The organism is Streptomyces corchorusii (assembly GCF_001514055.1).
GTDB lineage: Bacteria > Actinomycetota > Actinomycetes > Streptomycetales > Streptomycetaceae > Streptomyces > Streptomyces olivaceoviridis.
The window spans coordinates 1-46,938 of sequence record NZ_KQ948382.1 but is presented as its reverse complement, the minus strand read 5'-3'; the positions used below and the strand labels follow the sequence as shown (position 1 = coordinate 46,938).

The following is a 46,938-nucleotide window of genomic DNA, read 5'->3' as shown; positions in this document are numbered from 1 at the left end:
GCTAGGCCCCGTCCGTTCCCGGCTTGCCGCAGAACGCCGAATCCAGGGCGCCCGCCAGCGTGTCCCACACCTTCCCGTTGTTCGACGTGTTGGCCACGGCCGTCAGGCTGCGCCCCCCGTCCTTCGTGCTGAACGCATACGTGTAGTACCCCTGCACCGCTCCCGTGTGCCCGTACACCGACACCCCGCAGGGCAGGTCCCGCCGTCGCAGCCCGAGCCCGTACGCCGTCGTGCTGTTCACCTTGGTGAACCGCTCCATCTCGGCGAGCCGCGCGGCGGACATCAGCTTCCCCTTGAGCAGCGCGCTGTAGAAGACGTCGAGGTCCCGCGCGCTGGAGATGATCGCCCCGGCGCTCTGCGCCCAGGACACGGTCTGCGCGGTCGCGTCGACCAGCGGGGCGCCCGCCGTGTCCGGCGTCAGGTACCCGCGGGCGTACCGGCCCGGGATCGCGGAGTCCGGATGGACGTAGAACGTGTCCTTCAGCTTCAGCGGCCCGATGACGCGGTCCTGGTACGCCGTCCTCACGGACCGCCCGGTGAGCTTCTCGATGAGCAGCCCGGCGACGACGAAGTTGGTGTTGGAGTACGCGTACGCGGCGCCCGGCGCGTTGGTGCGGGGCTTCCTCAGGGAGAGGGCGACCAGCTGCCGGTAGGTGAAGACCTTCTTCCGGACCGCCTCGAAGCCGGAGACACTGCTCGCGAACATGCCGTCGGTGTAGTCGTACAGCCCGCTGCGGTGGCTGAGCACATGACGGACCGTGATCCGGTCGTCCGGCAGCAGGTCCGGCAGGTAGCGGTTGACCGGCGCGTCGAGCGAGAGCCGGTGTTCGTCCACGAGCTGGAGCAGCACGACGGCCGAGAAGGTCTTGGTGACGCTGCCGATCCGGAAGCGGTCGTCGGTGCTGACGGCCCGCCGGGTGGCGCGGTCGGCGACGCCCTGGGTGACCCGGTACGTCCTGCCCCGGTCGTCGATCCGGGCCAGCGCCCCCGGCGCGCCCTGCGCCACCGCCGACCGCAGCACCGCGGCCAGTCCGGCGGTGTCGGGTGCCGGCAGCGCCGCCGGCACCGGCCTGTCCGGGCCCGCCGTCGCGGCCCGCGCCGGGACCGCGAGCAGCGACAGCGCGACCGCTCCGAGGACCGCTCCCCGCCCCACCGTTGCCGAGACCATCCCCTGACCGCTCCCATCGGTCGGATTCCGCTGCGATATCGATCCGCCTGGGAACCTAGGGGATCGCGACCGCGTCTTCACAGCCGACACACAGTTGGTCATCTCGCGATCACTCTGCGACTGCCGTTCGTAAAGGATTGTCATAGAAGTTCGCGAAATGGATCATTCCGGCTTTACGTGCCCATGACTGATCCGCAAGGGTTGCCCCTCGGGGCCGTACCGGCCCCCGTGGCGCCAACCGCGCCACGCCCCACGGCGGTTGGGCAGACCGGCCGCCGTCGAACGAAGGAACCCTGATCAGATTGCGTAGACCGCACATACGCACCGTGGCTGTCGCCGTCGCGGTGGTGACCGCTGCCACGGGCCTGGCCGGTACGGCCTTCGCGGCTCCTTCCCCGGGGGTGGAGCGGTCCGCCGCCTCCGCCGCCCCGAGCGCCACGGCGGTGGTGGAGGCGGCGCGCACCGCGGCCTTCGCGCACGCCTCGGCGACCGGTGTCTCCCAGGGCGACGACCTGCACGCCCAGGACGTCATGATCGACCCCGAGGGTGCCCGGCACGTCCGTTTCGTCCGCACCCACAACGACCTGCCGGTGCTCGGTGGCGACCTCGTCGTCCACCTCGACCGCCGGCTCGGCTACACGGGCGTGACCCGCGCCGCCGACCACGCCGTCAAGCCGGCCGCCGCCAAGGCCAAGCTGACCGCGGGCCAGGCCGCCGCCAAGGCCGCCCAGGCCGCGAAGGGCGACGCCGGCAGCGCGCGGCTCGTCGTCGACGCCCGCGGCGGTGCCTCCGCGCTCGCCTACCAGGTCACCGTCACCGGCAAGGACAGCGCCCGCACGGTCGTCGTGGACGCGGTCACCGGCAAGGTGCGCAGCAACACCCCGACCAGGGACGAGTTCCTGTCGCCGAAGCTGCTCGACGCCCTGCGCGAGCGCGGCGAGACCCTCGACCCGGCCACCGGCACCGGCTCCGGCGCCGCCGTCTCCGGCCTGGTCGGCTCCCGCGGCGCCGGCGCCGCGGCCTACCCGTCGGCCGCCAAGGGCACCGGCAAGACCCTCTTCGTGGGCACCGTCGGTCTGACCACCACACAGACGTCGCGCGGCCACTACCAGCTCAAGGACCCGAACCGGTACGGCACCGAGACGCGGGACGCCAAGGGCTCGTACACGGAGAAGTTCAGCGCCGGTACGAAGCTCACCAACACCACCAACGTGTGGGGCAACGGCGCGACCACCAGCCGGGTCAGCGCCGCCGCGGACGCCCAGTACGGCATCACCAAGACGCTGGACTTCTACAAGTCCACGTTCCAGCGCAAGGGCATCGCCAACAACAGCAAGCCCGCGCAGGCGATGGTCCACTGGGGCAAGCAGGTCGCCAACGCCTTCTGGGACCCGACCTGCAACTGCATGCTGTACGGCGACGGCGACGGCCAGATGTTCAAGAAGCCGCTCGTCGTGCTCGACGTCACGGGTCACGAGCTGACCCACGGCGTGGTGGAGGCGACCGCCAACCTCCAGCCGACCTTCGTCGACTCCGACGGCAACCAGTACGGCGAGCCGGGCTCGCTGAACGAGTCGCTCGCGGACATCTTCGGCTCGAACGTCGAGTTCTACGCCAAGAACACGAAGGACACGCCGGACTACCTGGTCGGCGAGAAGCTGGGCCTCGCGCAGAAGTTCCTGCGCCGCCTGGACCACCCGTCCCTCGACAAGCTCGAAGGCACGATCGACTACTGGTCGGAGGACACCTACTACACCGAGGTGCACGCCGGCTCGGGTGTCTCCTCGCACGCCTACTACCTCCTTGCCGAGGGCAGCGGCAAGAAGACGATCAACGGCGTCAACTACAACTCGCCGACCTACCACAACATCGCGGTCAAGGGCATCGGCCGTACCAAGGCGACGGCCATCTACTACCGCGCGCTGACCCGGTACATGGTCTCCACGACCGACTTCCACCAGGCGCGCACCGCGACGCTGAAGGCGGCCAAGGACCTGTACGGCGCGAGCAGCACCGAGTACAAGACCGTGGACAAGTCGTGGGCCGCGGTCAACGTCACCGCCGCCAACACGCCGAGCGTCCGTCACTGACGGACACCGGACCACACCGGCACCACCGGATGCCCCGCCCCGTGCGGGGCATCCGCGTGTCCGGGGCCGCGAGAGCCCCAACAGCCCCCGCAACAAGCGCTGTTTCTTTTATTGACAGCGGAAAATAAGAGCCCTAGGTTCCCGTGCCATGCGCTCGACCCCGCGCGCCGAGACCTTCCCGGCGCAGACGCCTGCCGCTGCCCAGGTCTTCACGACGGTCCTGTCCCACGGCCCCCTGACCCGCCTGGAGGCGGGCCGCCGGGCCGGGCTGTCCCCGGCGGCGGTGACCAAGGCGGTACGACCCCTGCTGGCGGCGGGATACCTGGTGGAGGGCGGCGACCCGGCCGGGGGCACCGGCTCGGGGGAGGGCCCGGTGGAAGAGGCCCGCCCGGCCCTCGGGCGGCCCGCCGGCCTGGTCCGGGTCAACGGCGAACGCGCCCTGTTCATCGGGGTGAAGGCGACCGGGGACGAACTGATCGCCGTGCTGACCGACCTGCGCTGCCGGGTCCGCCTGGCCCGCCGCACGCCCCTGCCCGACCGGGCCGCCGCGCCCGCGCTGGCGTCGATCGCGGACCTGGTCCACGAACTCCTCGCCCACGCCGTGGAGTCGGGCGCGCCGGTGGCCGGCCTCGGCATCGCCGTGTCCGGCGACGTCGACCGCGCCGAGGGAGCCGTACGCTACTCGCCGTTCCTGGACTGGCGGGACGTGCCGCTGGCCGGACTCGCCGCCACCGCCTGCGGACTGCCGGCCACCGTCGACAACGATGTCCGCGCGCTGACCGTCGCCGAGCAGTGGTTCGGTGCCGGAGCGGGGCTCAGCGACTTCGCCGTGGTGACCGTCGGCGCCGGCATCGGCTGCGGACTCGTGGTGCACGGCCGGGTGGTGGCCGGCGCCCACGGGGTGGCCGGCGAGATCGGGCACCTCGTCGTCGACCCCGCCGGACCCCCGTGCCACTGCGGCAACCGCGGCTGCGTGGAGGCGATCGCCGGGGACGCCGCGATCGTGGCCCGGATGCGCGAGGTGACCGGGCACCAGGTCCCCGACAGCGCCGCCGCCGTGGCCCTCGCCCGCCAGGGCCTGCCCGGCGCGCGCGAGGTGTACGCGCGGGCGGGCGAAGCCATCGGCCGGGGCCTCGCCACCGTCGCCAACCTCCTCGGCCCCCAACGCGTGATCATCTCCGGTGAGGGGCTCGCCGCCTACGACCTCTTCGCCGAACAGATCCGGGAGGCGTTCACCACGGCCGCCTTCGGGTCCGCCGCCCGATGCGACGTACAGACCCGCCCGCTCCCCTTCGAGGAGTGGGCGCGGGGCGCGGCAGCCGCCGCGATCCAGACCTTCATCACCGAGAACCCCGCCCGTGGAAAGGGCTGAGCCGCCCCGACCCGAACCCACCCAGGAGGCAGACCCATGCGGTCACCCTCGTCGTCCGTCCTGCCCGCTCGCGGGCTCGGAGCCGCCGTCGTCCTCGCCCTCACCGCGGGCCTCGCCACGGCCGTCCCGGCCACCGCCCACGCCGACACGGCACCCGCCTCGGCCGCCAAGCCCTACATGGGCTGGTCCAGCTGGAGCATGCAGTCGTCCAAGTACCCCGGCCTCAACCCGGACGGCGACTTCAGCTATCTGACCGAGGCGAACGTCCTCAAGCAGGCCGACGCCCTCGCCGCCAGGCTCAAGCCGTACGGCTACACCTACGTCAACATCGACTCCGGCTGGTGGCGGGACAAGGACTGGAAGCCGCAGTTCGACGCCTACGCACGCCAGCAGGCCGACCCGGCCCGCTTCCCGCACGGCATGAAGGCGGTGGCCGACCACATCCACCGCCTCGGCCTCAAGGCCGGCATCTACCTGCCCGTCGGCCTGGAGAAGGAGGCGTACGGCGACGGCAAGGTGCCCGTCCGGCACGCCGAGGGCTGCACCACCGCCGACATCGTCTACGGCGACCTGCGCACCACCAACGGCTGGGACAGCGCCTACAAACTCGACTTCGACAAGCCCTGCGCCCAGAAGTACATCGACTCCCAGGCGCAGTTGATCGCCTCCTGGGGCTACGACTTCCTCAAGCTCGACGGCGTCGGGCCCGGCTCCTTCAAGAGCGGCGAGAACTACGACAACGTCGCCGACGTCGCGGCCTGGCAGAAGGCGATCGCCGCCACCGGCCGCCCCGTCCACCTGGAGATCTCCTGGTCCCTGGACATCGGCCACGCCGCCGACTGGAAGAAGTACTCCAACGGCTGGCGCGTCGACACCGACGTCGAGTGCTACTGCAACACCCTCGTCAGCTGGGAGAACTCGGTGGACGACCGCTTCACCGACACCCCCGGCTGGACGAGGCACGCGGGCCCCGGCGGCTGGAACGACCTGGACTCCCTCGACGTCGGCAACGGCGCCATGGACGGTCTGACCAAGGCCGAACGGCAGACCTACGCCACCCTGTGGGCCATCGCCAAGTCCCCGCTCTACACCGGCGACGACCTGACCAAGCTCGACGACTACGGCGTGAAGCTCCTCACCAACCGCGAGGTCATCGCCGTCGACCAGGGCGACTCCCCGCCCGCCCGGCCGGTCACCCCCTCCGACCCCCAGCAGGTGTGGGCCGCGAAGAACCCCAACGGCACCTACACCGTCGCCCTGTTCAACCTCGCCGACGCCCCCGCCGCCGTCACCGCCGACTTCTCCTCCCTCGGCTTCACCGGCAAGGCGTCCGTCCGCGACCTGTGGAACCACGAGAACCTCGGCGCCTACAAGAACAGGATCACCGAGGCCCTGCCCGCCCACGGCTCCCGGCTGTTCACCGTCACCCCGCACGGCAGCGCCCTCACCACCACCGGCTACGAGGCCGAGGCCGGCGCCAACACCCTCGGCGGCCGGGCCTCCGTGGCCGACTGCTCCGCCTGCTCCGGCGGCAAGAAGGTCGGCGACCTCTACGTCGGCGGCACCCTCCGCTTCAACGACGTCGTCGTGGACCGCCCCGGCACCTACCTCATCAAGGTGGCCTACGTCAGCGGCGACCCCCGCCCGGTGAACGTCTCCGCCAACTCCGGCGCCGCCACCCGCCACAGCTTCCCCTCCACCGGCGACTGGGGGAGCGTCGAGACGGTCAGCGTCCCCGTCACCCTCAAGGCCGGCAGCAACACCGTCACCTTCGACAGCGGTTCGGACTACGCCCCGGACATCGACCGCATCGACGTGCCCTCGTCCCCGCGCTGACGCCACGGAAGTTCGGAGCCCGCCGTGATACCCACCCCGCCCAGCAGACGCGGCTTCCTCGCGCTCGCCGCGGCCACCGGAGCCCTCGCCTCACTGCCCGCCTTCACCGCCACCGCCGCACCGCGGCGGCCCACCGCGGTGCCCTCCGCCGACGCCCGCCACCGGCTGTGGTGGCGGGCCCCCGCCGACGAACACTCGCTCATCGAGCAGGGCCTGCCCGTCGGCAACGGCCGCCTCGGCGCCCTCGCCACCAACGACCCCGGCCGGGAGGTGCTCCTCGTCACCGACGTCACCATGTGGACCGGCGGCCTCAACGACACCCTCGACGCCGACGGCCAGTTCCCCTACGGACGCGACGACTTCGGCTCCCTCACCCTCCTCGCCCGGCTCACCGTCGACATCCCCGACCACGACCTGTCCGCCGTCACCGGCTACCGCCGCACCCTCGACCTCGCCCAGGGCGTGGTCACCACCTCCTACGTCCGCTCCGGCGTCACCTACCGGCGGCAGATGTTCGCCAGCCACCCCGACGACGTCATCGTGCTGCACTTCAGCCAGAGCGGCGGCGGCCGGTACACCGGCACGATCACGCTCGACGGCACCCACGGCGAGAACGGCACGGCGGACTCCTTCGCCGGCGCCTTCCCCGGCGGCCTGCGCTACGGCGCCGCCGTCGAGGCGCGCGGCGACGGCGGCACCGTCCGCACGACCGGCTCGCGCCTGGAGTTCACCGGCTGCCGCGAACTGACCGTCGTGCTCAGCGGCGGCACGAACTACACCCCTGACGCCGCCGCCCACTACCGCGACCCCGGCCTGGACCCCCGGGCACTGGCCCGCACCAAGGTCCGTACCGCCGCACGGCACTCCGCCGGCGCCCTGCTGCGCACACACGTCGCCGACCACCGCGCCCTGTTCGACCGGTTCGGCCTCTCCCTCGGCACCTCCTCCGCCGAACAGCGCGCCCTGGACACCTGGGAGCGGATCCAGGCCCGCGCCCGCGACGACGTGCCCGACCCCGAACTGGAGGCGGCCTACGTCCACTTCGGCCGCTACCTGATGATCGCCGGCTCCCGGGACAGCCTGCCGCTCGGCCTCCAGGGCCCCTGGCTCGACGGCAACGACCCGGACTGGATGGGCGATTACCACACCGACATCAACCTCCAGATGAACTACTGGATGGCCGACCGGGCCGGCCTGTCGTCCTGCTTCGACGCGTTCACCGACTACTGCGTCGCCCAGCTCCCCTCCTGGACCGACCTCACCCGGAGGCTCTTCAACGACCCCCGCAACCGCTACCGCAACTCCAGCGGCAGGAACGCCGGCTGGACCCTCGCCATCTCCACCAACCCCTTCGGCGGCGGAGGCTGGTGGTGGCACCCGGCCGGGAACGCCTGGCTGTGCAACTCCCTGTTCGAGCACTACGAGTACACGCGGTCCCGCGCCCACCTGGAGAAGATCTACCCGCTGCTCAAGGGCGCCTGCGAGTTCTGGGAGGCCCGGCTGCTCACCACCACGCTGCCCGACGACGGCCGCGAGGTGCTGATCGCCGACAGCGACTGGTCCCCCGAGCAGGGCCCGCTCGACGCCAAGGGCATCACCTACGCCCAGGAACTGGTGTGGGCCCTCTTCGGCAACTACCGCACCGCGGCGCGCGAGCTGGGCCGGGACGCCGGGTACGCGCGCACCGTCGGCGCCCTGCGCGACAAGCTGTACCTGCCCGTGGTGAGCCCCAAGACCGGCCGGCTTCAGGAGTGGATGTCGCCGGACGACCTCGGCGAGACCACCCACCGGCACCTCTCCCCGTTCGTCGGCCTGTTCCCCGGTGACCGCATCCGGCCCGACGGCTCCACCCCCGCTGACATCGTCACCGGCGCCACCGCCCTGCTCACCGCGCGCGGCATGAACAGCTTCGGCTGGGCCAACGCCTGGCGCGCCCTGTGCTGGGCCCGGCTGAAGAACGCCGACAAGGCCTACCAGCTCGTCGTCACCAACCTGCGCCCCTCCACCGGCGGCGGCAACGGCACCGCGCCCAACCTCTTCGACATCTACGAGGTCGAGCGGGGCCGGGGCATCTTCCAGATCGACGCCAACTTCGGCACCCCGGCCGCCGTGGCCGAGATGCTGCTCTACTCCCGCCCCGGGCACCTGGAACTGCTGCCGGCCCTCCCGGACGCCTGGGCCGCGGCCGGTTCGCTCACCGGTGCCGGGGCCCGCGGCGGCTTCCTCGTCGACCTTCAGTGGCGGGACGGGAAACCCACCGAGGTCCGGCTGCACAGCATCGGCGGCACCACGACCTCCGTGGGACACGCGGGGACCTTCCGCACGGTCCGGGTCCGGCCCGGCGAGACCGTCACGCTCCGGGACCTCGCCCGGTGAGCGCCCGCCCCGCACGCCGCCGGCGCGTCCTCGCGGCCCTGCTCACCGCCGTCGCCCTCCAGACCGCGCCGGCCGCCCGGGCCGCCACCCCGCCCGAGTCGGCCACCCGGGCCACCGGAGTCGTCACCTGGGCGGCGAGCGCCGACCGCATGGGCGAGGGCACGGCCGGCCAGGGCTACCGGCTCGTCGTCCACACCAGCGTCGGCGGCAGCGACCTCCGCGTCCGCTTCACCAACGCCTTCGGCGACCGGCCGCTGACCCTGGACGGCGTCCACGCGGGAGTGCGCGCCCAGGGCGCCGCCCTGCGGCCCGGCAGCAACCGGCCGCTCACCTTCGGCGGCGCCCGCACGGTAACCCTCCCGGCCGGGGCCGTCGCCTGGAGCGACCCGCTGCCCGGCCGGATCGCCACCGGCACCGACCTGGTCGTCAGTCTGCGCACCCCGGACGCGGCCGGCCCGGCCACCGGTCACGGGATGGCGATGCAGACGTCGTACACCGGACCGGGCGAGTACACCGCCGAGGAGAGCGGGACGCACTGGACGCGGACCACCGGGTCCTGGTGGTACCTCGACTCGGTCGCCGTACGGCCCTCCCGGGCGGCCGGCGGTGCCGTGGCCGCGCTCGGCGACTCCATCACCGACGGCTGGCAGTCCAGCACCGACCTGAACCGGCGCTGGCCCGACTACCTCGCCCGGCGCCTGAACGCGGCCGACGGACCCGTCCAGGGCGTGGCCAACGAGGGCATCTCGGGCAACAAGGTCCTCACCGACGGCGCCGGGCAGGCCGCGCCGCACCGGCTGGACCGGGACGTGCTGTCCCAGCCCGGGGTGCGCACGGTCTTCCTCTTCGAGGGCGTGAACGACATCAAGGCCCACACCGGGGTCACCGCCGACGAACTGATCGCCGGTTACCGGGAGATCGCCCGGCGGGCGCACGCGGCCGGCACGTGCGTGGTCGCCGCCACCGTCGGACCGTTCAAGGGCTGGCCGGAATGGGACCCGGCCGGCGAAGCCGTACGGCAGGAGGTGAACCGGTACCTGCGCGGCAGCGACGACTTCGACACCGTCACCGACTTCGACCGCGTGCTGCGCAGCCCGTACGACCCCGAGCGCATGCTGCCGTTCCTCGACGGCGGCGACCACCTGCACCCCAACGACAAGGGCATGCAAGCCATGGCCGACGCCGTCGACCTGGACCGCCTCGACTGCGCCCGCTGAGGGCCGCGCCCGGAACACACGGCGGCCGGGCCGGGGTCACCCCCGGCCCGGCCGTCGCGTTCCTCAGCGCAGTGTCCGCGCCCAGTCCGCGGGCACCCGGCCCGCCGGTCCCGGCACCGGCTGGTCGGCCGGATGGGAGTCCGGGGAAGCGAGCGCGGGCCCGGAGCCGTACAGCTGGTCCGTGCTGAAGTCCCAGAACCAGTCCTCGCCCGGCTCGAAGCTCTGGATGATCGGGTGTCCCGTCTCGCGGTAGTGGGCGGTGCCGTGCTTCGAGGGGGAGTCGTCGCAGCAGCCGACGTGCCCGCACTGTGCGCACCGGCGGAGGTGGAACCACCAGCCGCCCGCCTCCTCACACTCCACGCAGCCGGTGCCGCTGGGCGGGACGCTGGGGTCGATTCCCTCGATGTCGTTCATACCGGCTCCTCGTCGGGGGTCTCGGCGGTCAGGGGGAGCAGCACCTGGAAGCGGGTGTCGCCGGGGACCGACTCCACCCGCAGGGCGCCGTGGTGCTTGTTGACGACGATCCGCCAGGAGATGTCCAGGCCGAGCCCGGTGCCCTCGCCGACCGGCTTGGTGGTGAAGAACGGGTCGAAGATCCGGTCCTTGATCTCCGGCGGCACACCGGGACCGGTGTCCCGGAACTCGACCAGCAACTGCTCGTTGTGGAGCGCCGTCCGCACGGTCAGCGTGCCCTGGCCGCCCCCGCTGTTCATGGCCGAGACGGCGTTGTCCACCAGGTTGGTCCACACCTGGTTCAGCTCGGCCGGGTAGGCGGGCACCGGCGGGAGCGTGCGGTCGTACTCCTTGACGACCTCGATGCCCCGCCCGATCTTCCCGGAGAGCATCAGCAGCGTGCTGTCGAGGAGTTCGTGCACGTCCACCACCCGGTACGGCGCCCGGTCGAGCTGCGAGTACTGCTTGGCCGCGTCGACGAGGTGCGAGATGCGGGTGGTGGAGTCCTCGATCTCGTTCATCAACAGCTCGGTCTCGATGGTGTAGTTGAGCCAGCCGACCGCGTTCGGCAGGATCTCCCGGTCCACCGCCGCCGCAACCTGCTCCAGCCAGTCCACGTCGACCCCGGCCTGCACGAAGGTGGGCGCCAGCTGCCAGCCCTGCTCGACGCCGTGGTCCTCCAGCCAGTCGGTGAGCGTGTCCTCCCGGTCGCTGGCCTCCAGCGGGCTGAGCGCCGGGGCCTTCGCCACCCGCTCCGCGGTGCGCTCCTGGATCTCGACCAGGCGCGCCAGCACATCGCGGGAGAACGGGCCCTCGGCGATCAGGCCGAGCTTGCGCCGCATCTTCGCGACCCGCTCCCGCAGGGTCGAGGTGGCCCGGACCGCCGCCGCGGCGGGGTTGTTCAGCTCGTGCGTGAGCCCCGCCGACAGCGAGCCCAGCGCCAGCAGCCGCTCCCGCTGCCCGATCATCGCCTGGGTGTTCTTCGTCCCGAAGAACAGGCCCTCCAGCAGGTGCACGGCCATCGGGAACCACTCGCGCACGACGTCCGCGAAGAGCTCCGCCGGCAGCACGAAGAACCGCGTCGGCTCGGTGACCCGCATGGAGTTGTTGTAGACCTGCGGGACCCGGTCGCCGAGGTACGCCTGCATCGCGCCCGCGTACACCCCGGGCTGCGAGGTCCGGATGACCTCCACGTCGTCGCCGCCGACCCGGCGGGACAGGACGACCGCCCCCTCGATCATCACGTAGAAGCAGGCGGCCGGGTCGCCCTCGGCGTACACCGGGCCGGGCTGGTACAGCTCCACCCGCCCCTGGGCGCACAGCCGGCCCAGCTGCTCGTCGCTGAGCTTCTCGAAGAGGAACAGCGAGCCGACCTCCTGCGGGCTGCACGCCACGACCTGCCCGCTCACGACTGCTCCAGGTACCGGTGGACGAGCATCACGGCCATGGCTCCCTCTCCGACGGCGGAGGCGACACGCTTGGCGGACTCGGAGCGCGCGTCACCCGCCACGAACACCCCGGGGATGCTGGTCTCCAGGTGGTACGGCGGCCGGTCCAGCTCCCAGCCGGCCGGTGGCCGCCCGTCGGCGGTCAGGTCGGGCCCGGCCAGGATGAACCCGCGCCGGTCGCGCAGCACCGTCTCGCCCAGCCAGTCGGTCAGCGGGGCGGCGCCGATGAACACGAACATCCACTGCGCGTCGACCCGTTCCGTCTCCCCGGTCACCGTGTTCCGCAGCGTCAGCTGCTCCAGGTGCTCGGCGCCGTGCGCCTCCTCGACGACCGTGCGGCAGCGCACCGAGATGTTCGGGGCCTCGCCGATCTGCTGGATCAGATAGTGCGACATGGACGCCGACAGGTCCGGGCCGCGCACCAGCAGCGTCACCGACTTCGCGCCCCGGGACAGGTACATGGCCGCCTGGCCCGCGGAGTTGGCGCCGCCGACGATGTACACGTCCTGGCCCTGGCAGGAGGCGGCCTCGGTCAGCGCCGAGCCGTAGAACACCCCGCAGCCGGTCAGGTCGGTGCAGCCCGCCGCCTCCAGTTGGCGGTACTGCACCCCGGTCGCGAGGATCACGCTGTGCGCGGCGATCGCCGAGCCGTCCGCGAACCGTACGACGCGTGCGGCCCCGTTGACCTCCAGGGCCGTCACCTCACGGGCGGTCAGGATCTCGGCGCCGAACTTGGCGGCCTGCCGCCGTGCCCGGTCGGTGAGCTGGGCGCCGGAGACCCCGTCGGGGAAGCCGAGGTAGTTCTCGATCCGGGAGCTCTGCCCGGCCTGCCCCCCGGTCGCCGAGCGCTCCACCAGCACGGTCCGCAGGCCCTCGGAGGCCCCGTACACGGCCGCGCCGAGCCCGGCCGGACCGCCGCCGATCACGATGAGGTCGTAGAAGTCGGCCGTCGGTGTCGTCGCCAGGCCCACGTGCGCGGCCAGCTCGGGCGCCTCGGGTTCCACCAGGACCGTGCAGTCCGGGGTGATCACCAGCGGCAGCCGCTCCCCGTCCTGCCCGGCCGCCGCCAGCAGCCGCTGCCCCTCCGGCTCCTCCACCGAGTACCAGCGGTAGGGCACCTGGTTGCGGGCCAGGAACTCCCGCACGTCCGAGGAGCGCGCCGACCAGCGGTGCCCGACGACCTTGGTGCTGGGAACCGGCTTGTAGGCGCTGTTGCGCCACGCGTCCAGCAGATCGTCCACGACCGGGTAGAGCTTCTCCTCCGGCGGGTCCCAGGGCTTGAGCAGGTAGTGGTCCAGGTCGACCACGTTGATCGCGTCGATCGCCGCGTTGGTGTCCGCGTACGCGGTCAGCAGCACCCGGCGCGCACCCGGGTACACGTCGAGCGCCTGCTCCAGGAACTCGATGCCGTTCATCTGCGGCATGCGGTAGTCGGCCAGGATCACCGCGACGAGGTCGCCGCGCAGCTTCAGCTCGCGCAGCGCGTCCAGCGCGGACTCGCCGGACTCCGCGCGCACGATCCGGTACGACTCGCCGTAGCGCCGTCTGAGATCGCGGGCGACGGCACGGGAGACCCCCGGGTCGTCGTCCACGGTCAGGATGACGGTCCGCGCGGTGTCGGCGGCCTGTGCCATACGTCTCCCACCCGAGTGTCGGATCCCCCCGGCCGGTGTCGTACGGACACCGCACCGGTTCCAGGCCATCGTAGGGTCGGTCCGCCCGGACGCGCTTGTCCGACGGAGACCGGTCCTTGCCTGACAGTGACCATTCAGCGCGCCCGCCGCCCGGGGGGACCGGTGCGGCGGTTCCTGGAAGAGATCATCATGACCGTGCGCACCGGCGCCCGGCAACGGGCACCCGGAAACCGAGGACACGACGACGAGGAGGCCCACGGATGACACGCCCGATCACGGCAGGGGTGGACGGTACGGCGGAGAGCCTGGCCGCGCTGGACTGGGCGGCCCGGGAGGCCGTCCGCCGCGGGCTGCCGCTGCGGGTGGTCCACGCCTGGCGGTACGCCGAGGCGCTCGCCGCCGCCGACCGGGACACCCAGCGCGGGTGGGTGTCGGAGGGTGCGGCGGAGGCTGTGCGCACCGTCTCCGAGCGGCACCCCGAGCTGACGGTGACCACCGACGTGGTGGAGGGCGCGGCGGCGCACGCGCTGGCCGGCGCGGCGGCCGAGGCCGAGATGCTGGTGCTCGGCTCGCGCGGCCACGGACCCGTCGTCGGGTTCCTGCTGGGCTCGGTCGGCCAGCAGGTGATCGCGGAGGCGACCCGGCCCGTGGTCCTGGTGCGCGCCGAGGACCAGCCCGCGGCGGAGGCGGCCGGCCGGGACGTGGTGGTCGGCCAGCACGGCGCCCCCGAGGACAGCGCGGCGGCGCTGCGGTTCGCGTTCGAGACGGCGGCGGCCCGTGGCGCCGCCGTCCGGGCCGTCCGGGCCTGGACCCTGCCGCCGGTCTTCGCCTACAGCCCCGGTTCGCTCAAGCTGCTGGACGACGCGGGCGGTCTCGAACCGTACGAGAAGCAGGCGCTGGCCGACGCCCTGCGGCCGTGGCGGGAGCGGTTCCCCGAGGTGCCCGTGGCCGAGCACGTCGAGATGGGCAGCGCCGGCCAGGTGCTGCTGTCGATGACCGGCCGGGCCCAGCTGATGGTCGTCGGACGCCGGGCGCGCCGTACGGCCGTCGGCGCCCGGATCGGTTCGGTCGCGCACGGGGTGCTGCACCACGCCGACTGCCCGGTGGCCGTGGTCCCGCACGAGTGACCTACTCCGGGTCGGCCGTCTCCAGGCCGGCCCGGGCCTTGGGCAGGACGTTCTCGATGTAGTCCTTGACGGCGGTGTCGATGCCTATGTCGTGCTGCGCGCGCTCGGACAGGTACCAGCGGTGTTCGAGGAGCTCGTGGTAGATCTCGGCCGGGTCCATGGAGCCGCGCAGCTCCGGCGGCACCGCCCGCACGGTCGGCCGGAACACGTCCCGCACCCAGCGGTGGGCGAGCACCTCCGGGCGGGCGGCGAGGGGATCGCCGGGCGCGTAGTCGTCCTGGGTGGCCATCCAGCTCTCCAGGTCGTTCAGCAGCCGCCGGGCCTGGTTCTCCTCGGCGTCCAGGCCGGTCAGCCGGAGCAGCTGCCGCTGGTGGTGCCCGGCGTCGACGACCTTGGGCACGAAGGTGACGGTGTCGCCGTTGGAGGAGTGCTCGATCTGCATCTCGGCGACGTCGAAACCGAGGTCGTTCAGGCGGCGGATCCGGCGCTCGATGTAGTGGTACTTGCCCGCCGGGTACACCGAGGTGCGGGTCAGCTCCTGCCACAGGCCGTGGTAGCGGGTGCAGATCTCGTGGCCGAACTCGACCGGGTCGACGGACGGGTGCAGCGCGCCGGACGCCTCCAGGTCCAGCAGTTCCCCGCTGATGTTCACGCGGGCCAGGTCCAGGTCGTAGTCGCGTTGTCCGGGGCTGAGCCGGGGGTGCAGGTCGCCGGTCTCGGCGTCGACCAGATAGGCCGCGTAGGCGCCCGCGTCCCGCCGGAACAGGGTGTTGGACAGCGAGCAGTCGCCCCACGCGAACCCCGCCAGGTGGAGGCGGACCAGCAGCACGGCGAGGGCGTCCATGAGCCGGTGCATGGTCGCCGGGCGCATGGTCGTCTCGAACATCGACCGGTACGGCATCGAGCCGCGCAGGTGCCGGGTGACGAGCACCGGCTCCAGCGGGGCGCCGGAGGGGTCGGTGCGGCCGGTGACCACGGCGAGCGGATCGACGGCGGGGATGCCGAGCCGGTCCAGGTCGCGCAGGAGCTCGTACTCGCGCAGCGCGGGCCGTTCGGCCAGTTCCTTGACGGCGATCACCTCGTCGCCGGCGTGGGCGTAGCGCACCACGTGCCGGGAGATGCCGCGGGGGAGCGGTACGAGGTACTCCTCGGGCCACTCCTCCAGCGGGGTGTCCCAGGGGAGCGCGAGCAGGAGCGCGGGGTGCTCCGGGTTCGTGGCGCTGATCTGCAAGGCCATGGCACGAACCCTAAGGCCCCACGCTCCAGTTCGAGGAGACCGGTCCCCTGCGGGAGGCTGGGCGCGCTAGCGGGACCGGTCCGTGCGGGGGCCAGGCGCGCTCCGGGCGGACCTGTGGCCAGGTGTTCCGGCGCCTACGGGAGGCTGGCCGCGCTGCGGGCGGGTCCGGTCCCCCCGCGCGGTCCGGGCCTTCCGGGAGGCCAGGCGTGCTGCGGGCGGACCCGTGCTCCGGGCGGTCCGGGTCCTCCAGGGGGCTCGGCGCGGTCCGGGCGGACCGGTTCCTCCGGGTGGGCTCGTTCGTCTAGGACGCTCGTTCCCTGGCCTGTTCGGCCGCGGCGCGTACCGAACCGTGGTGGAGCGGTCCGTGGCCGGGCAGCAGGGTGTCGCCGTCGAGTGCGCCGACCACGTCCAGGGAGGCCAGTGTCCGCGCGCGGTCGTGGTGGAAGAAGTCGGGCAGGAGCTGCGGGCCCTTGAGCCGGGAGGTGGCGTGCCCGCTGACCAGGGCGTCCCCGGAGATCACGATGCCGGCGTCGGGCAGGTGGTAGACGCAGTGGCCGTCCGTGTGGCCGGGGGTGTGCACCGGGACCGGCCGCCCCGGCAGGTCGAGCGCCCCCTCGGTGGGGAACGGCTCGGGGGACGTGACGGGGTGCTGTTCCGTGCCGCCCACGCGGATCACGTGCACCGCCCAGGGCAGCACGCCGGGCCGCCAGGCGTTGCGCACCACGTCGGCGATGGTCGCCTGCTGGAGGAAGTCGCGCCGGGCGTGCGGGACCTCGGCCGGGTGGAGGTAGACCGGGGTGCCGTGGGCGGCGCGCAGGTACTCGGCGGAGCCCAGGTGGTCGTTGTGCGCGTGGGTGATGAGGACGGCGGCGACCGCGTCCGGTGAACTCCCCACCTCGGCGAGGGACTCCAGCAGCCCGGGCCGGTCCCCGGGATATCCGGTGTCCACCAGCGTGACGGCGTCGCCGTCCTTGAGGATCACCCAGTTGGTGTTGTGGCCGTGCACCAGGTAGGTGCCGTCGGCGACTTGTCTTACTTCTGCCCGCATGATCTCTCCGAGCCCTCAGCGGCGGATCGTCGGGGACAGCCAACCAGACGGGAGATCGTCGCGCGCGAGCGGGCCCCGTCCTCAGTGCACGCCGTGCGGGCGGAACTGGATGCTGATGCGCGGTCCCGTGGCCCGGCTGGTCTTGGGGACGCAGTGCTCCCAGGTGCGCTGGCAGGAGCCGCCCATCACGATGAGGTCGCCGTGGCCGAGCGGGCGCCGGACCGCCGTACCGCCCCCGCCGGCCGGCCGCAGCAGCAGGTCGCGGGGCTCGCCGACGGAGAGGATCGCGACCATCGTGTCCTCCCGGGAGCCCCGGCCGATCCGGTCGCCGTGCCAGGCGACGCTGTCCCGGCCGTCGCGGTAGTAGCACAGCCCGGCGGTGGTGAACGGCTCGCCCAGTTCGCCGGCGTAGTGCCGGGACAGGGCGGTGCGGGCCTCGTCGAGGACCGGGTGGGGCAGCGGGTCCTCGGCCCGGTAGAAGGCGAGCAGGCGCGGCACGGCCACCACTTTGTCGTACATCTTGCGCTGCTCGGCCCGCCAGGGGACCTCGGCCGCCAGGTGTTCGAACAGGTCGTCGGCGCCGCTCAGCCAGCCCGGCAGGACATCGATCCAGGCGCCCGAGCCCAGCTCGGTCCGGCGCAGCCCGTCGAGCGGGCCGAGTCTCAGCTCGTCGGTCTGGTCGAACAGGGAGCCCTGGAGGTGCGTGGACATGGGTCCAGCGTACTCCTTAATCGAAAATCCGTTCCATTTGATCAGGGGGGCGCCCAGAGGGTTTCGATACATCGGTGTATCCGATACATTCGCGCATCCAACTGAGGGAGGCAGCCATGGAGACGGCCGGACGCGTCACCCGGCGCCGGGTCCGCACCCGCGCCCGGCTGCTCGACGCCGCGTTCGCGGTGTTCGCGGCGAAGGGCTACGGGCGCGTCTCCATCGAGGAGGTCTGCGAGGCGGCCGGGTTCAGCCGGGGCGCCTTCTACTCGAACTTCGCCACCCTGGACGAGCTGTTCTTCGCCCTCTACCAGGAGCGCGCCGACCTCATCGCCGCCCAGGTGGCCGACGCGCTCGCCCAGGACGGGCCCGACCTCGACGTGCCCGCCTCCGTGGACCGGGTCACCGAGGTGCTGCTGCTCGACGTCGACTGGCTGCTGGTGAAGACCGACTTCCTCGTGCACGCCGCCCGGAACCCGGCCGTCGCCCAGGCCCTCCTCGACCACCGCGCGCGGCTCCGGCGGGCCATCGCCGACCGGCTCTCCCGGGCCCGGGGCCACACCGCGCTGCCCGCCGTGCTCGGCGACGCCGACGGGGCCGCGCACGCCGTGGTCGCCGCCTACGACGGGGTCACCACCCAGCTGCTGCTGGACCGGGACGTCGAGGCCGCCCGGGCCTGGCTGGGGGAGCTGCTCACCGCGCTGCTCACGGACGGCAGCCGCACCCCCGCCGCATGAGCACAGCCGGAACGGCACCGTCGTACGAGCGCACGCGCACCGGCACGGGCCGGCACCGAACACCGTACCGAGCACCGTCAGGAAGGACACAGTCGTCATGGACGCGGACGTCATCGTCGTCGGAGCGGGTCTCGCCGGCCTGGTCGCGGCACACGAACTCACCAGCCGGGGCCGCCGGGTGGCCCTGATCGACCAGGAGAACGCCGCCAACCTCGGCGGCCAGGCGTTCTGGTCCTTCGGCGGCCTCTTCCTGGTGGACTCGCCCGAGCAGCGCCGCCTCGGCATCAAGGACTCCTCGGCCCTCGCCTGGAGCGACTGGCAGGGCAGCGCGCGGTTCGACCGGCTCGCCGACGAGGACTCCTGGGCGGTGCGCTGGGCCCGCGCCTACGTCGAGTTCGCGGCCGGCGAGAAGCGGTCCTGGCTCCGGGGACACGGCATCGAGCTGCTGCCCACGGTCGGCTGGGCCGAGCGCGGCGACCTGCGGGCGGACGGGCACGGCAACTCCGTGCCCCGCTTCCACATCGCCTGGGGCACCGGCACCGGGGTGGTCGAGCCCTTCGTGCGCTCCGCCCGGCAGGCCGCCAGGGACGGACTGCTGACCTTCCACCACCGCCACCGGGTGGACGAACTGGTCGTCGAGGGGGGCACGGCACGCGGTGTGCGCGGCACCGTCCTCGCCCCCGACGACTCCCCGCGCGGCGTCGCCTCCAACCGCGACCGCGCGGGCGACTTCGAACTCACCGCCCAGGCCGTGGTCGTCACCACCGGCGGCATCGGCGCCGACCACGACATCGTCCGCCGCTACTGGCCCGAGCGGCTCGGCACGCCCCCCGCCGAGATGGTCACCGGCGTCCCCGCCTACGTCGACGGCCGCATGCTCGACATCAGCGCCGAGGCCGGCGTGCGCCTGGTGAACCGCGACCGCATGTGGCACTACACCGAGGGCCTGCACAACTGGGACCCGATATGGCCCGGCCACGGCATCCGCATCCTGCCCGGCCCGTCGTCCCTGTGGCTCGACGCCCTCGGCCGCCGGCTGCCCGACCCCTGCCTGCCCGGCTACGACACCCTCAGCACGCTCAGGTACCTGCGCACCACCGAGGACATCGCCGGGTACGACCACTCCTGGTTCATCCTCACCCGGAAGATCATCGAGAAGGAGTTCGCGCTCTCCGGCTCCGAGCAGAACCCCGACATCACCGCCAAGGACCGCAAGGCCGTGCTGCGCGACCGGCTGCTCGGCAAGGGCGCCCCCGCACCGGTGCGGGCCTTCCTCGACCACGGCGCCGACTTCGTCACGGCCGGGAACCTGGAGCAGCTCGTCGAGAAGATGAACGGCCTGACCGGCGAGCCGCTGCTGGACGCGGCCGTGGTGCGCCGCCAGATCGAGGCCCGCGACCTCCAGATCGCCCACCCCTACAGCAAGGACGCCCAGGTCCAGGGCATCCGCAACGCCCGCCGCTACATCGGCGACCGGCTCGGTCGCGTCGCCGCCCCGCACCGCCTCCTCGACCCGGCCGCCGGCCCCCTCATCGCGGTCCGGATGCACGTGCTGACCCGCAAGACCCTCGGCGGCATCCAGACCGACCTGGACTCCCGGGCGCTCGGCACCGACGGCACGCCGATCGAGGGGCTGTACGCGGCCGGCGAGGTCGCCGGCTTCGGCGGCGGCGGTGTCCACGGCTACAACGCCCTGGAGGGCACCTTCCTCGGCGGCTGCCTCTTCTCGGGCCGCGCGGCGGGCCGGCACGCGGCCCGGCACACCGGCTGACCTCAGCCCTCCACCAGCTCCGCGAGGACGTGCGCGTGGCTCTCCTCGGTCTTCCTGGACGCCGTCAGGAGGGTCACCGTGCCCGTGCGGGCCGACTCCCTGAGGCGGTCCAGCAGTTCGGCGGCCCGAGGAGCCTCCAGCTCCTGCTCGTAACGGCTCCTGAACTCCTCGTAGGAGCCCCCGCCGTGGTACCACGTGCGCAGCTCGCTCGACGGGGTCAGTTCCTTCGGCCACTCGTCCACGTGCGCCGCGTCCTTGGCGAGACCGCGCGGCCACAGCCGGTCGACCAGGACGCGCAGGCCGTCGTCGGGCTCGGGCGGTTCGTAGATCCGGCGCACACGCACGCTCACGGTCGGGCCCCTCTCGGGTCGTGGACGGTCGGGCGAGCCTACTGCGCCGGCCCGCGCCCACCCGGCGGCGACGCGGCACGCGCGGCACGACTTGACCTGAACAAGGGGGAAACCCGACCGGCACGGCGCCTACTCTGACGGCCAGTCGATCATCGGCCACTCCCGAGGAGCACATGTGACGCCGTCCCGCAGACAGCCCGCCCGCCGCCGTACCGCCGTCCTCGCCACCGTCCCCGTCGCCGTGGCCGCCCTCCTCGGCGCCGCCGGACCCACGGCCCCGGGCAGCACCGGAGCCCCCGGCGCGGGCGACCCGTACTTCCCGCTCAGCGGCAACGGCGGCTACGACGTCCGCCACTACGACCTGACACTGCGTTACGACACCTCGGCCCGCCGCCTGGACGCCACCGCGGTGCTCACCGCCCGCGCCACCCAGCGGCTCACCCGCTTCGACCTCGACCTCACCGGCCTGAAGGTCACCGCCGTCACCGTCGACCGCACGCAGGCGGACTTCCGGCGCGACGGCCAGGAACTCGTCGTCACCCCGCGCCACGCCCTGCGCGCCGGGCAGGAGTTCCGTGTCACGGTCGCCTACCACGGCACCCCCGGGCCGGTCACCGACCCCGACGGCTCGGCGGACGGCTGGATCCCGACCGACGACGGCGCGTTCGTCGCCGGCGAGCCGCAGGGCGCGATGACGTGGTTCCCGGCCAACGCCCACCCCAGGGACAAGGCGTCGTACGACTTCACCATCACCGTGCCCGAGGGGCGCACCGCCGTCGCCAACGGCGTCCTGCTCGGACAGCGCACCGCCGGCGGGAAGACGACCTTCCGCTGGCGCGAGACCCAGCCCATGGCCGCCTACCTGGCGACCGCCACCATAGGGAAGTTCCAGGTCGAGCGGTACACCACCCGCGACGGCACACAGGTGTACAACGCCGTGGACGCCCGCGAGGCCCGCGCCGCGGCGCCCGTGCTGAAGAAGCTGCCCTCCGTGCTGGAGTGGGAGAGCAAGCTGTTCGGGCCGTACCCGTTCCGGGCCGCCGGAGCCATCGTCGACCACGCCCCGGACGTCGGCTACGCCCTGGAGACCCAGACCCGGCCGGTCTACGACTCCGCACCCGACCTCGACACCCTCGTCCACGAGAGCGCCCACCAGTGGTTCGGCGACTCCGTCACCCTCACCGCCTGGAAGGACATCTGGCTCAACGAGGGCTTCGCCACCTACGCCGAGTGGCTCTACGCCGAGCAGCACGACGGCCGGAGCGCCCAGCAGGCCTTCGACTCCCTCTACGCCCGCCCCGCGAGCGACGAGCTGTGGGCCTACCCGCCCGGCGACCCGGGCAGCGGCGGGAACATCTTCGGCACCCCCGTCTACGCCCGCGGCGCCATGGCCCTGCACGAACTGCGCCGGGCCGTCGGCGACCGGGACTTCTTCCGGATCCTGCGCGCCTGGGCGACCGGGCACCGCGGCGGACACGGGACCACGGCACAGTTCGTCCGGCTCGCCGAGGCGACGTCGGGCAAGCGGCTGGACGGGCTGTTCCACACCTGGCTGTACACGTCGGGCAAGCCGAACCGCCCCTGAGATCCGGCCAGTTCCACCCGCGTGTCCGACACTGACCGGTTCCAAACAACTGCCGGTCAAGATCGACTCATGATCCGACGCAGAACCGCCGTCGCTCTCCTCGCCTCCCCGCTGCTGCTCACCGGCTGCGGCGGCGGAGCCGAGGCGACCGAAGGCCGGACCCCGGCCCGCCGTCCGGCACCGGCACCCACCCCCGCCACCCCCACCCCGTCGGCCCCGCGCGGCATACCCGGCCTCGGGCCCGAGCGGACCGCCGCGATACCCGCGCGCTGCACCCAGGCCGTCGTCGTCACCGGGCGCGGCGAGAACTCCCCGCTCTGCACCGTCGTCCTGCACCAGCGCACCCCCGCCGGCTGGCAGGCCGGACCCGCCTGGCCCGCCCACAACGCGCTGCACGGCTGGAGCGCCCACCACATGCTCGGCGACCTCCGCTCCCCGCTCGGCGTCTACACCCTCTCCGACGCCGGCGGGCTGCTCCCGGACCCCGGCGGCAAGCTCCCGTACCACCACTCCAGCGGCTTCCACTCGCCCGGCACCGGCTTCAAGGGCGAGCCGCTGGAGGGCTCCTTCGACTACGTCATCGCCATCGACTACAACCGCGAGCCCGGCACCTCACCGCTGGACTGGACCCGGCCCCTCGGTCCGGAACGCGGCGGCGGAGTGTGGCTGCACGTCGACCACGGCGGCCCCACCCACGGCTGCGTCAGCGTCGCCAAGGCGCACATGAAGGACCTCCTGCGCACCCTCGACCCCGACCGGCACCCGGTCGTCGTCATGGGGCACGCCGACTGGCTCGCCCACTGAGCCGCTTAGGATCCGCATTCGTGTGCGCACATGTGCTGGTCGCCGAGGACGACGAGAAACAGGCCGAACTGCTCCGCCGCTCCCTGCTGGCCGAGGGCCACACCGCCACGGTCGTGCACGACGGCGCGGCGGCGCTCGACGCCGCCCGCCGGCTGCGGCCCGACCTCGTCGTCCTGGACCTGATGCTGCCGGTCCTCGACGGCTTCGGCGTGTGCCGGGCGCTGCGCGCCGACCCGGAGCGGCCGGACGTACCGGTCGTCATGCTCACCGCCCGCTCCGCCGAGGACGACGTCCTGCTCGGCCTCGACACCGGCGCCGACGACTACCTGACCAAGCCGTACAGCCCGCGTGAGCTGATGGCCCGTATCCGTACGGTCCTCAGGCGCAGCGGGCGGGGCGTCGGCGCCCGGGACGAGGACCCAGTCGTCCGGGCCGCCGGGATCAGCGTCGACCCGGTACGGCACGAGGTGCGCTGCGACGGCGCGCCGGTGGAGTGCACACCGGCCGAGTTCCAGATCCTGCTGGCCATGGCGGGCGAGCCGGAGCGGGTGTTCACCCGGCGGCAACTGCTGCACTGCACCCGGGGCTTCGACCGGGCCTCCACCGAGCGGGCCGTCGACGTGCACATCATGAACCTGCGCCGCAAGATCGAGGCCGACCCGCGGCGGCCGGTGCGGCTGCTGACCGTGTTCGGCGTCGGCTACAAGCTGAGCGGCACCCGGCGGTGAGGCGCCGTATCCCGCCGCGCAAACGGCTGGTCGTCCGGCTGCTGTTCGTCTCCGCGCTGATCGCCGTCTGCTCCGTGGCGGCCACCGCCTGGCTCGCCGTGACCACCACCACCAGCGCCCTGAAGGAGGAGCAGGGGCAGGACCTCGCCGCCGACAACCGCATCCTCGCCCAGCTCAGCGGCTACGCCGCCACCCACTCCGACTGGGCGGGGGTCCGGCCCGCCCTGCGGGAGCTGGCCGCCCGCACCGGACGCCGGATCGCCCTCACCACCGCCGACCGCACCCCGGTCGCCGACTCCGCGCCCCGCGGCACCCCGCTGCCGCCCCGGGCCGCCGCCACCGTCGACCCGCTGCGCACCGACACCTACACCGAGACCGGCGCCCAGCTCAGCGGCGTCGACCCGCGCGTGGTGGGCCCCTACCGGCTGCCGGCCGCGGAACGCGTCAAACTGGACTCGCTGGCCGAGCGACGCGAACACTGCTACGAACGCCACGGCCTCCAGGCCACCGTCGAACGGACCGAGAGCGGACGGCCGGTGGTCACCGTCGCGGACGGCGCCGATCCCTTCGCCTACGGCGCCGACGTGTGCGAGGACGGCCGGCTCAACACCCCCACCGCGACCGAGCGGAAGGCCCTGGACGCCCTGTCCGACCTGGCCCGGCCCTGCCTGCGCAAGAACGGGCTGAACCTCGACGGAGGGCTGTTCTTCACCTTCGACCCGCGCGGCAAGGACTCCTTCGGGGGCGGATTCCTGGTCGCCAAGTTGCCCAAGCTCGGCACCGGCGACGCCACGCGGACCGCCCAGCGCTGTGTCCAGACCGCCCGCCGCACCCAGCTCCAGCCCTATGTCGCCCCGGTGGCCGAGCTGTTCCTCGGCATCGGCGACCAGAACCCGGCCCGTTTCGACATGTCACCGGCCAACAAGGCCAAGGTGGTCGGCGCGGCCGGTCTGGTCCTCGCCGTCACCGTCGCCGTGACCGCCGTCGTCGCCGTCCGGCTGGTACGGCCGCTGCGCGCGCTCACGCTCGCCGCGCAGCAGCCGCCCGAGCTGCACGTGCGCGTGCCGGTGACCACCCGGGACGAGACCGGCATCCTCGCCGAGGCCTTCAACGACCTGACCGAGCGCCGCGCCCGCCTGGAGGCACAGCGCAAGGCCATGGTCAGCGACATCGCGCACGAGCTGCGCAGCCCGCTCACCAACATCCGGGGCTGGCTGGAGGTCGTCCGGGACGGCGTCGTCGAGCCCGACCCGGCACTGCTGGACTCGCTGCACGAGGAGGCGCTCGTCCTCCAGCGGATCATCGACGACCTCCAGGACCTCGCCGCGGCCGACGCCGGCACCCTGCGCCTGCACCGGGAGCCGCTGCGGGCGGGCGACCTGCTCGACCAGGTCGCCGCCGCCCACCGCGTCGCCGCCGACGCCGCCGGGGTCGCCCTGCGCACCGAGGCCGGCGCCACCGAGGCCGACGCCACCGCCTGGCTGGAGGCCGACCCGGTGCGGATGCGGCAGGTCCTCGGGAACCTGGTCTCCAACGCGCTGCGGCACACCCCCGCCGGCGGCACCGTCACGCTCGCCGCCCGCCGGGAGGGCGACGAGGCCGTGTTCACCGTCGCCGACACCGGCTCGGGCATTGCACCCGAGGACCTGCCGCACGTCTTCGAGCGGTTCTGGCGCGCGGAGAAGTCCCGCAGCCGCCGCACCGGGGGCAGCGGGCTCGGCCTGCCGATCGTCCGCCACCTGGTGGCCGCCCACGGCGGCACGGCCGACGTCGCGAGCGAGCCGGGGGTGGGAACGGTGTTCACGCTGCGGCTCCCGGCCGCGCCACCGCCCGGTGACGAGCCCTGAGAGCGGAGCAACGGAATCCGATTTCCGGCGCGCGCCGGGGGTACTCCGGTCGCGCAAGCGCAGCACAGCGAGGCAGAGGGAGGTCATGCCATGAGCGGACCGGACGACCTGCCGGTCATGTCCACGCTGGCCGAAGTGGCCCGCCTGGTGGAACGGCACCAGGGTCTGTACGTGCGCTGGTCCAAGGGACCGGGCACCGACCTCGACAGCGTCTCCAGCATCGACGAACTGACCGGCGTCCCCATGCCGGGGCTGTCCGCCAACCCGCTCGACGTGGAGAACTGGTGGGAGGACCGGTCGGTGGAGCTGTGGGTGGCACGCCGCCTCTACGACTACGCGCACCTGCCGCACGACAAGGGCCCCGGCGTGCGCCCCTGGGTCCTGCGCGGCCGGGAGACGGGTCGGGGCCCCGACAACGAGCCGCTCGTGGCCGACGTAGATCCGCTGTGCTGGATCGCCGACGAGGTGATCGACGCGGCCCGGGACGAGGTGGCCCGGCAGGAGCGGGAGTGGGGGACCCTGCGCCGCGGTGGCCGCTGAGCCCCCCGCCGGCCCCCGGTCAGCCGGAGCGCTGCCGCGAGCGGGCGCGGCGCCGCAGAGCCCGGCGTTCCAGCTCGGTCGTACCGCCCCAGACCCCGATGCTCTGGCCCGTGTCCAGCGCCCAGTCCAGGCACTGCTCCCGGACCGGGCAGCGCCCGCACACCGCCTTGGCCTGCTGGGCCTGCACCTGCGCCGGTCCGGTGGTGCCGATCGGGAAGAACAGATCCGGGTCCTCGTGTCGGCACGCGGCATGTTCGCGCCAGTTGTCCATCGGAAATCTCCTGGTTCGGTCGAAGTCGTCCGTGCCCTGTCGCGTGCGTCGCCGGTGGGTCGTGGAGGCGTTCCGCACGCGTTCTCCGGTCTCGGGTGACCGGTCGGGAGGGCATGAAACGGCACAAGAGGCGGAGATCGGGTGAGGAGCGCGCGGCGGTCACCCCGGGCGGCGCCGGTCCGACGGGTCCGCACGCGGTCAACAGGCCGGGCAGCGCGGCCCGGAGAACACCGGGCCACCCGACCGCGCACCCCCGACCAGGAGTTGAACCGGCCCACTGCCTCGGCCCGACACCAAGGGGCCCGCTGCTGCGCCGGGGACCGTGCCCAGCCGACGAGGTGACGGGCCGTCGGTCGAGGGGCCCGCGAGGGCCCGGAGCTCGGCTTCGAACCCGCCGGACTTCCTCGCGGAAGCGGTCGGCGACACGGCGCCCGGCCCCGCCGGCCGTGAGCGCCGACGCGTCACGACGGCACGGCATTGCGCCTCGCGGGGGGTTCGCCGGGGGAGCCTTGGGCCGTCTCCGCCTCGCGGGGGTTCGCCGGGGGAGCGGTACGGCGTCTCGGCCTGGCCGGGCCGGGGCCCCGGACCGGGACAGTGCCACCAGTGCCCCGGCCTTGTCGGCCTTCAGCGCCGATGAGTGGCCCGCCGGCCCTCGTGGCGCGGCGGGCCGGCGCTTCGCGGGTCAGCCGCGCAGTGTTTGCGATGCTGTCGTCGTCACCGCCTCGGCCAGGGACGCCAGTGCGGGGGAGTCGAGCTTCCACTGCTGCCAGTACAGCGTGACGTCCATCCACTCGCCGGGGGCGAGCACGACCAGCCGCCCCCGGTCGAGCAGCGGGCCCGCCTGCACCTCCGGGACCATGCCCCAGCCGAGCCCCGCCGCGACCGCGTCCAGGAACCCCTCCGAGGTGGGCACGTGGTGCCGGAACGGGCCGACGGACGCGCGGCCGTGCCGGCGGGCGAAGGCGTCCTGGAAGTCGTCCTTGCGGTCGAAGACCACGACGGGCGCCCGGGACAGCGCCTCCGGCAGGGGCCGCCCGTCGAGGTGGGCCGCGGTGAACTCGGGGGCGGCCACCGGCAGATAGCGCATCCGGCCCAGCGGACGGACCGTGCAGCCGGGCACCGGGTCGGGCGAGGAGGTCACCGCCGCCATCACCAGGCCCTCGCGCAGCAGCGCCGCCGTGTGGTCCTCGTCCTCCCGGTGCAGCTCGTAGCACAGGCCCGCGACCCGGGTCAGGGCCGGCAGGAACCAGGTCGCCAGCGAGTCCGCGTTCACCGCGACCGACACCCGCGTCGGCTCCCCGGTGCCGTTCAGCCCCAGCTCGCCCCAGGCGTCCCGCTCCAGCCGGGCGAGCTGCCGGGCGAACCGCACGAGCACGGCGCCGGACTCCGTGGGCCGTACCGGTTTGGTGCGCTTCAGGAGCACCCGGCCGGTGCGCTGTTCGAGGGCCTTGACCCGCTGGCTGACCGCGGACGGCGTCACGTGCAGCGCGGCGGCGGCCGCGTCGAAGGTGCCCTCGTCCACCACGGCCAGCAGCGTCCGCACCTGCTCCAGAGGCAGTTCTGACATCACACGCGCTAATGCTACGTAAAAATCTTTAGCTGTACTCGCGAGCAGGACTTTTCTAGCGTCGACGGCATGAACCACGCGCTGACCACCGCCGCCGCCGGCTTCGGCACCGGCCTCTCCCTGATCGTCGCCATCGGCGCGCAGAACGCCTTCGTCCTGCGGCAGGGGGTGCGCCGGGACGCCGTCCTCGCCGTCGTCGGCATCTGCGCCCTGTCCGACGCGGTACTCATCGCGCTCGGCGTCGGCGGGGTCGGCGCGGTCGTGGTCGCCTGGCCCGGCGCGCTGCGGGCGATCGGGATCGTCGGCGGTGTGTTCCTGCTCTGCTACGGCGTCCTGGCCGCCCGCCGGGTGCTCGGACCCGGCACCGGACTGCGCGCGGAGGGCGAGGCGGCCGGTTCGCGCCGCCGGGCCGTGCTCACCTGCCTGGCGATGACCTGGCTGAACCCGCACGTCTACCTGGACACCGTGTTCCTGCTGGGCTCCCTGGCCGCCGACCGGGGCCCGCTGCGCTGGACGTTCGGGCTCGGCGCCGCGCTCGCCAGCCTGTGCTGGTTCGCCGCGCTCGGCTTCGGCGCCCGGCTGCTCGGCAGGTTCCTGGCCCGGCCCGGCGCCTGGCGGGTCCTGGACGGCCTGGTGGCCCTCACCATGCTGGCCCTCGGCGCCACCCTGGTCGTCGGATCCTGAGACGAACCGGTTCGGCGCGCACGAGAGTTCCTGGGACGGTTAGGCTCTCGAAGCAAAAAGATGTAACGAGCAACCAGGACATCCGTGGACACCAGCGAGAGCAGCAGCACCAAGGCCGACCGGTCCGAGAGCCGGACGGAGGGCCGGTCCGACCCCGACACGCCGGCGGCCGGGGACCCGCCCCGGCGCGGCTGGCGCCGCTGGGCGATGGACACCCGCCCGCTGCGCATCCCCGCCTACCGGCGCCTGTGGTCGTCGACGATCGTCACCGCCGTCGGCAGCCAGCTCACCGCCGTCGCCGTACCCAAGCAGATCTACGACATCACCCACTCCTCGGCCTGGGTCGGCTACGCGAGCCTCGCGGGCCTCGTGCCCATGGTGGCCTTCGCGCTGTGGGGCGGGGCGGTCGCCGACACCGTGGACCGGCGCAAGCTGCTGCTGGTCACCAACATCGGTATCGCGGTGACCTCGCTGCTGTTCTGGGCGCAGGCCGTCACCGGTCTGGACTCGGTCGTCGTCCTCATGGTCCTGCTCGCGCTGCAACAGGCGTTCTTCGGGTTCAACTCGCCCGCCCGCACCGCGTCCATCGCCCGGCTGGTCCCCGCGGAGCAGTTGCCGGCCGCCAACGCCCTGGGGTCGACGGTGATGCAGACGGGCCTGGTGGCCGGCCCGCTGCTCGCCGGTGTGCTCATCCCGGTCATCGGGCTGCCCGAGCTGTACCTGATCGACGCGCTGGCGCTGTGCGTGACGGTGTGGGCGGTCTTCCGGCTGCCCGCGCTGGCGCCGCTCGGCGCCACCGCCCGCCGGGCCGGACTGCGCGAGATAGCGGCGGGCTTCCGGTACATCTCCCGGCACAAGGTGCTGCTGCTGTCCTTCCTCGCCGACATCGTCGCCATGGTGTTCGGCATGCCCCGCGCCCTGTTCCCGGAACTGGCCGCGCACACGTACGGCTCCTACGGGGAGGGTCTCGCGCTCGGTGTGCTGTTCGCCGGCATCCCGGTCGGCGCGGTGCTCGGCGGCCTGTTCTCCGGCGTGTTCTCGCGGGCCCGCCGGCACGGCTGGATGGTCATCGGGGCGGTCGTCGCCTGGGGTCTGGCCGTCGCCGGGTTCGGGCTGAGCGCGAACCTCTGGGTCGCCGTGGCCTTCCTCGCCGTGGCCGGTGTCGCCGACATGGTCTCGATGGTGTTCCGCGGCGCCATCCTGCTGTCCGCCGCGACCGACGAGATGCGCGGCCGGATGCAGGGCGTGTTCACGGTGGTCGTCGCGGGCGGGCCGCGGCTGGCCGACGTGCTGCACGGCACGGCCGGTGCGGCGTTCGGCCCGCGGGCCGCCGTCGCGGGCGGCGGCGCCCTGGTCGTCGTGGTGATGCTGGCCCTGGCCGCCACCGTCCCGGCCCTGCGCCGCTACCGGATCTGAGGGCCGGGCCCGCCCGGTGCGGCGAGAGCGGCCTAGAGCGGGCTGCTCCGCCGCCGCATCGTGTACTGCTCCATCAGCTTTCCCCGGGTCGTCTCCAGCCGGTGGGCGAGGATCTCGGCCACCGTCCGCACCAGCGAGAGCCCGAGCAGCGGATCCTCCACGCACAGCCCGAGCACCGACGGTCCGTCGAACTCGTAGGCCCGTACGTTGCTGAAGGCCACGGCGCCGAAGTCCCACTGATACGGAGGGAAGAGCCAGGACCAGCCGAGCATGTCGCCCGCGCCCAGCGTGGCGACGGTCACCCGCTGCCGCGAGGTGACCTGCTGGTCCAGGTGAACCGCGCCCGAGCGGATCACCCAGAACCGGTCGGCGGTGCCGCCGGCCTCGAAGATGCGGGTGTCCTCCGGGAAGGACACCTCCTTCGCCAGCTCCATCAGGCGCTCGCGCTGCGCCTGGGGGAGGGCGGTCAGCAGTTTGATCGCTTTGGTCATGGCGCGTGGCTCCTCGCCGGCGGCGGTCGCGGTCCGGGTGGTGTGCTCCCAAGCCCATTTCAGCCGCTGTGACCGTCCGGAGCATGTCGAGGGAGGCGGATCTCCGCCCGCGTGTCGCGCTCGGGGCAGCAAAAAGCCCTGGCTGGACGGGGGAAACCAGCCAGGGCCGTATGCGGTGACACGAGGAGCGGGGAAGAACGGCTCCCACGCCGCTCCCGCGTCAGTTATGGATGAACCATAAACCATCGGCCGTACTTTTGGGTAACCAGAAGTGGGTCAGGTGACCTGTTTCACTCCTTCCGTCCGCACCGGGCCCCCGCCCGGGCGGACGATCTCCTCCAGCACCCGCAGCACCGCCTCGAACGCCCGGGCCCGGTCCGCCGCCTCCCGCGCGCCCTCCGGATCCGTCGCCGTCAGGCTCTGCGCCCGCTCCCGCCAGGCCCGCTCCTCCTCGGCCGCGCGCTCCTGGCCCCTTCGGATCCGCCGCAACAACTCGTCCGCGTCCACCACATCGGTCATGTCCGGCGGGTACCCGCTCGGTCCGCCGTGATGACACGGGCACCGAGGGTGTTTGGCGACGCTCTGACGGGTCAGCCGAAAGGGGGAGGTAACCCTGCAATCCGGGCACGGCTCAAGGAGGAAGGGATGCTCGACAAGCACCGGACCAGTTCCACCGCGACCCTGCCGGAGACGCACGGCCGGATGCCGTGCCGACCGGCCGAGGCCCGCAGAACGGTGGAGCGCGTCATGACCGAGCGGTGCCGGGCCCGGCACCTGCCGTGTGCGCACGAGGCCGTCGAGGACGCCCTGCTGGTCACGTCGGAACTCACCACCAACGCCCTGCTGCACGGCGGCGGCATCACCGGCTTCGACGTCGACGTCGACGGCGGGGGCGTCCGGGTCTCGGTGAGCGACAACAGCGACGACCTGCCGGTCACCGATCCGGCCGGCGACGAGCCCGGCCACGCCCAGCCCGGCGGCCGTGGCTGGCCCATCGTGTGCCGGCTGGCCCGGGACATCCGGGTGGCTGAGCTGCCCCGGGGCGGCAAGTGCATCACGGCCGTCGTACCGCTGCGCTGAAGCGGTCCGGGAAGTTCCGCTCAGCGCGTTTGCGCATGGGGGCGAGGGGCAGACGGAATCTCGTGCTTCGGACCGGAGGCGCCTGCCCCGCGGGGACAATCCCGCTGCCTGGGCCCCCTTCCGGCGGGCCCGGTGGCTCACCCGCGGAGAACCCTGACACCACCGTTCGGGCCAGGACCCGGAACCGCGGTTCCGGCCATGTGCCCTGAAACCCCGTTCAGGAGCGATTCCGCATGCTGACCGACATGTCGACAAGCCGTCCCGGCACGACCGCCACCCCCAGCGACACCGCCGGCGCCCCCGCGGCGACCACCCGACGGAACCACGACGACGCTCCGGACACCGCGGAGCTGTTCGTCCGGCTGGCGGAGCTGGAGGACGGACCCGAGCGGGACGCCGTACGCGACGAACTCGTCACCGCCTGGCTCCCCATGGCCCACCGGATCGCCGGCCGGTTCCGCGACCGGGGCGAGTCCGTCGAGGACCTGCGCCAGGTGGCGGCCCTGGGCCTGGTGAAGGCCATCGACCGCTTCGACCCCTCGCGCGGGGCCTTCGAGAGCTACGCCGTGCCGACCATCACCGGAGAGGTCAAGCGGCACTTCCGCGACCGGATGTGGGCCCTCAGGGTGCCGCGCCGGGTGCAGGAACTGCGCAACCGGGTGCGCGTCGCCCGCCGGGAACTCACCCAGAACCCCGGCAGCCCCGAACCCACCGTCGCCGACATCGCCGCCCACACCGGGCTCAGCGAGGAGGACGTGACCGCCGGCATGGAGGCGCTGGAGAGCTTCAGCACCCTGTCGCTGGACGCCGAGCTCTCCAGCGGCGACGACGGCTACAGCCTCGCCGACACCCTCGGCGCCACGGACACCTCCTACGACGTCGTGGTCGACCGCGAGGCCGCCAAGGAGGGGCTGCGCCGGCTGCCCGAGCGCGAGCGGGCCATCCTCTACATGCGCTTCTTCGAGGACATGACCCAGAGCCGCATCGCCGACCGGCTCGGCATCTCCCAGATGCACGTCTCCCGGCTGATCAGCCGCAGCTGCGCCCGCGTCCGCGACGAGGTGCTGGGCAGCCGCCGCCCCGGCGCCGACCCGCGGTGAGCGCTACTTCCGCGGCTGAGCCGGACCGCCGGCCAGGCCCAGCGGCCGGGCCAGGCCGGAGACGGCCTCGTCCAGGCGTTGCAGATGGCGCAGCACCCGGTCGGTCACACGGCCGTAGCGCGGGGTGCGCAGGGTTCCCGGCTCCAGCATCGACGCGATGCTGGAGCCGGTCTCGATCCGTGCGGGGGACTTCGGGTCCGTGACGTGCGCGGCGATCGCCTCGATGTTGTGCACGATCCGCCCGCACGCCCCGCGCAGCCGGGGGTCCGCCGCGATCGACGGGTGCGTCGGCAGCAGCTCGGCCGTCGCCGCGAGGGACCGCCCGTGGTACGCGCAGGTCTCCAGCAGCGCCACCACATAGCGGACCGTGTTCCGGCGCGAGCGCAGCGGGGTGATCGGATGCGTGAGCGGCTGGGTGGCCGCGCGCAGGTCGGCCAGCGCCTGGTCCAGCTCGCGCGCCTGCTCCACCAGGTCGCCGCCCGCCCCGCCGCTGAGCTGGTCGACGGCGCCCCGGGTGACGTCGGCGAGCCGGTCCAGCACCGCGACCAGCAGCTCGTTGGTACGGCGGTCGGTGTGGACCGGCAGCACCACGGCCGCCGCGATCACCCCGCAGGCCGCGCCGAGCGCCGTCTCCTCGATCCGCAGCACCAGCACCGACAGGCTGTAGGTGTTCAGCAGGGTGTACAGCAGCCCCAGCATGGCCGTGACGAAGAACGACATCAGCGTGTAGGACAGGGGCGCGGTGTAGAACATCGCGAAGATGAACAGCAGCACCAGCGCGAACGCCGTCCACGTGTGGTGTCCCACCAGGGCGGCGAGCCCGATGCCGGCCACCACGCCGAGCACCGTGCCCAGCAGCCGCCGGTAGCCCTTCACCAGGATCTCGCCGGTGGAGGCGGTGTTCAGGAAGACGATCCAGCACGTCAGCACCGCCCAGTACCAGCGCTGGGCGGACAGCAGCTCACCGCCGACGATGGCCAGCGAGGAGCCGACGGCCACCTGGACGGCGGCACGGGTCGTGGGCCGTTTCAGGCCGGTCGGCGCCGGCTCCTCCGTTTCGCTCCCCTCGCTGATCTCGATCGCGGTGTCCTCCGCGTCCAGCTCCTCGCGTGAGCGTGCGGTCGCCGGGGTGTCGTCGGACTCGTCCTGCGGCCCGTCCAGGGCGAGCCGCAGGCCGAGGGCGGCCCGCGCGGCCTCGCCGAGGCCGCGGAAGACGTCCTGCACGGCCGGGGCGGCCGGGGGCAGGTTCTCCTCCTCCCGGTAGCCGAGCAGCCGGTTGCGCACCTGGGCGAGCGCCGTTCCCGACGCCTCCCCGGCCGGCCGCAGCATCAGCAGCCGCAGGGCCTCAAGGTCCCGGCGCAGCGCGACCGTCGCCTCGTCCCGCACCGGCAGCTCGCCGCCGGCGGGCAGCGGGGCGCCCGGCAGGTGCAGGGTGAGCGTGTCGGTCCGCTGCGCGCTGCGCGCGGTGAGCAGCAGCAGGCCGAGCCGCTCGGCGGCGATCTCCGCGTCCGCGACCCGGCGCTGGAGCAGCCGGGCTACCGCCGGGTCCGAGGTGCCGTCCTCCAGCCGGCCCTGGATCAGCAGCGCCGTCTCGTGCAGCCGCGCGGTGCCGGTGCGCAGGTCCGCGAGCACCTTCTCGGCCTCTTCGGGACCGGCGTCCAGCAACTCGGCCTGAGTGGCGAGGAGCTGGGCGAGCCGGGCCCGGAAGGCCCGCCGCAGCCGGTCCAGGGTGCCCGCCGGGGTCTGCGGGAGCAGCACGAACCGGGCGGCGGCGCTGCACGCGAACGCCACGCAGATGACGCCGTACAGCGCCGGCAGCACGGACGCCGTCGCGCCCACGAACAGCGACAGGAAGTAGACCTGGAAGCCGATCAGCCCCAGTGCCGTGCCCCGGTCGCCGAACCGGCGGCCGTAGACGGCGCAGAAGATGAGGACGACGAAGAACAGGTCGCCGGCGACGACCCGTTGGTTGAGCAGCGCGCCCAGCGACACCGAGGCCAGCGCCACCGGCAGGCCGGCCGCCAGCGTCACGGCCTGCTGGCCGCGCTGCTTCTCCCGGATGGCGAAGGTGGCGACCATCGCCGCGATCGCCCCGGCGACCAGCTGGGGCACCGGGACGTGCAACGCGGCGAGGACGGCGAGAGTGAGGGCGATCGCGGTGACCGTGCGCAGTCCCGCGGTCAGGCGGAGCAGTCCGGGATCCGACGCCGCGAGCCGGTCCCACATCCGTACCCGTCCCGACCGTGCCACTGCCCTCACGCCGCCGCGCTCTCTCCCGTGCCGGTAATCGATCTCCGCCCCAGCATCGCACGCGGCCCCGGCTCACCTCTCTCCGGCCAGGGTGGCGGCCACGAGCGCGTTGGCGTGCCCGTGCCCCATACCGTGCTCCGACTTCAGCCAGCCCACCAGCTCCATGTGCTTCGTCAGCGGCGAGCGGCGGATCAGCTCCTGCCACTCGCCGACCGGGCGGCCGTACTTCTTCTCGATCGACGGGAAGTAGCTCGCCGGGCCCTTGACGGTCTTCTCGCTCATGCTGGGGTGCCTCTCCGTGTGACGTCCGCGGTCACAGGGGAAGACCGCCGATCCACGGTGAAATGATCGGCGGTCCTCTGTGATCCACGTCACCTCACGGGTGGTCGATGCCCGCGCCCTCCACCCGGGCCCGGACCTCGTCCGGTGTCAGGTAGGAGTCGGTGAACTCGAAGTCCTTCAGCCGGGCGGGCTTGCGGGCCTGGAAGCCGGTGCGGACGAAATCGTCGCCCGCGACCGCGTTCAGCAGCCAGTTGGTCATCACCCGGGTCTTGGCGACGTTGGTGCGCAGCGCCGACCAGTGGTAGCCGCGGGCCACCGCCTGCGCGGGAAGCCCGCGCAGCTCGATCCCCAGCGGCTTGGACACCGCGTCCTTGCCGCCGAGGTCGACGACGAGGCCCAGGTCCTTGTGGACGTACGGCTGCATCTGCTCCCCGCGCAGCGTCGCGATGACGTTGTCGGCGACCTTCCTGCCTTGCCGCATGGCGTGCTGCGCGGTGGGCGGGCAGACCGCGCCCTCCTGGCCCTTGGCCAGGTCCGGCACGGCCGCCGAGTCGCCGAGCGCGAACACCCCGTCGTGGCCCGGCAGGCACATCTCGGCGGTGACCGCCAGCCGGCCCTTCACCGTCTCCGCGCCGAGCGTGGCGATGAGCGGGCTGGCGACCACCCCGGCCGTCCAGATGAGGGTGTGCGTCGGCACCACCCGGCCGTCGGTGAAGGTCACCTCCTCCGGGCCGGCCTTGGCGATCGACACGCCCAGCGAGACCTCGATGCCGCGCCGCCTGAGGATCTCCTGGGCGCTGCGGCCGAGCTTGTCGCCCAGCTCGGGCATCAGCTTGGGCGCGATGTCGATCAGGTGCCACTTGATCAGGCCCGGGTCCAGCCGCGGGTAGCGCTGCACGGCCGCGTGCGTCAGCCGCTGGAGGCAGGCCGCGGTCTCGGTGCCCGCGTAGCCGCCGCCGACCACCACGAACTGGAGGCGCGCGGCCCGCTCGGCCGGGTTGTCGCTGGCGTCCGCGAGGTCGAGCTGCGAGATGACGTGGTCGCGGATGTAGGCGGCCTCGGCGAGGGTCTTCATCCCGAAGGCGTGCTCGGTCAGGCCCGGGATGTCGAAGGTGCGGGTCACGCTGCCCGGCGCCAGCACGATGTAGTCGTAGCGCTCGTTGACGATCTTGTCGGTGATGGTGCGGATGACGCACACCTTGGCCTTCAGGTCCACCCCGATCGCGCCGCCGGGGATGATCCGGGTGCGGTACTTCCTGCTGCGGCGCAAGGACAGGGCGATCGACTGCGGCGTGAGCACGCCGGAGGCGACCTGGGGCAGCAGCGGCAGATAGAGCTGGTAGGCGAACGGCGTCACCAGGGTGACGTCGGCCTCGTCCGGGGCGAGTTTCCGCTCCAGGCGGCGGACGCAGTCGACTCCGGCGAAGCCTGCGCCAACCACCAGAATCCTGGGTCGTGTCACGGTGTTCATCCCTTTCTGCGGCTCCGGGCGGTCCGACTCGACGCCGTTCGCATGCCCTGGATCGCTCTGCGCCAACTCCGATCCCACCGGGCCTCCAGCCGTTCCGCGAGCCGGGTGCGGCAGGCAGACGAACGCGTGGGGACCAGCATGCCCCCACTGGGACGTGGAGTAACCGGCTGGCGCACACCTACACGTCGCACACCTGTCACCAGGGCAGGAACGCGTGGATGTCCTTGCCGCGGTCGTGCACGACCACACTGACCTGGGTGCACAGCGTGTGCACCAGGTGCCAGCCGATGCCGCCACCGCCCGTGCGCGGGTGGAACGGCCTCGGCTCCGGCTTGGTCGTGCTGGTGTCCCGCATCGTCACGTGCACCCCGTCGAACGTGCGGCGCATCCGCAGGTCGAACGGACCGGGCGCGTACTGGATCGCGTTCGCGGCCAGTTCGGTCACGACGAGCAGGATGTCGTCCCAGTACTCGTGCGCGCCCGGCGGTGCGTCCCGGGCGAGGGAGCACAGGAACTCCTCCGCCGCGAGCCGCGCCCCCGTGACGTTGCGCAGCTCCCCGGGGAAGGAGAACGTACGCTCGTACCTCTCCTCCGAGGGTGGTGTGTCGTCCCAGCGCGGCTCCGTCACCATCTCGCATTCCCCGGCCCCGGCCCGGAAGCGGCCGGCTCGGCCCCTTCCGACCGGAACGGTCGTCGTTGCTGATCTCTCGCTGCGGGTTCCCCCAGCCGCGCAGGCTATCCGTCTCCCCTCGCACCCGCCGCCCGTACGCCGTACTTCCGCGGCCCTCGTCAGCGGAAGACGTCGTCCGGCTCGTCCCACTCGGCCGGCTCCGGCGGACCCGGACGCGAGCGGGAGCGCGCCTGGTACATCGCCTCGATCTCGGCCGCGTAGTGCCGCACGACGGCGTCCCGGCGCAGCTTCATGGACGGCGTCAGCAGTCCGTTGCCGGGTGCGAACGGTTCCTGGAGGACACGGTAGACCCTGATCGACTCCGCGCGGGACACCGCACTGTTGGCGGAGGCCACCGCCCGCGCGATCTCCTCCCGCAGCGCGTTCTCCTCCCGGGCCTCCCGTCCCTGGGTGCCGCCCTGCAAGGCCAGGGCGGCCCGCCAGTCCGCGAGGAACTCCGGGTCCAGGGTGATCAGGGCACCGACACAGGGCCGGTCGTCGCCGATCACCACCGCCTGGTGGACCAGGGGATGCATCCGCAGCCGCTGCTCCAGCGGGGCCGGGGCCACGCTCTTGCCGCCGCTGGTGACGATGATGTCCTTCTTGCGCCCGGTGATCGTCAGATAGCCCTCGGAGTCCAGCCGGCCGATGTCCCCGGTGGCCAGCCAGCCGCCGCGCAGCGCGGCCCGGGTCGCGTGCTCGTCGCTGATGTAGCCCTGGAACACCGACGGGCCGCGCACCAGGATCTCCCCGTCGTCGGCCACCTGGATCTCGGTGCCGGGCAGCGGCAGGCCCACGGTCCCGGACTTCTCCCGGCCGAGCGGCTGCATGGTGATCCCGCCGGAGGCCTCGGTGAGCCCGTACCCGTCGTGGAGGTAGACCCCGATGCCCTCGTAGAACAGGCACAGTTCGCGGTCGAGCGCGCTGCCGCCGGAGGTCCCGCGCACCACCCGGCCGCCCAGCGCGGCCCGCAGCCTGCGGTACACCGTCCGCTCGTACAGGGCGTGTTGCAGCTTCAGTTCGAGCCCGGGGCCCGGCCCGGTGCCCAGCCGCCGGCGCTCCTCCGCGGCGGCGAAGTCCCGCGCGGTCTGCGCGGCCCGCTCGAACAGGGCGCCCCGGCCCGCCTGTCGGGCGGTGCGCAGGAACGTCTTGTAGAGCTTCTCGAACACCGACGGCACGCCGTACAGGTACGTCGGCCGGAACGTGCTCAGCGCCGCCGACAGGGCCGGCCCGGTCAGCTCCGGTTCGTGCGCCATCAGGATCCCGCCGCGCACGCACATCAGCATGATCATGAGGCCGTAGACATGGGAGAACGGCAGGAACGCCAGCACGGACGGCTGTTCGCCCGGGGGTGCGGCGGTGTGCGCCCAGCCGGCCAGCAGCGTGTCGCAGGGGTAGGCCAGACCGCGGTGGCTGAGCGCGCAGCCCATCGGGCGCCCCGAGGTGCCGGAGGTGTAGACGATGGCCGCCGTGGCGTCCGGCAGCACGATCCGGCGCAGCGACTCCACCGTGGTGTACGGGACGACCGCGCCCCGCTCCACGAGCTCCGGCAGGGCGCCCGCGTCGAGCTGCCAGACGTGCCGCAGCCGCGGCAGCCGGGTGCACACGGTGCCGACGGTCATGACGCCCTGCTCGTCCTCCACCACCACGGCCACACAGCCCGCGTCGCGCAGGATCCACTCCACCTGGTCCCGTGAGGAAGCCGGATGGACCGGCACGATCTCGGCGCCCACCGCCCACAGCGCGTGCGCGAGCACCGTCCACTCGTAGCGGGTGCGGGCCATCAGGGCCACCCGGTGGCCGGGCGAGATCCCCGCGGCGATCAGGCCCTTGGCCAGGCCGACCACCTCGTCCCGCACCTCGACCGCCGTCACCACCTGCCATCCCGCGGCGGCGGGACCGGCCCGGCGCGCGAGGACCGGCAGCTTCGGATCCCGTTCCGCCGTGGCGAACACACTGTCGGCGAGGCCGCCGGTGAGCGGCGGGGCGACGGCGGGACCGGGGGCGGGGTTCCGCATGCGCTGCTCCTGGTCTACGGAGGGTCACACCGCCGATCGGCTCGGTGTCGGCGGTGCTCGAATGTAGCCCAGGCAAGCGCGTTCGGTGAGAGGAACGTGGAAGTCGTGATCGGCTGATGATGTGGGCGTGTCCTGGGGACTCGGGACACATGAGTCATGTCAACCCCGATCCGGAACCCGAGCGCACGACCGGTCTGGAACCAGGTGGGGGAGTTCCGCCCGGCGAGACCCCGCCGGCCGAGAGCAGCATGCCCGAGGCCGGCCCCCGCGAGCCGCACGTCCAGCGCAGGGGCTGGGCCAAGGCGCCGCTGACCCTGATCCTGCTGCTGGTCGTGCTGATCGCGGCCTTCTTCCTGGTGTACGCCCTGGTACTGATCCTCTGACCGGCCCGCTCAGCCCTGTGTGCGCCGCACGCACTCGGTGACGACCTCCCGCAGGCTGCCGCTGTGCTCCAGCAGCCTGCGCTGCTCCCGCGCGCCGTTGCCCGTGCGCAGCAGCTCCTCGACGGCCTGCTCGGCACGGGCCGCGTCGCCGTTCCCGGTGAGCGCCTCCCCCGTGTACTCCAGCAGGGAGCGCAGCACCTGCGGCGCGCGCCGGGGCCGCAGGGTCACCGGGTCGAGCAGATCCTCCTCCAGGCCGTACCGGGCGGCCTGCCAGTCGGCCAGCCGGAGCAGGCTCACGCCGGGGTCGGGCGCCGGCCGGCCCGCCCGCCACTCCCGGGCGGCCGTTTCCACGAGCGCACGGCAGAGCGTCGCGATCAGTACGGCGGTCTCCGCGCCCAGGCACACGTCCGCCACCCGGATCTCCACCGTCGGGTAGCGGGCCGACAGCCGTGCGTCGAAGTACGCCATGGCCTCGTCGAGGATCACCCCGGTGGCCACCATGTCGGTCACCCTGCGGTGGTACCGCTCGGCGGACCCGAACGGCTCGGTCGGCCCGGCCGACGGCCAGCGGTTCCACACCCGGCTGCGGTAGCTGGCGTAACCGGTGGGCCGGCCTTGCCAGAACGGGGAGTTCGCGCTGATCGCCCGCAGCACCGGCAGCCACGGACGGAGCCGGTCGAGGACCGCGACGCCCTCCTCGTCGGACTCCACCGACACATGGACGTGGCAGCCGCAGACCAACTGCTCCCAGGTCGGTATCCCGAACCGCTCGGCCAGCCACTGGTACCGGTCGTTCACGCTGAGGGCGGGACTGACCGGCAGCGGCGAGGTGGCCAGCGCGGCGACCCCGCAGCCGATCTGCCCGGCGTGGCGGGCGGCCTCCTTGCGGCAGCGGACGATCTCGTCGCCCAGGGCCGCCATGTCCGACTGCGGATGCGTGGCGAACTCCAGCATCTGCCCGAACAGCTCCTTCTCGAAGACGTCCTGTCCGGGATCGTCCTGGGCGGCCCGTGCCAGGACGGCCGCCGCCAGTGCCTTCGGGTCGCCGCTGTCCGGATCGACCAGAAGGAGTTCCTCCTCCACTCCGACGGTGCGCACCTGGGTGCCGCCCTTCTGTCCGTGCCACGGGGGGCAATCGCTGTCTGTACGACCCCGACTGCCCCTCGCACGGCCGCCGACACCTGCGGCTTTCAGTCCTCCGGCGTCAGCCAGACGGTGGCGAGCGGGGGCAGCGTCAGCCTCAGGAAGCCCTCCTCGGGCTTGACGGGCCCCTCGGTGCGGACGCCGCTGCCGCCGTACCGGGTGTCGTCGGTGTTCAGCTCCTCGCGCCAGGCGGGGAACCCGTCGGGGACCCACAGGCGGTAGTCGTGCCGGACGACCGGGGAGAAGTTCGACACCGCCAGCAGCGGGCCGCCGTCGGCGGCGAAGCGCAGGAACGCCAGCACGTTGTCGTCCGCCGCGTCGCACAGCACCCACCGGAAGCCGCCCGGGTCGGTGTCCCGCTGCCACAGCGCCGGCGTCGCCCGGTACACCGTGTTGAGGTCCCGCACCAGGGCCTGGACGCCCCGGTGGTCGCCGGCGGAGTGGTAGTCGTCGGAGAGCAGCCACCACTCGGGGCCGTGGGTGTGCGACCACTCGGCCCCCTGGGCGAACTCCTGCCCCATGAACAACAGCTGTTTGCCCGGGTGGGCCCACATGAAGCCGAGGTAGGCCCGGTGGTTGGCGCGCCGCTGCCACCAGTCGCCGGGCATCTTCGACACCAGCGCCCGCTTGCCGTGCACCACCTCGTCGTGGGAGATGGGCAGGACGTAGTTCTCGCTGTAGGCGTACACCATCGAGAAGGTCATCTCGTTGTGGTGGTACTTGCGGTGCACGGGCTCCTTCTGGATGTACTCCAGCGAGTCGTGCATCCAGCCCATGTTCCACTTCAGCCCGAACCCGAGCCCGCCGCCGTCCGTCGGCCGGGTCACGCCGTCCCACGCGGTGGACTCCTCGGCGATGGTCACCACGCCCGGGCAGCGCCGGTACACGGTGGCGTTCATCTCCTGGAGGAAGGCCACCGCGTCCAGGTCCTCCCGGCCGCCGAACACATTGGGCTCCCACTGCCCGGAGTCCCGCGAGTAGTCCAGGTAGAGCATCGAGGCGACGGCGTCCACGCGCAGCCCGTCGATGTGGAACTCCTCGCACCAGTAGACCGCGTTGGCGACGAGGAAGTTGCGCACCTCGGTGCGGCCGTAGTCGAACTCGTACGTCCCCCAGTCCGGGTGCTCCGCCCGCAGCGCGTTCCCGGGCTCGTACAGCGGGTCCCCGTCGAACCGGGCCAGCGCCCAGTCGTCCTTGGGGAAGTGCGCCGGCACCCAGTCCATGATCACGCCGAGACCGGCCCGGTGGCAGGCGTCCACGAAGTACCGGAAGTCGTCCGGGGAGCCGAGCCGGGGCGTCGGCGCGTAGTAGGAGGTGACCTGGTAGCCCCAGGAGCCGCTGAACGGGTACCCGGCCACCGGCATCAGCTCCACGTGCGTGAAGCCCATCTCCTTGACGTACGGCGGGAGTTCCTCCGCGAGCTGGCGGTACGTCAGCCCCGGTCGCCAGGACGGCAGGTGCACCTCGTACACCGAGAACGGCGCCTGGTGCACCGGGGTGTCACCGCGGTGCGCCATCCACTCCGCGTCACCCCACTCGTAGTGCGAGGACGTCACGACGGACGCCGTGTCCGGCGGGACTTCCGTGCCCCGCGCCATCGGGTCCGCCTTCAGGAACCGGTGCCCGTACCGCGAGGTGATCTCGAACTTGTACCGGGTGCCCTCGCCGATCCCGGGCAGGAACAGCTCCCACACCCCGGACGCGCCGAGCGACCGCATGGGGTACTGCGTGCCGTCCCAGTACGTGAAGTCCCCGGCCACCCGCACCCCCTGGGCGTTCGGCGCCCACACGGTGAAGCGGGTGCCGGCCACGCCCTGGTGGACCATCGGCTCGGCCCCGAGCGCCCGCCACAGCTGCTCGTGCCGGCCCTCCCGGATCAGGTGCAGGTCCAGTTCGCCGAGGGCGGGCAGGAAGCGGTACGGGTCGTGCACCTCCTGCTCGGTGTCGTCGTACGCCACCAGCAGCGTGTACGACGGGACCTCCGTACAGGGCAGGACGGCGGCGAACAGGCCGTCGCCCTCCGAGCGCAGTTCGGTCGGCGTGCCGTCGATCACGGCGCTCACCGCCCGCGCGTTCGGGCGCAGCGCCCGCAGCAGCGTGCCGCCCGGCACCGGGTGGGCGCCCAGCACGGAGTGCGGATCGTGGTGCGCGCCGGCCAGCAGCCGGCCGCGGTCGGCGGGGTCCAGGGCCACGGCCGCGGAGGGCCTGGGCCCGGCGGCCTCGGGGGGCGTGGTGTCCTTCAGCGCCATGGGTCAGCCTCCCCACACGGCGAGCCGTTTGATCGCCGCCATCGGTACCGGCAGCCAGTCGGGCCGGTGTCTCGCCTCGTACAGCACCTCGTAGACCGCCCTGTCCGTCTCGTGCGCGCGCAGCAGCGCGTGCTTCTTGCGTGGGTCCCAGCCGGCGCGGGCCGCGTAGCCCGCGCAGAACGCTTCCCGGCAGCGGCGCGCCCACTCGGGTCGCCAGGGGCGGCGCTGCCGGGCCGCGTAGTCGAAGGAGCGGAGCATCCCGGCGACGTCCCGCACCGGGGACTGCGGGGCGCGCCGCTCGGCGAGCGGACGGGACGGCTCGCCCTCGAAGTCGATGACGAACCAGTCGCGGCCGGCCCGCAGCACCTGCCCGAGGTGCAGATCGCCGTGGATGCGCTGGGCGGGCGGCCCGGTGTCGCACGTGGCCAGCGCCCGGAACGCGGCCCTCAGGCCGGGCACGTAGGGCAGCAGCCCGGGGACGGCGTGCGCGGCGGCGTCGAGCCGCGCGCACATCGCGTCGGCCGTACGGCCGTTCTCGCCCGGCCCGGCCGGCGGGAAGGCCTCGGCCAGCGCCAGGTGCACCTCGGCCATGGCCCGGCCCAGCGCGCGGGACTCGACGGTGAAGTGGTCGCCCGCGGCGAGCGCGCGCAGCGCCAGCGTCCAGCCGTCGGTGGCGTCCGGCAGGAACGGTTGCAGCACCCCGAGGGTGGCCGGGCGCGGGGCGGTCGTGGTGAACCAGGCCACCGGCGCGGGCACCCGGGTGCAGCCCTGCGCGGTCAGCGCCGCCGGCACCTCCAGGTCCGGGTTGACGCCCGGCTGGATCCGGCGGAACACCTTCAGGATGTACGCGTCGCCGTACACGATCGAGGAGTTGGACTGCTCGGCGTCCAGCAGCCGCGGCGGCAGACCGCCGGGCACCCGGGCGGCCGGGTCCCTCTCGAACCGCAGCGGGCCCGCCGTGCCGGGCTGCCGCAGCCGCTCCAGCAGCAGATGGGCCGAGCGCGGGTCGTGCAGGGCGTCGTACACCGCGAGCCCGGCCAGCGGGCCGTCCACCGCGCGCCCGATGAACGCCCGTTCCAGCCGCGGGGCGAGGTGCCGGCGCAGGCCCAGCAGCAGCTGGTAGCAGTCGCCGGGCGGGGGAGTGCCGCCGGGGGTGGGCACCGGCACGTGCGAGGCGTGCACCAACAGGTGCAGACACCCCGGGAACAGCTCCGTCACGGACAGCACCGACAGATCGGTGACCGGCCGGTCCTTGCCCGCGAACCAGCGTTGCCTCGGCAGCCAGTCGCGCAGCAGCCCGCCCAACGAGGCCAGTGGCCCGTCGGGCCCGGCCGCGGTGCGCGGTCGGGGGGTGATGGTCTTCGGCATGGTGACGCGTCCTTTCCTCGGCGCCGGCCGTTCAGCGGCGGCGGCCGATGCGGGATGCGACTCGGGTGAGCCGGAACCAGTAGAAGCCGTGGCCTTGCAGGGTGAGCAGATAGGGCAGTTCACCGATGGCGGGGAAGCGCACTCCGCCGATCAGCTCGACGGGGTGCCGCCCGTCGTAGGCCCGCAGATCGAGTTCGGTGGGCTGGGCGAAGCGGGAGAAGTTGTTCACGCACAGCACCAGGTCGTCGCCGTACTCGCGCAGGAACGCCAGGACCGCCGGGTTGGAGGACGTCAGTTCCGTGAACGAGCCGAGTCCGAAGGCGGGGTTCTGCTTGCGGATCTCGATCATGCGGCGGGTCCAGTGCAGCAGGCTGGACGGGGACGACATGGAGGCTTCCACGTTGGTGACCTGGAAGCCGTAGACCGGGTCCATGATCGTGGGGAGGTAGAGCCTGCCGGGGTCGCACGTCGAGAATCCGGCGTTGCGGTCGGGGGTCCACTGCATGGGGGTGCGGACGGCGTCGCGGTCGCCGAGCCAGATGTTGTCGCCCATGCCGATCTCGTCGCCGTAGTAGAGGATCGGTGAGCCGGGCAGGGAGAGCAGCAGGGCGGTGAACAGCTCGATCTGGTTGCGGTCGTTGTCGAGCAGGGGGGCGAGGCGGCGGCGGATGCCGATGTTGGCGCGCATCCGCGGGTCCTTGGCGTACTCGGCCCACATGTAGTCGCGTTCCTCGTCGGTGACCATTTCGAGGGTGAGCTCGTCGTGGTTGCGCAGGAAGATGCCCCACTGGCAGTTCGAGGGGATGGCCGGGGTCTTGGCGAGGATCTCGGAGACCGGGTAGCGGGATTCCCGGCGTACGGCCATGAAGATGCGCGGCATGACGGGGAAGTGGAACGCCATGTGGCACTCGTCGCCGCCGGCCTGGTAGTCGCCGAAGTAGTCGACGACGTCCTCGGGCCACTGGTTGGCCTCCGCCAGCAGCACGGTGTCCGGGTACATCGCGTCGATCTCGCGCCGGACCCGCTTCAGGAAGGCGTGCGTGGCGGGCAGGTTCTCGCAGTTGGTGCCCTCCTCGGCGTAGAGGTAGGGCACCGCGTCCAGGCGGTAGCCGTCGATGCCCAGGTCAAGCCAGAACCGCAGGGCGGCCAGGATCTCCTCCTGCACGGCGGGGTTCTCGTAGTTCAGGTCGGGCTGGTGCGAGAAGAAGCGGTGGAAGTAGTACTGGCCGCGTACCGGGTCGAAGGTCCAGTTGGACGCCTCGGTGTCGACGAAGATGATCCGGGCGTCCTCGTACTGCTTGTCGTCGTCGGCCCACATGTAGTAGTCGCCGTACGGGCCCTCGGGGTTCTTGCGGGACTCCTGGAACCACGGGTGCTGGTCGCTGGTGTGGTTCATGACGAAGTCGATGATCACGCGCATGCCGCGCTGGTGGGCGGCGTCCACGAACTCCACGAAGTCGGCGAGGTCACCGAACTCCGGGAGGACGGCGGTGTAGTCGGAGACGTCGTAACCGCCGTCGCGCAGCGGCGACTTGAAGAACGGCGGCAGCCACAGGCAGTCCACGCCGAGCCACTGGAGGTAGTCGAGTTTGGCGGTCAGGCCCTTCAGGTCGCCGACGCCGTCGCCGTTGCTGTCCTGGAAGGAGCGGACCAGGACCTCGTAGAAGACGGCGCGTTTGAACCACTCCGGGTCCCGGTCCTTGGCGGGGGTGTCCTCGAAGGTGTCCAGGACGGGGTCGTTGACGGTCATGACGCTGCGGGCCCTCCGATCTGGGGCGTCGATCGCCCGACGTGGAGCACGTGCGCCGGCGCCCGGCCGGGCGTGAGGCGCACGTAGTTGGTCCTGCCCCAGTGGTACGTCTCGCCCGTCAGTTCGTCGTGCACGGACGGGGCGGCGTCCCGGTCCAGGCCGAGTTGCGGCATGTCCAACGAGACCGTGGCCTCCTGGGTGTGGTGCGGGTCGAGGTTCACGACCACGATGACCGTGTCCGTACCCGTGCGCTTGCTGTAGGCGAGCACGGCATCGTTGTCGGTCTGATGGAACCGGAGGTTCCGCAGGCGCTGTAGCGCCGGGTGCCGGCGTCGGATGGTGTTGAGCTTGGTGATGAGCGGTGCGATGGTCCGTCCCTCGCGTGCGGCGGCCTCCCAGTCGCGGGGTTTGAGCTGGTACTTCTCAGAGTCCAGGTACTCCTCGCCGCCCTGTGTGAGCGGGGTGTTCTCGCACAGTTCGTAGCCGGAGTAGATGCCCCAGGCGGGGGAGAGGGTGGCGGCGAGCACGGCGCGGACCTCGAAGGCGGGGCGTCCGCCGTGCTGGAGGTAGGCGTGCAGGATGTCGGGGGTGTTGGCGAAGAAGTTGGGCCGCATCCAGGCCGCGGCCTCGCCCGTCAGCTCCGTCAGGTACTCGGTGAGTTCCTGT

General features: G+C 72.9%; 40 protein-coding genes. 18 read left to right on the top strand and 22 right to left on the bottom strand.

Going from position 1 to position 46,938, the window contains the following annotated elements:
* Nucleotide 1: 1 nt before the first annotated feature.
* Nucleotides 2-1,168 (bottom strand): serine hydrolase domain-containing protein, encoded by a 1,167-nt coding sequence (locus AQJ11_RS43645; RefSeq protein WP_059267201.1) that lies wholly within the window; start codon nucleotides 1,166-1,168, stop codon nucleotides 2-4.
* Between the two features lie 326 nt (nucleotides 1,169-1,494).
* On the opposite strand from AQJ11_RS43645, the gene AQJ11_RS43640 reads away from it, so the two are divergent.
* The 5 genes from AQJ11_RS43640 to AQJ11_RS43620 all read left to right on the top strand — a co-directional run bounded on the left by AQJ11_RS43640 (nucleotide 1,495) and on the right by AQJ11_RS43620 (nucleotide 10,059).
* On the top strand, nucleotides 1,495-3,258 hold the full coding sequence (locus AQJ11_RS43640; protein ID WP_079082701.1) for a M4 family metallopeptidase: 1,764 nt from the start codon (nucleotides 1,495-1,497) through the stop codon (nucleotides 3,256-3,258).
* Nucleotides 3,259-3,406: 148 nt separating this feature from the next.
* On the top strand, nucleotides 3,407-4,630 hold the full coding sequence (locus tag AQJ11_RS43635; protein ID WP_059267199.1) for an ROK family transcriptional regulator: 1,224 nt from the start codon (nucleotides 3,407-3,409) through the stop codon (nucleotides 4,628-4,630).
* Between the two features lie 36 nt (nucleotides 4,631-4,666).
* The gene (locus AQJ11_RS43630; RefSeq protein ID WP_059267198.1) at nucleotides 4,667-6,466 is read left to right on the top strand and encodes an alpha-galactosidase D; all 1,800 of its coding nucleotides are present in this window, start codon (nucleotides 4,667-4,669) and stop codon (nucleotides 6,464-6,466) included.
* A 24-nt stretch (nucleotides 6,467-6,490) separates the two neighbouring features.
* Nucleotides 6,491-8,842, top strand: a complete 2,352-nt coding sequence (locus AQJ11_RS43625; RefSeq protein ID WP_059267197.1) for a glycosyl hydrolase family 95 catalytic domain-containing protein — start codon at nucleotides 6,491-6,493, stop codon at nucleotides 8,840-8,842.
* A complete protein-coding gene (locus AQJ11_RS43620) occupies nucleotides 8,839-10,059 on the top strand; it encodes an SGNH/GDSL hydrolase family protein (protein ID WP_059267196.1) in 1,221 nt (406 codons plus the stop codon). Before AQJ11_RS43625 ends, AQJ11_RS43620 begins: the two co-directional genes overlap by 4 nt.
* 63 nt (nucleotides 10,060-10,122) lie before the next feature.
* On the opposite strand, the gene AQJ11_RS43615 is transcribed toward AQJ11_RS43620, so the two are convergent.
* The 3 genes from AQJ11_RS43615 to AQJ11_RS43605 are packed head-to-tail and all read right to left on the bottom strand — an operon-like array spanning nucleotide 10,123 to nucleotide 13,594.
* Nucleotides 10,123-10,473, bottom strand: a complete 351-nt coding sequence (locus AQJ11_RS43615) for a UBP-type zinc finger domain-containing protein (protein ID WP_059267195.1) — start codon at nucleotides 10,471-10,473, stop codon at nucleotides 10,123-10,125.
* Entirely contained in the window at nucleotides 10,470-11,921 is a 1,452-nt protein-coding gene (locus AQJ11_RS43610; protein WP_059267194.1) for an ATP-binding protein, read from the bottom strand. The genes AQJ11_RS43615 and AQJ11_RS43610 overlap by 4 nt, the downstream gene beginning before the upstream one ends.
* Entirely contained in the window at nucleotides 11,918-13,594 is a 1,677-nt protein-coding gene (locus AQJ11_RS43605; RefSeq protein ID WP_014670744.1) for an NAD(P)/FAD-dependent oxidoreductase, read from the bottom strand. Before AQJ11_RS43605 ends, AQJ11_RS43610 begins: the two co-directional genes overlap by 4 nt.
* Nucleotides 13,595-13,854: 260 nt before the next feature.
* Here AQJ11_RS43605 and AQJ11_RS43600 point away from each other — a divergent pair, with 260 nt between their 5' ends.
* On the top strand, nucleotides 13,855-14,721 hold the full coding sequence (locus AQJ11_RS43600) for a universal stress protein (RefSeq protein ID WP_059267193.1): 867 nt from the start codon (nucleotides 13,855-13,857) through the stop codon (nucleotides 14,719-14,721).
* A gap of 1 nt (nucleotide 14,722) precedes the next feature.
* Here AQJ11_RS43600 and AQJ11_RS43595 read toward each other — a convergent pair whose 3' ends face one another.
* From AQJ11_RS43595 to AQJ11_RS43585, 3 genes are all read right to left on the bottom strand, one after another.
* Nucleotides 14,723-15,958: a DUF4032 domain-containing protein gene (locus AQJ11_RS43595; protein ID WP_059267192.1), complete on the bottom strand. Its 1,236-nt coding sequence runs from the start codon at nucleotides 15,956-15,958 to the stop codon at nucleotides 14,723-14,725.
* Nucleotides 15,959-16,259: 301 nt separating this feature from the next.
* Nucleotides 16,260-17,006: an MBL fold metallo-hydrolase gene (locus tag AQJ11_RS43590; RefSeq protein ID WP_058079288.1), complete on the bottom strand. Its 747-nt coding sequence runs from the start codon at nucleotides 17,004-17,006 to the stop codon at nucleotides 16,260-16,262.
* Between the two features lie 81 nt (nucleotides 17,007-17,087).
* Nucleotides 17,088-17,717 (bottom strand): alpha-ketoglutarate-dependent dioxygenase AlkB, encoded by a 630-nt coding sequence (locus tag AQJ11_RS43585; protein WP_059267191.1) that lies wholly within the window; start codon nucleotides 17,715-17,717, stop codon nucleotides 17,088-17,090.
* 116 nt (nucleotides 17,718-17,833) lie between these two features.
* Between AQJ11_RS43585 and AQJ11_RS43580 the strand changes: the two genes are divergently transcribed.
* Both AQJ11_RS43580 and AQJ11_RS43575 read left to right on the top strand, forming a co-directional pair.
* Nucleotides 17,834-18,454 carry a TetR/AcrR family transcriptional regulator gene (locus AQJ11_RS43580; protein ID WP_059267190.1) on the top strand — a complete coding sequence of 207 codons (621 nt, stop codon included), beginning with the start codon at nucleotides 17,834-17,836 and terminating at the stop codon, nucleotides 18,452-18,454.
* Nucleotides 18,455-18,551: 97 nt separating this feature from the next.
* Nucleotides 18,552-20,225: an FAD-binding dehydrogenase gene (locus AQJ11_RS43575; RefSeq protein WP_059267189.1), complete on the top strand. Its 1,674-nt coding sequence runs from the start codon at nucleotides 18,552-18,554 to the stop codon at nucleotides 20,223-20,225.
* Between the two features lie 2 nt (nucleotides 20,226-20,227).
* On the opposite strand, the gene AQJ11_RS43570 is transcribed toward AQJ11_RS43575, so the two are convergent.
* Complete coding sequence (locus tag AQJ11_RS43570; RefSeq protein WP_203348835.1) at nucleotides 20,228-20,575, bottom strand: DUF488 domain-containing protein; 348 nt, start codon at nucleotides 20,573-20,575, stop codon at nucleotides 20,228-20,230.
* Between the two features lie 175 nt (nucleotides 20,576-20,750).
* Here AQJ11_RS43570 and AQJ11_RS43565 point away from each other — a divergent pair, with 175 nt between their 5' ends.
* From AQJ11_RS43565 to AQJ11_RS43545, 5 genes are all read left to right on the top strand, one after another.
* The gene (locus AQJ11_RS43565; protein ID WP_059267188.1) at nucleotides 20,751-22,160 is read left to right on the top strand and encodes a M1 family metallopeptidase; all 1,410 of its coding nucleotides are present in this window, start codon (nucleotides 20,751-20,753) and stop codon (nucleotides 22,158-22,160) included.
* A gap of 69 nt (nucleotides 22,161-22,229) precedes the next feature.
* Nucleotides 22,230-22,964, top strand: a complete 735-nt coding sequence (locus AQJ11_RS43560; RefSeq protein ID WP_014670734.1) for a L,D-transpeptidase family protein — start codon at nucleotides 22,230-22,232, stop codon at nucleotides 22,962-22,964.
* Nucleotides 22,965-22,984: 20 nt separating this feature from the next.
* Nucleotides 22,985-23,692: a response regulator transcription factor gene (locus AQJ11_RS43555; RefSeq protein ID WP_059267187.1), complete on the top strand. Its 708-nt coding sequence runs from the start codon at nucleotides 22,985-22,987 to the stop codon at nucleotides 23,690-23,692.
* Complete coding sequence (locus AQJ11_RS43550; protein ID WP_059267186.1) at nucleotides 23,689-25,539, top strand: sensor histidine kinase; 1,851 nt, start codon at nucleotides 23,689-23,691, stop codon at nucleotides 25,537-25,539. Before AQJ11_RS43555 ends, AQJ11_RS43550 begins: the two co-directional genes overlap by 4 nt.
* Nucleotides 25,540-25,629: 90 nt before the next feature.
* Nucleotides 25,630-26,079 carry a DUF6098 family protein gene (locus AQJ11_RS43545; RefSeq protein ID WP_059267185.1) on the top strand — a complete coding sequence of 150 codons (450 nt, stop codon included), beginning with the start codon at nucleotides 25,630-25,632 and terminating at the stop codon, nucleotides 26,077-26,079.
* A 19-nt stretch (nucleotides 26,080-26,098) separates the two neighbouring features.
* On the opposite strand, the gene AQJ11_RS43540 is transcribed toward AQJ11_RS43545, so the two are convergent.
* Together AQJ11_RS43540 and AQJ11_RS43535 are read right to left on the bottom strand one after the other, a co-directional pair.
* Complete coding sequence (locus tag AQJ11_RS43540) at nucleotides 26,099-26,350, bottom strand: WhiB family transcriptional regulator (RefSeq protein WP_014670730.1); 252 nt, start codon at nucleotides 26,348-26,350, stop codon at nucleotides 26,099-26,101.
* Nucleotides 26,351-27,032: 682 nt separating this feature from the next.
* The gene (locus tag AQJ11_RS43535) at nucleotides 27,033-27,920 is read right to left on the bottom strand and encodes a LysR family transcriptional regulator ArgP (RefSeq protein WP_059267184.1); all 888 of its coding nucleotides are present in this window, start codon (nucleotides 27,918-27,920) and stop codon (nucleotides 27,033-27,035) included.
* A gap of 66 nt (nucleotides 27,921-27,986) precedes the next feature.
* Between AQJ11_RS43535 and AQJ11_RS43530 the strand changes: the two genes are divergently transcribed.
* Complete coding sequence (locus tag AQJ11_RS43530) at nucleotides 27,987-28,601, top strand: LysE/ArgO family amino acid transporter (protein ID WP_059267183.1); 615 nt, start codon at nucleotides 27,987-27,989, stop codon at nucleotides 28,599-28,601.
* Between the two features lie 84 nt (nucleotides 28,602-28,685).
* On the top strand, nucleotides 28,686-30,017 hold the full coding sequence (locus AQJ11_RS43525; RefSeq protein ID WP_059267182.1) for an MFS transporter: 1,332 nt from the start codon (nucleotides 28,686-28,688) through the stop codon (nucleotides 30,015-30,017).
* A gap of 32 nt (nucleotides 30,018-30,049) precedes the next feature.
* Here AQJ11_RS43525 and AQJ11_RS43520 read toward each other — a convergent pair whose 3' ends face one another.
* The gene (locus AQJ11_RS43520; RefSeq protein ID WP_014670726.1) at nucleotides 30,050-30,508 is read right to left on the bottom strand and encodes a cyclic nucleotide-binding domain-containing protein; all 459 of its coding nucleotides are present in this window, start codon (nucleotides 30,506-30,508) and stop codon (nucleotides 30,050-30,052) included.
* A gap of 276 nt (nucleotides 30,509-30,784) precedes the next feature.
* Complete coding sequence (locus AQJ11_RS43515) at nucleotides 30,785-31,027, bottom strand: hypothetical protein (RefSeq protein ID WP_014670725.1); 243 nt, start codon at nucleotides 31,025-31,027, stop codon at nucleotides 30,785-30,787.
* 126 nt (nucleotides 31,028-31,153) lie between these two features.
* Here AQJ11_RS43515 and AQJ11_RS43510 point away from each other — a divergent pair, with 126 nt between their 5' ends.
* Together AQJ11_RS43510 and AQJ11_RS43505 are read left to right on the top strand one after the other, a co-directional pair.
* Nucleotides 31,154-31,588, top strand: coding sequence for an ATP-binding protein (locus tag AQJ11_RS43510; RefSeq protein ID WP_058079275.1), 435 nt, complete (start codon nucleotides 31,154-31,156; stop codon nucleotides 31,586-31,588).
* A gap of 233 nt (nucleotides 31,589-31,821) precedes the next feature.
* Nucleotides 31,822-32,688 (top strand): RNA polymerase sigma factor SigF, encoded by an 867-nt coding sequence (locus AQJ11_RS43505; protein ID WP_014670723.1) that lies wholly within the window; start codon nucleotides 31,822-31,824, stop codon nucleotides 32,686-32,688.
* 3 nt (nucleotides 32,689-32,691) lie between these two features.
* On the opposite strand, the gene AQJ11_RS43500 is transcribed toward AQJ11_RS43505, so the two are convergent.
* From AQJ11_RS43500 to AQJ11_RS43480, 5 genes are all read right to left on the bottom strand, one after another.
* Nucleotides 32,692-34,914 (bottom strand): FUSC family protein, encoded by a 2,223-nt coding sequence (locus AQJ11_RS43500; RefSeq protein ID WP_059267181.1) that lies wholly within the window; start codon nucleotides 34,912-34,914, stop codon nucleotides 32,692-32,694.
* Between the two features lie 96 nt (nucleotides 34,915-35,010).
* Nucleotides 35,011-35,220: a DUF4287 domain-containing protein gene (locus tag AQJ11_RS43495; protein WP_014670721.1), complete on the bottom strand. Its 210-nt coding sequence runs from the start codon at nucleotides 35,218-35,220 to the stop codon at nucleotides 35,011-35,013.
* 94 nt (nucleotides 35,221-35,314) lie between these two features.
* Nucleotides 35,315-36,691 (bottom strand): NAD(P)/FAD-dependent oxidoreductase, encoded by a 1,377-nt coding sequence (locus AQJ11_RS43490; protein ID WP_059267180.1) that lies wholly within the window; start codon nucleotides 36,689-36,691, stop codon nucleotides 35,315-35,317.
* 196 nt (nucleotides 36,692-36,887) lie between these two features.
* A complete protein-coding gene (locus tag AQJ11_RS43485; RefSeq protein WP_014670719.1) occupies nucleotides 36,888-37,322 on the bottom strand; it encodes an ATP-binding protein in 435 nt (144 codons plus the stop codon).
* 158 nt (nucleotides 37,323-37,480) lie between these two features.
* Nucleotides 37,481-39,379: an AMP-dependent synthetase/ligase gene (locus AQJ11_RS43480; RefSeq protein WP_059267179.1), complete on the bottom strand. Its 1,899-nt coding sequence runs from the start codon at nucleotides 39,377-39,379 to the stop codon at nucleotides 37,481-37,483.
* A gap of 149 nt (nucleotides 39,380-39,528) precedes the next feature.
* Here AQJ11_RS43480 and AQJ11_RS43475 point away from each other — a divergent pair, with 149 nt between their 5' ends.
* On the top strand, nucleotides 39,529-39,762 hold the full coding sequence (locus tag AQJ11_RS43475; RefSeq protein ID WP_041664959.1) for a DUF6480 family protein: 234 nt from the start codon (nucleotides 39,529-39,531) through the stop codon (nucleotides 39,760-39,762).
* Nucleotides 39,763-39,771: 9 nt separating this feature from the next.
* Here the strand turns inward: AQJ11_RS43475 and AQJ11_RS43470 are convergent, their stop codons facing one another.
* From AQJ11_RS43470 to AQJ11_RS43450, 5 genes are all read right to left on the bottom strand, one after another.
* On the bottom strand, nucleotides 39,772-40,860 hold the full coding sequence (locus AQJ11_RS43470; RefSeq protein ID WP_059267178.1) for a glutamate--cysteine ligase 2: 1,089 nt from the start codon (nucleotides 40,858-40,860) through the stop codon (nucleotides 39,772-39,774).
* Nucleotides 40,861-40,952: 92 nt separating this feature from the next.
* Nucleotides 40,953-43,154, bottom strand: a complete 2,202-nt coding sequence (gene glgB, locus AQJ11_RS43465; protein WP_059267177.1) for a 1,4-alpha-glucan branching enzyme — start codon at nucleotides 43,152-43,154, stop codon at nucleotides 40,953-40,955.
* A 3-nt stretch (nucleotides 43,155-43,157) separates the two neighbouring features.
* Complete coding sequence (locus AQJ11_RS43460; RefSeq protein ID WP_059267176.1) at nucleotides 43,158-44,522, bottom strand: maltokinase N-terminal cap-like domain-containing protein; 1,365 nt, start codon at nucleotides 44,520-44,522, stop codon at nucleotides 43,158-43,160.
* Between the two features lie 31 nt (nucleotides 44,523-44,553).
* Entirely contained in the window at nucleotides 44,554-46,272 is a 1,719-nt protein-coding gene (gene treS, locus AQJ11_RS43455) for a maltose alpha-D-glucosyltransferase (protein ID WP_058079268.1), read from the bottom strand.
* A partial coding sequence (locus tag AQJ11_RS43450) for an alpha-glucosidase C-terminal domain-containing protein (protein WP_159061810.1) occupies nucleotides 46,269-46,938 on the bottom strand: 670 nt, incomplete at its 5' end. The genes treS and AQJ11_RS43450, both read right to left, overlap by 4 nt.

Coding starts and splice junctions, on each gene's coding strand:
- AQJ11_RS43645 (WP_059267201.1), bottom strand. CDS start 1,168: ATGGTCTCGGCAACGGTGGGGCGGGGAGCGGTCCTCGGAGCGGTCGCG.
- AQJ11_RS43635 (WP_059267199.1), top strand. CDS start 3,407: ATGCGCTCGACCCCGCGCGCCGAGACCTTCCCGGCGCAGACGCCTGCC.
- AQJ11_RS43630 (WP_059267198.1), top strand. CDS start 4,667: ATGCGGTCACCCTCGTCGTCCGTCCTGCCCGCTCGCGGGCTCGGAGCC.
- AQJ11_RS43615 (WP_059267195.1), bottom strand. CDS start 10,473: ATGAACGACATCGAGGGAATCGACCCCAGCGTCCCGCCCAGCGGCACC.
- AQJ11_RS43605 (WP_014670744.1), bottom strand. CDS start 13,594: ATGGCACAGGCCGCCGACACCGCGCGGACCGTCATCCTGACCGTGGAC.
- AQJ11_RS43600 (WP_059267193.1), top strand. CDS start 13,855: ATGACACGCCCGATCACGGCAGGGGTGGACGGTACGGCGGAGAGCCTG.
- AQJ11_RS43595 (WP_059267192.1), bottom strand. CDS start 15,958: ATGGCCTTGCAGATCAGCGCCACGAACCCGGAGCACCCCGCGCTCCTG.
- AQJ11_RS43590 (WP_058079288.1), bottom strand. CDS start 17,006: ATGCGGGCAGAAGTAAGACAAGTCGCCGACGGCACCTACCTGGTGCAC.
- AQJ11_RS43585 (WP_059267191.1), bottom strand. CDS start 17,717: ATGTCCACGCACCTCCAGGGCTCCCTGTTCGACCAGACCGACGAGCTG.
- AQJ11_RS43580 (WP_059267190.1), top strand. CDS start 17,834: ATGGAGACGGCCGGACGCGTCACCCGGCGCCGGGTCCGCACCCGCGCC.
- AQJ11_RS43575 (WP_059267189.1), top strand. CDS start 18,552: ATGGACGCGGACGTCATCGTCGTCGGAGCGGGTCTCGCCGGCCTGGTC.
- AQJ11_RS43560 (WP_014670734.1), top strand. CDS start 22,230: ATGATCCGACGCAGAACCGCCGTCGCTCTCCTCGCCTCCCCGCTGCTG.
- AQJ11_RS43545 (WP_059267185.1), top strand. CDS start 25,630: ATGAGCGGACCGGACGACCTGCCGGTCATGTCCACGCTGGCCGAAGTG.
- AQJ11_RS43540 (WP_014670730.1), bottom strand. CDS start 26,350: ATGGACAACTGGCGCGAACATGCCGCGTGCCGACACGAGGACCCGGAT.
- AQJ11_RS43530 (WP_059267183.1), top strand. CDS start 27,987: ATGAACCACGCGCTGACCACCGCCGCCGCCGGCTTCGGCACCGGCCTC.
- AQJ11_RS43520 (WP_014670726.1), bottom strand. CDS start 30,508: ATGACCAAAGCGATCAAACTGCTGACCGCCCTCCCCCAGGCGCAGCGC.
- AQJ11_RS43515 (WP_014670725.1), bottom strand. CDS start 31,027: ATGACCGATGTGGTGGACGCGGACGAGTTGTTGCGGCGGATCCGAAGG.
- AQJ11_RS43510 (WP_058079275.1), top strand. CDS start 31,154: ATGCTCGACAAGCACCGGACCAGTTCCACCGCGACCCTGCCGGAGACG.
- AQJ11_RS43505 (WP_014670723.1), top strand. CDS start 31,822: ATGCTGACCGACATGTCGACAAGCCGTCCCGGCACGACCGCCACCCCC.
- AQJ11_RS43500 (WP_059267181.1), bottom strand. CDS start 34,914: ATGTGGGACCGGCTCGCGGCGTCGGATCCCGGACTGCTCCGCCTGACC.
- AQJ11_RS43495 (WP_014670721.1), bottom strand. CDS start 35,220: ATGAGCGAGAAGACCGTCAAGGGCCCGGCGAGCTACTTCCCGTCGATC.
- AQJ11_RS43490 (WP_059267180.1), bottom strand. CDS start 36,691: ATGAACACCGTGACACGACCCAGGATTCTGGTGGTTGGCGCAGGCTTC.
- AQJ11_RS43485 (WP_014670719.1), bottom strand. CDS start 37,322: ATGGTGACGGAGCCGCGCTGGGACGACACACCACCCTCGGAGGAGAGG.
- AQJ11_RS43480 (WP_059267179.1), bottom strand. CDS start 39,379: ATGCGGAACCCCGCCCCCGGTCCCGCCGTCGCCCCGCCGCTCACCGGC.
- AQJ11_RS43475 (WP_041664959.1), top strand. CDS start 39,529: ATGAGTCATGTCAACCCCGATCCGGAACCCGAGCGCACGACCGGTCTG.
- glgB (WP_059267177.1), bottom strand. CDS start 43,154: ATGGCGCTGAAGGACACCACGCCCCCCGAGGCCGCCGGGCCCAGGCCC.
- AQJ11_RS43460 (WP_059267176.1), bottom strand. CDS start 44,522: ATGCCGAAGACCATCACCCCCCGACCGCGCACCGCGGCCGGGCCCGAC.
- treS (WP_058079268.1), bottom strand. CDS start 46,272: ATGACCGTCAACGACCCCGTCCTGGACACCTTCGAGGACACCCCCGCC.